Source organism: Lysinibacillus fusiformis, assembly GCF_003049525.1.
In the GTDB taxonomy this organism is placed as follows: Bacteria; Bacillota; Bacilli; order Bacillales_A; family Planococcaceae; genus Lysinibacillus; species Lysinibacillus fusiformis.
In genome coordinates, this window is sequence record NZ_PYWL01000014.1 from 1 (window position 1) to 57,128 (window position 57,128).

Below are 57,128 nucleotides of genomic sequence, written 5' to 3' on the forward strand. Positions count from 1 at the left end.
TGTCTCTCGAAGATGTACCTGTCTCGTTCATATAATTAAGTACATTCATTTTATAGTCAGCTGAATAGTTTGTATAGGACTTTAAGAAAGTCTCTACGCCATTTTTTTGATAACGGCGAACCCATTCACTGACAATCTGAGCTGTCACACCGATATCATTCGCAATTTCGATCAAAGTTTCATTTCCATTTAAATATCGTTGAACTGCTTGAATACGTTGTTCAACACTTACTTTTGTCATAAAAAAACCCCCGTAAAAGTTAGATTAATGTCTAACTTTTACGGGGCAGTTCATTTCAGCAATGGCTTTTCTTTCAGCGATATAGGCGTCATTAATATGACTTTCAAAAATATCGCTTAAATGCTTATGTAACGTAACTTTTAAACGATCTATATGCGAGGTTCTATTAATAATGTCTACTAAATCTTGGCTCAAGCTAATGGCTGCATAAAATTGCTCCACCATTGCAGGAATTAGATCCTTAGCTAACGGTTGTAGTTGCTTAATAATGGCTAAATCCTCAATTGTTAAATTTAAAAGCTGTAATTGCTTTTGAAGGTTTGGATGACTTAAAACATCTAATTGTACATGGCCCTTAAAATTTTCAGGTGTTAATGTAATTGAGTAGCTGGAACTGCTGTTTTTTGAAAACCAACTCATTATTGTTTGCTCCATTCTTAATATCCATAATAATTGTGAGTAAAATGCACTTCTGAATTTGTTAGGTCTGTAAATTTGATAAATAATTGGTATTAAATCTATTTTACTATTATTTGCTGAATATTTGGTTAAAAATTTGGTTATTTCTTTATTTTTTTACTTTATTGGCAGTCCGATTAGTGAGGCGAAGTAAATTTGAATTTAAATTGGGAAACCTGTAAAATACGAACTGTTTAAGGTGAGAAAAATTGAACGTGAAAGATTATAGGAGGAGGTACTATATGGAGAAAAAACGCTTTAAATTCGTTATTCCAGTCATGGTCATTGTTGCAATAGGTTCCGTTTACATGCTACGAAACTACTATGCGGAAGTACCACATATTGAACAGCTATTAATTACAATTTGCGCCGCTCTAGGGTCAGGGGTTTTAGCATACTTTTTATTCCCACAGCAGGGTGACAATAAAATTGACGACCGAGGTCCTTACTAATAGTAATAAATGAAGCTGCTCGTTTGATTGTTAAACGAGCAGCTTTTTGTGGGAATTAAGGCTTAAATAATTTAAACCAGCCTTTATGTTTAAAGATAGTAAGCATAGCGATTACAACAATAATCATAATACCGAGGACAATAAAATAGCTGTATCGTCCATGCAGCTCGGGCATATTATCAAAGTTCATCCCATAAACACCAGCAATAAAGGTTAGTGGAATGAAGATCGTTGAGACGATTGTTAGAGTCATCATTATGCCGTTCATGCGGCTTGAGCTCATAGCCATATAGCTATCTCGCATATCTGCTGTCAGCTCTCGATTTGATTCAACCATTTCTGTCAGTTTAAGAAGATGGTCGTATATATCTCCAAAATAAGCTCTTTCAGATTTGTTTAATGAAAAGCGGTAAGAATTAAGTACTCGATATAAAAGGTCACGCATTGGTAAAATGGCACGCCGCAAATCGAGCAAATCACTACGAAACTCGAAGACAATCTTCATGGCATTTACATTGCTTTGGTATGTAAGCTCGCCTTCAAGTGCATTTAAATGATCTTCAATTTTATAAACAAGTGGAAAATAACTATCAACGATTTTATCAATGGTTTGATACGTTAAGTAGACTGTGCCACGTTCCCAGTTTTTTGGCTGGCTTTCTAACATCTTTTGTACCTTTTCAATTTCGGGAACTGGGTTCTTATGGAATGTCACAATATACTTATTTGAGGCAAAAATATTAACCTCTTCTGCAGCTAAGGTCAGCTCGTTTAATCGATGAATGACGAAAAAATGGAAATCGTCATAAAAATCGAGTTTGGGTCGTTGTAATCGCATTAAGCAATCTTCAATAGCTAGTGGGTGAAAATGAAAAAATGAATCTAGCAAAGATTCTTCCTCTGCAGTAGGGCAATTAAAATCGACCCAGTACCATTCGAATTCTTGTTGATGTATGGATTCCAAAGGGAAATCTTTTAGTAATTGTTGTTTTTTTGTAATGCCAATGGTGCTTATCACAGCTTTCACCTCAAGTTTTTACTACAAAATATATTTAATGTTCTTCTTTAAAGCATACCCATCCACCAAACAAAGTAGTGGCAAAAAATCGAGAAGGTTTTATAAAACCTGCTTCTTGTAATAATGTTAAAATCGCTTTCTCGGGCATAAATGACAGGGCCCGGATGGATTTTTCCATTTCTGCAACATCAGCTACGGAAAGCTTTGTATGTTGGAGCCAATAGGAACGCCATAAATCGAATTGCAGTTCCGTTTCAATAGTACCGGGTTGACCGTATTTCGAAACTAGGACAAACGGTGCGCCAGGTTGTAAATGGTTCCAAATTTCTTTTAAGGTCGATAGCTTATCTTCATAGCTTTGAATAAAATGAAGGACGAGTACACAACTAGCTGCATCAAATTTTATAGCAGGTAGATGGGTATCCAGCAAGGTTCCTTGATAGAATGACAGATCATTCGGTAAAGATTGGAGACGCTCCTTTGCTTTATCAAGCATGGATTCTGACGGATCAATACCTGTAAATGACCAATTTGGTCTTCCATCTGCTAGCTGTAAAATTTCATTGCCACTACCTGCACCAACAACCAATATATCCGCATGCTCATGTAATGTGGAACGATAAAAAGTTTGTATTAAACGAAGCATTGCATCATAGCTTGGTAGAGTACGGCGAATCCCCTTTTCATATTCATTTGCTAATGTGTGGTTGAATTCCATTTCTCATCACGACCTTTCAAAAATTTTTAAAAAAACTCACTTTAAATTGAAACTATTACGGGTATAGTTCCGTAAATAGTAGTACATAAAACAATAGATAACGTATAAAGAAAGGGTTGATATATATGGAGAGTAAATGGTCTAAAGTAATCATACACGCAAGTTCGTTTTTTGCGCCATGGTTAGTTCCCATTATCTTCTTTTTAGTTAGTTCGGATGAGGAAGTGAAGGCAATTTCTATTCAAGCTATTCTTTTCCAACTTGTCATGGCAATTTTACTTGCTGTTTCTGGATTCTTAAGCATTTTCATTATTGGCATTCCATTTTTAATTGTTTTCGGTATTATGCTATTTGTAGTACCAATTATCGGTATCGTCAAAGCATTAACTGATGAGCCTTGGCGTTATCCAATTGTAGGTCGTTGGGTATAATTTTTATAGACGCAAGTATATGCTAGTTGCATATGCTTGCGTTTTTTCTATAGATAAAAAGGGTACATTAGGTGTAGGAAGCAAAAAGATATGCTCGATAACGACTAATTAGTGCTATTTTCTACGCTTGAATATAGTTTTTTAGCCTTTTCATTTTTCTCTAGGCGAAATCATTGCAATTATTTTCAAGCGTTTTGTATAATATACTCAAAGAAAGTCAAAGATAGTCAAAGTCAGTGAAGCAAGCGAGGTGTATTCCTAAAATGCGTAATATATCAGACATCATAGAAGGTTACTTAAAGCAAGTACTTGAATTAGGTGGAGAAGGGCATATTGAAATAAAACGTAGTGAAATTGCAGACAAATTTCAATGTGTACCATCACAAATAAATTATGTCATTAATACAAGATTTACCGCCGAGCGAGGTTACCTTGTGGAGAGCAAGCGAGGTGGTGGTGGATACATTCGAATTTTACGTGTCCGCGCGAATTCACAGATTGATTTAATCGACGATGTTCTCCAGCATATTGAAGGTGGAGCATCGCAAACAATGGCAGAAGATTTAGTATATCGACTTATCGATGAGCAGGTGATTTCAAAGCGAGAAGCGAAATTAATGTTAGCAGCAATTGATCGCTCAACAATCGATTTACATCTCCCTCTAAGAGATATAATTCGTGCAAAAATATTACGGGCGATGCTGACAACTATAAAATATGAGCAACAGAAATAGTGAGGTGATGGAAATGATATGTGAACATTGTAAACAACGTAATGCGACAGTTACTGTAACACAAGTTCAAAATGGGCAAAAGGTGGAGCACCATTATTGTGACGTCTGCGCCTCACAGTTCCATCCATTTCATGCAGAGTTTAAACAAGAGCCAGTTTCCATACAGCAGTTATTATCAAACTGGTTTGGCTCACCTACATGGCAAAAGGTAGGAGAAAAACAACAAACACAGCCACAACAGCAAACATGCCCACAATGTGAATTTACGTATAAGCAATTTTTAAAAGAAGGTAAGTTTGGTTGCCCAAGCTGTTATGACACTTTTAGTGAGCATTTACCTAAGCTCTTTAACCGCATACAGGCGGGCCCCCAACATATTGGGAAAATGCCTGGTGCCCATAGCAATGTGTATGTCATTAAAAAGCAAATAGAGGATATCCGTAAACGTATGAAGTTCGCTGTAGATGAAGAGCAATTCGAAGAGGCAGCAAAGCTTCGAGATGAAGTCAAAGAGCTTGAGAAGCAGCTACAATTTGAAGGTGGTGATGTGTCTTGATGATTGAATCATTTTTAGAGCGTGCGACACCTACTTGGATGGGTATCGAAGACGATTATTCTGATATTGTCATTAGTACACGAATTCGCCTTGCTCGAAATTTAGATGGCTATCGTTTTCCACTATCGTTTTCAGAGAACGAGGCTTTACAGGTGGAACAGGCAGTTACACATGCAGTAAGCGATAGTCCAACCCTTCAAAATGATTATGCATATTTTGCTATCAATGATCTAACACCTTTACAACGTCAAATTCTTGTAGAAAAGCATTTGATTAGTCCGCAGCTTGCCAAAAAAGAGCAGGTGGGCTCCGTGCTTCTGTCACAAGATGAATCCGTGAGTATTATGGTGAATGAAGAGGATCATTTACGCATTCAATGTATGACAGCGAGTTTCCAGCTTCAAAATGCCTATGAACAAGCGAATAGAATTGACCGTATTCTAGAGAAGGTATTACCTTATGCTTTTCGAGATACGTTTGGCTATTTAACAAGCTGTCCTACGAATATTGGTACTGGGCTACGAGCATCTGTGATGATGCATTTACCTGCTCTTACGTTAACGGGACAGATGAATCAAATTATAAATGCGATGACACGCCTAGGTATGACCGTAAGAGGTATATATGGTGAAGGAAGCGAAAATTTAGGTAATGTTTATCAAGTGTCCAACCAAATTACACTTGGAAAGACAGAAGAAGATATTTTAGCAGATATACAAAGTGTTGCTGAAAAAATTATCCAAAAAGAACGGCACGCGAGAGGTAGATTGATGGAAAAGGCCGAGCTGGCTTTAGAAGATCGAGTTTATCGAGCTTTAGGTACCCTTACGTATGCAAGAATTTTAACGAGTGAGGAAGCGGCTACCTGTCTTTCGAATGTTCGTTTAGGAGTCGACCTACAGTTGATTGACGGTATACTCGCAACAACTTTAAATGAGTGTGTCGTCAGTATGCAACCAGGTTTTTTACAGCATTATGCAGGTGAGGCATTACCGCCTGCTGAACGTGATCGTGTACGAGCTGAAATGCTTCGTGAGGCATTATTTCAAACACACACGAATAAGCCTAATAATGGGGAAAAAGGAGAGGATTTATATGATGTTTAATCGTTTTACACAACGCGCGCAAAAAGTATTACAGCTTGCTCAGGAAGAGGCTATTCGTTGGAAGCACGAATCCATTGGTACAGAGCACATTTTATTAGGGCTTATACGTGAAGGCGGCGGTATTGCTGCAAAAGCGTTAGAAGCTATTGATATTAGTCCTCAAATGATTGAAGCTGGTATTGAAGAATTAGTCGGTAAAGGGAAAGAAGATGTTGGTCCAATAGTTCACTATACGCCACGAGCGAAAAAAGTAATTGAACTATCGGTTGACGAATCACGTAAATTAGGTCATTCGTATATCGGTACTGAGCATTTACTATTAGCACTTATACGTGAAGGTGAAGGTGTAGCAGCTCGCGTCTTAAATAATGCAGGTGTAGGCTTAAATAAAGCACGTCAGCAAGTTTTATTATTATTAGGAAATAATGATAACGCGCAGTCTGGTCAACAAGCGGCACAAGCGGCGAATACCCCAACATTAGATAGTTTAGCCCGTGATTTAACGCAAATTGCCCGTGAAGGTACGTTAGATCCTGTTATTGGTCGAAGCAAGGAAATTACACGTGTTATCGAGGTATTATCGCGTCGTACAAAAAATAACCCTGTCCTAATTGGTGAGCCAGGTGTTGGTAAAACAGCAATTGCTGAAGGGTTAGCACAGCAAATTATTAATAATGAAGTACCAGAAATTCTTCGAGACAAACGAGTGATGACGCTTGATATGGGAACTGTCGTTGCTGGTACAAAATATCGTGGTGAATTTGAGGACCGTTTGAAAAAGGTAATGGATGAAATTCGCCAAGCCGGCAATATCATTTTATTTATTGATGAATTGCATACTTTAATCGGTGCAGGTGGTGCAGAAGGTGCGATTGACGCATCAAATATTTTAAAACCGTCCTTAGCCCGTGGTGAGCTTCAATGTATCGGTGCGACAACGCTTGATGAATATCGTAAATATATTGAAAAAGATGCAGCATTAGAGCGTCGTTTCCAACCGATCCAAGTGGATGAACCAACGGTGGAAGAAGCTATTCTCATTATTCAAGGTTTACGTGACCGCTATGAAGCACATCACCGAGTGAAAATTACAGATGAAGCAATTGAAGCAGCGGCAAAAATGGGTGATCGATATATTTCAGATCGCTTCTTACCGGATAAAGCAATCGACCTTATCGATGAAGCGGGTTCAAAGGTTCGCTTACGTTCATTTGCGGTGCCACCAAACTTAAAGGCACTTGAAGATAAGCTTGAAAATGTTCGCTCGGAAAAGAATGCTGCTGTATCAGGTCAAGAGTTTGAAAAGGCTGCAGCACTTAGAGATACTGAGCAAAAGCTTAAAGATGAGATTGAAGCTACACGCAAGAATTGGAAAGAAGAGCAAGGCAAGGCCGAGTCCAAAGTGACTGTAGATGATGTTGCAGCAGTTGTATCGATGTGGACAGGAATTCCTGTAGCTAAAATCGCTTCTGAAGAATCTTCGAAATTATTACAACTTGAAGAAGAGCTACACAAACGCGTTGTAGGGCAAGGCGAAGCGGTAGAAGCTATTTCACGTGCGATCCGTCGTGCAAGAGCGGGCCTTAAAGATCCAAAACGACCAATCGGTTCATTTATTTTCTTAGGTCCTACAGGTGTTGGTAAAACAGAGCTTGCAAGAGCACTTGCTGAAGTGATGTTTGGTGACGAAGATGCTATGATTCGTGTCGATATGTCTGAGTACATGGAGAAACATTCGACTTCTCGTTTAGTAGGTTCGCCTCCAGGCTATGTAGGCTTTGACGATGGTGGTCAATTGACTGAAAAAGTCCGTCGTAAACCATATTCTGTTGTCTTACTAGATGAAATTGAAAAAGCACACCCTGATGTTTTCAATATTCTACTGCAAGTTCTTGAAGATGGACGATTAACGGACTCTAAGGGTCGTGTAGTAGACTTCCGCAATACAGTAGTCATTATGACTTCAAATGTTGGCGCGGATGCACTTAAATATCAAAAAAGTCTTGGTTTTAATGTTGGTGGCGCAGATTCTAAACATAACGATATGAAGAGTACGATGCTTGAAGAATTGAAAAAAGCATTCCGCCCAGAATTCTTAAACCGTATCGATGAAATGATTGTCTTCCATTCATTAGAAAAAGAGCATTTAAAAGAAATCATTGCGATGATGGGGAATGCTCTAACAAAACGTTTGAAAGAACAAGATATTTCACTAGAATTAACCGATGCAGCGCTTGAAAAAATCGCACAGGAGGGCTATGACCCTCAATACGGTGCACGTCCACTACGTCGAGCACTACAAAAACAAGTGGAAGACCGATTATCAGAAGAATTACTAAAAGGTAATGTGGAGAAGGGTAATCATGTTGTCATTGATTATGTAAACGATGAATTTATTGTGAAGAAAAAAGAGGGAGTTTCTATCTCTAAATAATTTCGAACGAAAGACAGTGAGGCATTAAGTGCCAAGCTGTCTTTTTTTTTGTACAATTAATATAAGAACAAATATTCGAGGTGAAAGAAAGTTGGCAAAGAAAAAAACGAAATTTGTATGTTCAGGCTGTGGCTATGAATCAGCAAAATGGATGGGAAGATGTCCAGGGTGTGGGGAATGGAATAAGATGGTGGAGGAAGTAGAAGTGATTGCGAAAGGACCACGTGGGGCTTTCCAGCATTCTGCTACTGTTACTCAAAAGGCAATCCCTATCATTCAGGTGGAGGCTAGTGAAGAGTCCCGTGTAGCGACAGAAATGGGCGAGCTGAACCGTGTATTAGGCGGCGGTATTGTGCCTGGCTCTCTAGTATTAATAGGTGGTGATCCAGGGATTGGGAAATCCACTTTATTACTACAAGTTTCAGCCTTGCTCTCTAATAAAGGTCATCGTGTGCTGTATATTTCTGGTGAGGAATCTATCCGTCAAACGAAGCTACGTGCGGAGCGTTTGGGGGTAATTTCACAAGAGCTGTATATTTATTCTGAAACAAATCTTGAGTTTTTGAATCAAACGATTGAGGAAGTACAGCCGAAATTTGTCATTGTTGATTCCATACAAACCGTCTTTCATCCAGAGGTAACAAGTGCGCCAGGTAGTGTCTCACAGGTCCGTGAGTGTACAGCTGAGCTTATGCGAATTGCTAAGACAAAAGGAATTGCGATCTTCTTAGTTGGGCATGTTACGAAAGAGGGGCAAATAGCAGGGCCTCGTATTTTAGAGCATATGGTGGATACAGTCCTGTATTTTGAAGGGGAAAGGCATCATAATCATCGTATTTTACGAAGTCAAAAGAACCGCTTCGGCTCTACAAATGAAATTGCTATATTCGAAATGCTACAGGGTGGGCTAAAAGAGGTTTTGAACCCATCTGAGCTGTTTTTACAGGAGCGTTCACAAGGAGCTGCGGGCTCCACGATTGTTGCCTCAATGGAGGGAACAAGGCCAATTCTCGTTGAAATTCAGTCGCTCGTAACGCCTACCAGCTTTAATTACCCTAAGCGGATGGCAACAGGGGTTGATCAAAATAGAGTGCAATTACTGATGGCCGTACTTGAAAAGCGTATGGGTCTCATGCTACAAGCGCAGGATGCATATATTAAAGTTGCTGGTGGTGTGAAATTGGACGAACCCGCCATCGATTTAGCTGTTCTGACAAGCATCGTTTCTAGCTTTAAGGATCAGGCTGTGCGAGCAACGGATTGCTTTGTTGGTGAGGTAGGTCTGACAGGAGAGGTGCGCCGAGTATCCCGTATTGAGCAACGTGTCATTGAAGCAGCGAAGCTTGGTTTTAAAAGAGTATTCATTCCTACATCCAATATAGGTGGATGGGATTTTCCACAAGGGATTGAAATTATCGGGGTAGAAACGATAAAGGATGCATTAAATGCCTGCTTTAGAGAGTTATAGGAAAAACCATGCATGTTAGATATTATTCTGACATGCATTTTCCTTCATTTTTGAAGGAAAAAGAGGAAACTCAAGTAAAGGGATAGGCGTCCTAGTTAATGCATGGTGAAGGTGAGATGGAAAATAGAGATTAAATAATGATAATTTGATGGGCTGATGAAGGATTTTCTACAGTAAACTATGTATAATCTTAACTAACAATAGGAGGTGACAGCTTGTGAAAAAATTTGTTCAAATTGCTTTTTTACTGATTGGAGGAGCGTTGGGCCTTGTTTTCTTACCGCCATTATACGAATTGCTTCATTTATCATCTAATCCTTGGCTTGATAATCCTTACGTATCAGTAGCATTAGGAGCGCTTTTACTGTTTACATTGTCATTTGCGTTTTCCGATTATTTTGTGAAGCTCATTAGCTGGATGGAAGAGGTCCTGTTTAAGGTCCCTGTCGGAGATTTATTATTCGGTACGCTTGGCCTAATAATAGGGCTAATTGTAGCGTATTTCTTAGGCTTTGCTATTAATAGTGTGCAGTTCCCCGTTGTTACAGAGGTGCTCCCTATTATCCTGTCATTTGTATTAGGATATTTAGGCTTCCGTCTAGGTTTTAGAAAAAGGGATGAATTAATACAGCTTTTTACTTTACGTAGTAATCATACGAAGAAAAAAGCTGCTGAGGGTGCTGAAATTCCAGAAGTGCGAGGAAGTTACAAATTGTTAGATACAAGTGTCATTATTGATGGTCGTATCGCAGATATTTCTGAAACAGGATTCATCGAAGGGGTTCTAGTGGTGCCTCAGTTTGTCCTTACAGAACTTCAGCATATTGCCGATTCTTCAGATACATTAAAGCGTACAAGAGGTCGTCGAGGTTTAGATATATTAAAAAAGTTACAGGATGAACGTAAGACAAATGTAGAGATTACAGATGAGGATTTTGAGGATGTGCAAGAGGTAGATTTAAAACTTGTACGACTGGCAAAAAAAATGGGTAACGATACTCAGATTGTCACAAATGATTTTAACCTTAATAAAGTCTGTGAGCTACATCATGTGAAAGTATTAAATATAAATGACTTAGCGAATGCCGTAAAACCTGTCGTGATTCCAGGTGAAGATATGCAGGTGGTAGTCATTAAGGATGGGAAAGAGCATAATCAAGGGGTCGCTTATTTAGACGATGGTACGATGATTGTTGTGGAAGGCGGTCGTAGCTATATAGGACAGGCCATAACAGTAACAGTAACGAGTGTATTGCAGACGTCAGCAGGTCGTATGATATTTGCGAAGCCGAAGGACGATTAGGATGTGAAAAAATGCAGTATGAAGTAGTCTTACCTGCCGCAGGAAGCGGTAAACGTATGGGGGCAGGACAAAATAAATTATTTTTAAAACTTTTAAAGAAGCCTATACTGATACACACGTTAGAGGTCTTTCAACAAGATCCCTTTTGCACAGGTATTTGGCTAGCGGTAAAACCGGAGGAGCGTATCTATATTCAAGAATTACTCGATGAATATCGCATTACGAAAGTCAAAGGTTTACCTGATGGTGGGGCTGAACGACAGCATTCTGTACATTCATGTATGAAGGAAATGCAACAGGTAGACATTGTACTTGTTCATGATGCGGCACGGCCTTTTATTACACATGATATTATTGCAAATCTTGTTCAAAGTGCCCACGACTTTGGTGCAGCTATTGCAGGTGTCCGAGCCAAAGATACAATGAAAAAAGTTCGAAATGGTGTCATTGAGGAAACGGTAGATCGGGACAGCCTATGGATGATTCAAACGCCGCAAGCCTTTCGGTTTGATTTAATTGTTGAGGCAGAGGATGTTGCTGAAAAAGTAGGTTTTCTTGGTACCGATGAAGCAATGCTAGTCGAGCGTCTTGGTCACACGGTGCATATTGTAGAAAGCAGCTACGAAAATGTGAAAATGACGACACAAGAGGATTTACTATTCGGAGAAGCTATTTTACGAAAACGCGCATTGCAACTAAACGAATAGTTATTAGTTTAAACATCTCATTAGTGATAGTTGCTAATGAGATTTTATATTGATGTAGCAAGAAATGATGAAGAGGATATGCTTGTTTTTTAGCTGTCGTTCAAATCCCTGTTGTAATAATGGACCGCGACATCAATGCGAATAATGATGTGTTAGCTTGAAAAAACTAGAAGCAATCACACCTAGGTGGTAAGGTGTAATGGATCTAACGGTACAAGAAAATGCTCACTAATTGCTATCAGCTCAATTTCCTAGGAAATATGTTAAAATGTGAGGGTATAGTAGTGAGTAAATAGATAACAGTGAAGGAAGGTGAATGAGACTGCATTATAGGCAATCTAGGAGCAATAAAATCCACATGTATTGCTAACGTAGTCTCTCTATCTTATGTTTCGAATTGGACAAGGTTTTGATGTACATGCATTTGAAGAAGGGCGTCCATTAATTATCGGTGGTATTACTATTCCACATGAAAAAGGATTAGTTGGACATTCAGATGCAGATGTTTTATTACACACAGTGACAGATGCAGCGCTAGGAGCAATTGGAGAAGGAGATATTGGGCGTCATTTTCCAGATACGGATCCAGCTTTTAAGGACGCGGATTCAGCTAAATTATTAGAATACATTTGGAAAATTGTTGAGGATAAAGGATATATTCTAGGCAATGTCGATTGTACAATTATGGCTCAACGACCGAAAATGGCACCATATATTGAGCAAATGCAAAATCGTATTGCAGAATTGTTACATGCTGAGCCGTCACAGGTAAATGTCAAAGCGACTACAACTGAACGTCTAGGTTTTACCGGTCGTGAGGAAGGTATAGCAGCGATGGCAACGATTCTTTTGATGAAGAAATAAATGTGAGTGAACTCCGCTTTTATTTCCAGTTACAGAGTGGTAAAATGAACAAAGTCAATTTTGATCGAAAATTTAGGAGGCTTTTAATATGACGAAAGAAGTTCGCGTTCGTTACGCGCCATCTCCAACAGGTTTTTTACATATCGGTGGGGCGCGTACAGCATTATTCAATTATTTATATGCAAAACATCATAACGGTAAATTCATTGTACGTATTGAAGATACGGATATTGAACGTAATGTAGAGGGTGGAGAAGCATCTCAGCTAGATAACCTAAAATGGTTAGGTATTGAATATGATGAGTCCATTGATATAGGTGGACCTTATGCGCCTTATCGTCAAATGGAGCGTCTTGATATTTATAAAGAGCACGCTGAAAAGCTATTAGAGCAAGGTGCAGCCTATAAATGCTTCTGTTCTTCAGAAAAACTGGAAGCATCTCGTGAGGAACAAAAAGCGAGAGGTGTAGCAGCTCCTACTTATGATGGTACATGCCGTCATCTATCTGCTGAGGAAGTTGCTGCTAAAGAAGCAGCAGGTGAGCCATACACAATTCGTATGCGCGTACCAGAAAATGTAACGTATGATTTTGAAGATTTAGTCCGTGGACAAGTTACATTTGAATCTAAAGACATTGGTGACTGGGTAATTGTAAAAGCAAACGGAATTCCAACGTATAACTATGCTGTAGTTCTAGATGATCACTTCATGGAGATTTCTCATGTTTTCCGTGGTGAAGAGCATTTATCTAATACGCCAAAACAAATGATGATTTTTGATGCATTTGGTTGGGAGTATCCACGCTTCGGTCATATGACATTAATTATTAATGAAAACCGTAAAAAGCTATCAAAACGTGATGAATCCATTATTCAATTTGTCACTCAGTATAAGGATTTAGGGTATCTTCCAGAAGCAATGTTCAACTTCTTTGCTTTACTTGGCTGGTCTCCAGAAGGGGAAGAGGAAATTTTCTCTAAAGAAGAATTTATTAAAATCTTTGATGAAAAGCGTCTTTCTAAATCACCATCTATGTTCGATAAACAAAAGTTGACATGGATGAATAATCAATATATTAAAAAACTATCTTTAGAAGAAGTGGTTGCTTTATCTTTACCACATTTACAAAAAGCTGGACTCTTACCAGAGGAACTTACAGCGGAGCAACATGCATGGGCAACGGATTTAATTGGGCTTTACCATGACCAAATGAGCTTTGGTTCAGAGATTGTTGAATTATCTAGCCTATTCTTTAAAGACCATATTGAATATGATGAAGAAGCTAAAGCTGTTTTAGCAGGAGAACAAGTACCTGAGGTAATGGCTGCATTCAAGACGCAACTTGAAGAATTAGAAGAATTTACGCCAGATGCAGTAAAAGCAGCTATAAAAGCTGTGCAGAAAACAACAGGTCATAAAGGTAAAAATTTATTTATGCCAATCCGTGTTGTCACAACGGGTGAAACACATGGACCTGAGCTCCCAAATGCTATTTGCTTAATTGGTAAAGAGAAAGCAATTGATCGTGTAGAAAAATTTGCGCAATAAATAGAAATTCATTGACAATTGATTCGTTCGTTGTAAAATGTATTTACATTGGTAAAGCGTTGATAAGGAGAAGTAAGTGGCGCATGCTCTAAAGAGAGGACCATCACCGGCTGAAAGTGGTCTGAGTCTAGGCAAAACTGAAATGCACCTTTGAGCATAAAGCTGAACTATAGTAGGCTTTATCGATTCGTTCTCGTTAAAGAACGTCCAGAGTGGGAGGCTTTTTGCCTTCAATCAGAGTGGAACCACGCAAATTCAAGCGTCTCTGTCATTCCTTTTAGGGATGATAGGGGCGTTTTTTATTTTATCTTCATTCATTGATGAAGAGGGAGGCATTTCAAACAAACATGCCACATCATCTTAGGCAGAGAATTCTACAGAAAATTGACTACAGTGACAGCTCTGTGTGAAGGATTTCTAGGAATTTGAGCAAGACCAACATAAAAAGGGGGAGTTTTTGTGTTTAAAAGGATGAAAGAAGATGTGGAAACCATTTTTGAAAATGATCCAGCAGCGCGTAGTGTTTTTGAAGTGATATTAACATATTCCGGTTTGCATGCCACATGGGCACATCGAGTGGCTCATTGGTTCTTTAAGAAACGTTTTTATTTCATGGCTCGTGCCATTTCACAAATAAGCCGCTTTTTTACTGGTATTGAAATTCATCCTGGCGCGAAAATTGGCCGCCGCTTTTTTATCGACCATGGAATGGGTGTTGTCATTGGTGAGACATGTGAAATTGGTGATAACGTTACATTATATCAAGGTGTAACTCTAGGGGGTACAGGGAAAGAAAAGGGGAAACGCCACCCTACATTAGAGGATAATGTCCTTGTAGCAACAGGGGCTAAAGTATTAGGTTCTATTACAGTTGGCGAGAATAGTAAAATTGGTGCGGGGTCAGTTGTTTTAAAAGAGGTGCCGCCAAATGCCACCGTGGTCGGTATACCTGGTAAAATAGTGATTAAGGATGGAGTTCGTCTAGAGAAAAAGCTAGATCATCAAAATATACCTGATCCTGTGGAAGATCGCTGTCAAGCTTTTGAGAAGCAGATCATTGAATTAAAGCAAGAAATTGAACGCTTACAAAAGGAGAGAGAGACACAATGAGTATTCAAATTTTCAACTCATTATCACGACAAAAAGAAACCTTCGTGCCGCTAGAAGAAGGCAAAGTGAAAATGTATGTCTGCGGTCCTACCGTTTATAACTATATCCATATCGGGAATTCACGTCCTGTTATAGTTTATGACACAGTACGTCGCTATTTCCAATATAAAGGCTATGATGTAAAGTTTGTATCCAACTTTACGGATGTAGACGATAAAATTATTAAGGCTGCCAATGAGCTTGGTGAAGAAGTGCATGAGTTAACAGAGCGCTTTATTGCTGCGTACTTTGAAGATGTTACTGCATTAGGATGCAAAAAGGCAGATGTTCATCCACGCGTTACGGAGCATATGACTGATATCATTCAGTTTATCCAAATCTTAATTGAAAAAGGCTATGCTTATGAGTCAGCAGGTGATGTATATTACCGCACGCGCAAGTTTAATGGCTATGGTAAATTATCACATCAATCAGTGGATGATTTAAAAATTGGTGCACGTATTGAAGCTGGCGAGAAAAAAGATGATGCATTGGATTTTGCTTTATGGAAGGCAGCGAAGCCAGGAGAAATTTTCTGGGAAAGTCCTTGGGGCAATGGCCGTCCTGGGTGGCATATTGAATGTTCTGTAATGGCTCGTGAGCATTTAGGAGATACTATTGATATTCACGCTGGTGGACAGGATTTAACTTTCCCACACCACGAAAATGAAATTGCACAATCAGAAGCTCATAATGATAAAACATTTGCACGTTATTGGATGCATAATGGTTATATTAATATTGATAATGAAAAGATGTCTAAATCTCTTGGGAATTTTATTCTGGTGAATGATATTCGTAAACAAATTGATCCACAAGTACTACGGTTCTTTATGTTATCGGTACATTATCGCCATCCCATTAATTTTGCGAAGGATTTAGTAGAGGCAGCTGCAGCTGGCTTAGAGCGCATTCGTACAGCCTACAACAATGTGAAGCATCGCCTTACGACTACGGTAAGCTTAGGCGATCACTCAGATGAGTGGCTTAATAAAATTACTGAACAAAAAGCGCAATTTGAAGAGGCAATGGATGATGATTTTAATACTGCTAACGGAATTTCGGTATTATTTGAGTTAGCTCGTATTGCTAATATTTATTTAAACGAAACGAATACTTGCAAGAAAGTGCTAGAAACTTTTATTGAAACTTTTGAAGTACTAGGTGACGTCTTAGGTATTAAATTTGCAAAAGAAGAGGAATTATTAGACGAAGAAATTGATGCATTACTACAAGAACGTGTAGAGGCACGTAAAAATCGTGATTTTGCTCGTTCTGATGAGATTCGTGACCATTTGCAAGCCCAAGGTATCATTTTAGAAGATACGCGACAAGGAACTAGATGGAAACGAGGGTAATTAAGTTGGATAAACTTCGCAATGAAGATGTTAAGCAATTAAATGCGTTGGCGTTAGCCTATATGGGTGACGCCGTATTGGAGCAAAAGATACGAGAACACTTACTACGTTCAGGTCGAGTTAAACCGAATACACTTCATCGAGAGGCAACACGTTACGTTTCGGCAAAAGCACAATCTATGATTGTTCATCGTATGATGGATGAAAATTATTTAACAGAGGAGGAGTTGGCAGTGTTCCGCCGTGGACGTAATGCCAAGTCCGGCTCTGTACCAAAAAATACAGATGTTCAAACTTATCGAAATAGCTCAGGCTTTGAGGCGGTACTTGGTAGTTTATATTTATTAAATGAACTTGAACGCGTCTATGAAATCATTGCATATGCTATTCAAATCATCGAGGAATCGAAAGGAGTGTAGAATTATAATGACAGAACAAAATGGAGAAATTATTGCAGGTAAAAACCCAGTGTTAGAAGCACTTCGTTCAGGACGCGATATGAATAAAGTATGGATTGCAGAGGGTGTAAAAAAATCGGGTGTCAACGAACTGCTAGATTTAGCTAGAGAACGCGGAGTGATCGTTCAGTTTGTTCCGAAAAAGAAAGTCGATCAATTATCAAGTGCAAATCATCAAGGGATTGTTGCTTCTGTTGCAGCTTATCAGTATGCTGAACTAGAGGATTTATTTGCTGCAGCCGCAAAAAAACAAGAGGATCCTTTTTTCTTAATCTTAGATGAGCTTGAAGATCCACATAATCTAGGTTCTATTATGAGAACAGCTGATGCAATAGGAGCACACGGTATTATTATTCCTAAGCGCCGTTCAGTGAGTTTAACAGCTGTCGTGGCGAAAGCATCAACAGGCGCTATTGAACACGTTCCTGTAGTCCGTGTAAACAATTTAGCTCAAACAGTAGATGAACTAAAAGAACGAGGTGTATGGATTGCTGGTACAGATGCAAAGGGCTCTGTAGACTATCGAAAAATGGATGCAACATTACCATTGGCTATCATTATCGGTAGTGAAGGTAAGGGAATGGGGCGTTTATTAAAAGAGAAATGTGACTTCTTGTATCATTTACCGATGGTGGGACATGTGACATCATTGAACGCCTCAGTAGCTGCAGCGCTATTAATGTACGAAGTGTATCGTAAACGTCAAGAAGCGATTGAGTAACAATGAAAAACATTTTGCTAGTAGATGGCTATAATATGATTGGGTCCTGGAAAGAGCTTCGACCATTGCGGGATACAAATTTTGAGGATGCTCGCAAAAGGTTGATAGAACTTATGGCTGAATATAAAGCAGCTATGGGTTGGCGCGTAATTATTGTTTTTGACGCACATCTAGTTCCAGGCGTAGAGCAATCTTATTTAGAAAGTGATGTTGAAGTCATTTATACTCGGAAAAATGAAACGGCAGATGAACGTATTGAAAAAATGACGCATGAACTTAAGGCTAGAAATGTACAAATACACGTAGCAACTTCCGATATGGCAGAGCAAAGTGTTATTTTTGGTAATGGAGCCTTGAGAAAATCAGCTAGAGAACTAGAAATAGATACAAGCATTATCCAGCATAAAATATCGCACGATGTGAAAAGGAAACAAGAAAGTAGACCACCTTCACGTATAGAATTAAAGCCAGATGTGGCGATAGCATTCGAAAAATGGAGACGTGGATTGAAATGATTGATTGACGCATATTTTCCAATTCCGTTATACTGTTCCTAATTATCTGTTGTGGCTGAGGTGATACCATGTTTAAAAATAGCATTGTACAAGTGACACAAGATTTTGAACGATTCAATGATGAAGAACTTATTGAAATGGTGCATCAAGGTAATACAGATGCGTTGGATTATTTAATTACGAAATACCGTTTGTTAGTTAGAGCGAAGGCAAGATCCTATTTCTTAATTGGTGCTGATAAGGAAGATATCGTGCAAGAGGGCATGATCGGTTTGTATAAAGCGATTCGTGATTTTAAAGGGGATAAGCTTGCTTCTTTCCGAGCTTTTGCTGAGTTATGTATTACAAGGCAAATTATTACTGCTATTAAAACGGCTACTAGGCAAAAGCATATACCTCTTAACTCTTATATTTCTTTGGACAAGCCCATTTTTGATGAAGAATCAGACCGAACGCTCATGGATGTTTTAACAGGCGCTATCATGGATGATCCAGAAGAATTAATAATTCATAGAGAAGAGTTTGGTTATTTAGAAGAGAAAATGAGTGAGATTTTAAGTGAACTAGAGTTACAGGTTTTAGCTCTATATCTAGATGGCCGATCGTATCATGAAATTTCTGCAAAATTAAATCGTCATGTTAAATCGATTGATAATGCTTTGCAGCGAGTGAAGCGTAAATTAGAGCGACATTTAGTCCTTGAGGAAATGTCTTAGAGGGCAGAGGCATTATTGACATTGACAAATATAGGTGTTAGTCTTAAAAAGACAAAGTGCCGAAAAAGGTGAGTATATGGCAAAAAAAGTCGTGCTAAATTGCGAGAAATGTGGATCGAGAAATTACACGTTCCCGGCTAAAGAAGGCTCCACTGTACGCCTCGAATTAAAAAAATTTTGCTCGCATTGCAATGAACATACAGTGCATAAACAAACGCTATAAAATGATATGTAAATAGACAGATTGATTGATTCGGAGGTTAAGCTAGAATGGGCAAGATCAAAGGCTTTTTCAGTGATGTAATGTCAGAAATGCGCAAAACAAGCTGGCCAAAAGGTAAAGAGTTGACTAAATATACAGTCGTTGTTATTTCAACTGTTGTCGTTATGGCTTTATTTTTTGTGTTAGTTGACTTAGGTATTTCATCATTATTCCGCTGGTACTTAGATTTATAATTTAGTAAATAGCATGTTAATACTTATGAAATAGCCCGTCCAATGCAATAACGGGTTTTTTCGTTTGTTTTACCTTCATTCAGCAGACAATTCCATCTTTATGGGCGAGTGATATGGGTGAAGTGAATGGCAGTAAGATAATCTCATTATGATAAGTATGATAGTAGCAATAGATGACTATGCTAGTTTCGATACATATCATCAGGCTTTCTTAATAGGGAAGGGCTATGTCTACATGAGATGTTTGTGAAAAGAGTAAGAAATGCATCTAGCATATCGCGATTCATTTTCACTTTTATTTGTAAGGGAGGGACGGACGAGGAGTCCTAGTAGTTATGGAGAAAAATTGGTATGTTGTTCATACGTATTCAGGGTATGAGAACCGAGTAAAAGCAAACCTAGAGAAACGTGTAGAAACAATGGGAATGCAAGATAAAATCTTCCGAGTGATTGTTCCTGAACACGAGGAAACAGAAATGAAGGATGGGAAAAAGCGTACAATGATGCGTAAAGTTTTCCCAGGTTATGTATTAGTAGAGCTTATTATGACAGATGATTCTTGGTATGTAGTGCGTAATACGCCGGGTGTAACAGGATTTATCGGGTCATCTGGTGGAGGAGCAAAACCAACACCTTTACTACCAGAAGAGGCGGATCGTCTACTACAGCAAATGGGCATGACTGATAAAGTTGTCGAAGTAGATATCTCTATTGGTGAAGCGGTTGAAGTATTAGAAGGGCCATTCGCTCATTTCCAAGGACGTGTTGAAGAAATTGACACAGAAAAAGGAAAAGTGAAAGTGTCTGTTGATATGTTTGGTCGCGAAACAATTATGGAGCTAGACTTCGAACAAATTCAAAAATTATAGTACAATTACTAGAACTGTGACATGCCAATTGGTAGATGTTTCGCAGATTTTGTTAATTACCACTTGCTTAAAAAAATTAAAAGTGGTATCATTTCATAGGTCAGACTGTCATACTTTTGTTTGACGTCTGTAATGATAATTTTAATGTTATCGGCACTTAGCTGACAGACAGATATTGAGTGGGAGGGGCAACCCAATTACCACATCACGGACTTAAGGAGGTGTGTCTCGTGGCTAAAAAAGTTATTAAAGTTGTAAAACTTCAAATCCCTGCTGGTAAAGCTAACCCAGCTCCACCGGTTGGTCCTGCATTAGGTCAAGCGGGTGTGAACATCATGGGATTCTGTAAAGAATTCAACGCGCGTACTGCTGATCAAGCTGGTCTTATTATTCCAGTTGAAATTTCAGTATTCGAGGACCGTTCTTTCACTTTCATTACAAAAACTCCACCTGCAGCGGTTCTACTTAAAGTAGCAGCTGGTATCCAATCTGGATCTGGTGAACCAAATCGTAAAAAAGTGGCAACGGTTAAACGTGATAAAGTTCGCGAAATCGCTGAAACTAAAATGCCAGACCTTAACGCTGCTTCAGTAGAAGCTGCTATGTTAATGGTAGAAGGTACTGCACGAAGCATGGGTATTGTTATCGAAGACTAATCCCAGTTACTTGATGTTTTGTTTTTTGGAAGGTTGCGAAGTTTCTTTGTGAACACGCAACCTTTATTCGTGGGAGGTAAAATCCGCTATAACCACAATCAAGGAGGAAATATATAATGGCTAAAAAAGGTAAAAAACTGCAAGATGCAGCTAAATTAATTGATCGTAACTCACTATACAATGCACAAGAAGCAATCGAACTTGCTCAAAAAACTAGCACAGTAAACTTCGACGCTACTGTAGAAGTTGCTTTTCGCTTAGGTATTGATACACGTAAAAACGACCAACAAATCCGTGGTGCAGTAGTGCTACCAAACGGTACTGGTAAAACTCAACGCGTATTAGTATTCGCAAAAGGTGAAAAACTTAAAGAAGCAGAAGCTGCTGGTGCTGACTATGTAGGTGATGCAGAGTACATCCAAAAAATCCAACAAGGTTGGTTTGATTTCGATGTAATCGTAGCAACTCCTGACATGATGGGTGAAGTTGGTAAACTTGGTCGTGTATTAGGACCTAAAGGCTTAATGCCAAACCCTAAAACTGGTACAGTTACTTTCGATGTAACAAAAGCTATCGAAGAAATCAAAGCTGGTAAAGTAGAATACCGTGCTGATAAAGCTGGTATCATCCACGCTCCTATCGGTAAAGTTTCTTTCTCTGCAGAAAAATTAGTAGAAAACTTCCTAGCTGTATTTGATGTAGTTCAAAAAGCAAAACCTGCTGCAGCTAAAGGTACTTACATGAAATCTGTAAATATTACAACTACAATGGGTCCAGCTGTTAAAATTGACGCTGCTAACGTAGTAGTAAAATAATTTAAATATATATATATTGACAACGGCAGTGGTTATATGATATAATCATTGCTGTTGTGAATTATCCATTTGTACCGTAGACAGTAGGAGTGACTTGTCACTTAATGTTCCTACCGAGGACATCGGAATTCAGATTCTTATTTAAAGATGATGACTTTCAGCCTCTGTGTCTATTTGACGTAGGGGCTTTTCTTTTGTCGGTATAAATGACCCATTCTAATAGGAGGTGTCATCATGAGCAAAGCAATCGAAAACAAACAAGTACAAGTTCAAGAGATTACTGAGAAATTCCAAAGCGCTTCTTCTGTAGTAGTAGTGGATTACCGTGGTCTTAATGTTGCACAAGTAACAGAGCTTCGTAAACAACTTCGTGAAGCTGGCGTTGAGTTCAAAGTATACAAAAACACTTTAACTCGTCGTGCTGCTGAAGCTGCTGGTCTTGCGGGAATCAACGACGTATTAGTTGGTCCTAACGCAATTGCGTTCTCAAATGAAGATGTTGTAGCGCCTGCTAAAATCATCAACGAGTTCGCTAAGAAAAACGAAGCTTTAGAAATTAAAGCTGGTATTATCGAAGGTACAATCTCTTCTGTTGAAGATGTTAAAGCACTTGCAGAACTTCCATCACGCGAAGGTCTACTTTCTATGCTTTTATCTGTACTTCAAGCTCCAGTGCGTAACTTCGCACTTGCAACAAAAGCTGTTGCAGAACAAAAAGAAGAACAAGGCGCGTAATTTAATACGTCCAAAAACTTCCGCGGCCTGACCGCAAAAAAATAAAACATTATCCAATTAGGAGGAAATTATAATGAACAAAGAGCAAATCTTAGAAGCTATCAAAGCTATGACAGTTCTTGAATTAAACGATTTAGTAAAAGCTATCGAAGAAGAATTCGGTGTAACAGCTGCTGCTCCTGTAGCAGTAGTTGCTGGCGGTGCTGCTGCAGCTGAAGAGAAAACAGAATTCGACGTAGTATTAGCATCTGCTGGTGCAGAAAAAATTAAAGTAATCAAAGTGGTTCGCGAAATCACTGGTTTAGGTCTTAAAGAAGCTAAAGAAGTAGTAGATAACGCTCCTAAAGCTCTTAAAGAAGGCGTTTCTAAAGATGAAGCTGAACAAATCAAAACTAAACTTGAAGAAGTTGGCGCATCTGTAGAAGTTAAGTAATCTCGCGTTACTTTTAAACAAAAGGAAAGCTCGTCATATTGGCGAGCTTTTTTCTTCATTCTGAGGAGGCGTGAAAATGTCAGATCACTATTATACAAGTAATCCTCAAACTGAGAGTAAACCTCGTCACTGGACATTCAAATTACTAGGGCATACGTTTTCATTTGAAACGGATGCAGGTGTATTTAGTAAAAGCGAAGTAGATTTTGGATCCCGTGTTTTAATAGACGCTTTTCAAATGCCTAATATTGATGGTGCGATTTTTGATATAGGTTGTGGTTATGGGCCGATAGGATTATCCATAGCCAAAGCAAATCCAGACCGTACCGTCTGTATGATGGATATAAATGAACGTGCAGTTGCGCTTTCGCAAAAAAATGCGCAAGTGAACGGTGTTCAAAATGTGCGAATATTTGTGAGTGACGGCCTATCGATGGTTGATAAAGATATAGAAGCAGCAGCTATCTTAACGAATCCACCAATTCGTGCAGGGAAGGAAACGATTTTCCGCTTTTACGATGGAGCTTATGATAGACTAGTGTCATCTGGAGAGCTTTGGGTAGTGATTCAGAAGAAACAAGGAGCGCCATCGACAGTAAGTTACCTAGAAGGTAAATTTTCCGAAGTCGATGTTGTAGAGAAGAAAAAAGGATACTGGATAGTACGTGCAAAAAAATAAATGAAATATGTATAATTTATTGACTTGACAAATCGGCTATGATAATATGATAAAATGCAAAAATATTATTTTGAGGTCGTATGCCCTTTTTGTATAGAATTGTTTTAATATGGGTATACTTGCCAAGATAAGTTTAGTTAACCGAAAATGAGATCTTTTTGAAGACTCGTTTTCTTTTTGTCTTTCGAAATCATACACTATTTGTATGATTTTGCAAAGACCTAATATCGCTTTATTGAGGGGTGAATGAGTTGACAGGTCAACTAGTTCAGTACGGACAACACCGCCAGCGTAGAAGCTTTGCGCGTATTAAAGAGGTGCTTGAGCTTCCAAATCTGATTGAGATTCAAACGGCGTCTTACGAGTGGTTCCTTGAAGAAGGTTTACGTGAAATGTTCCGTGACATTTCGCCGATCGAGGACTTTACAGGTAATCTTTCATTAGAATTCATCGATTATTCATTAGGTGATCCTAAATATGATGTTGATGAGTGTAAAGAGCGAGATGTTACTTACGCAGCTCCATTACGCGTGAAAGTACGTCTTTACAACAAAGAAACAGACGAAGTGAAAGAACAAGATGTCTTTATGGGTGACTTCCCATTAATGACTGAAACAGGTACGTTCATTATCAATGGTGCTGAACGTGTTATCGTTTCACAATTAGTTCGTTCACCAAGTGTGTATTTCCATGATAAAACGGATAAGAACGGTAAAAAAGGTTTTGGAGCTACAGTGATTCCAAACCGTGGTGCATGGTTAGAGTATGAAACGGATGCAAAAGATGTAGTTTATGTACGTATCGATCGTACTCGTAAGTTACCAGTAACTGTATTACTTCGTGCATTAGGTTTTGGCTCAGACCAAGAAATTATCGATATTATCGGTGATAACGAGTATTTACGTAATACGTTAGAAAAAGATAACTCTGAAAGTACTGAAAAAGCACTTTTAGAAATCTACGAGCGTTTACGTCCAGGTGAGCCACCAACAGTTGAAAGTGCGAAAAGTTTATTATACTCTCGTTTCTTCGACGCAAAACGCTATGATTTAGCGAATGTTGGACGCTACAAAATGAATAAAAAGCTTCATATTAAAAATCGTTTATTCAACCAAACGATTGCTGAAACGCTTGTAGATCCAGAAACAGGCGAAATTTTAGTAGAGAAAGGTACAGTGCTTGATCGCCGTACTTTAGATAAAATCCTACCTTACCTAGAAGATTCTTCGAAAGGTATTGGTTTCCGTACTTTATCACAAGTTGGTGGAGTACTTGAGGATGATGTAACAATCCAATCTATTAAAATTTATGCACCCAAAGATGAAGCACAAAAAGAAATTAATATCATTAGTAATGCCTATATCGATGAAGAAGTGAAGAATATTACACCTGCTGACGTACTGTCTTCAGTAAGCTATTTCTTCAACCTGCTTTATCAAGTAGGAGCAACAGATGATATTGACCATTTAGGTAACCGTCGTCTACGTTCTGTAGGTGAGTTACTGCAAAACCAATTCCGTATCGGTTTGTCTCGTATGGAACGTGTAGTACGTGAGCGTATGTCTATTAACGACACAGCGGCTATCGTACCACAACAATTAATTAATATCCGTCCAGTAATTGCGTCAATTAAAGAGTTCTTCGGAAGCTCTCAATTATCACAATTCATGGACCAAACAAACCCATTAGCAGAATTAACGCATAAGCGTCGATTATCTGCATTAGGGCCTGGTGGTTTAACACGTGAGCGTGCTGGTTTCGAAGTACGTGACGTTCACTACTCTCACTATGGTCGTATGTGTCCAATCGAGACACCAGAGGGTCCAAACATTGGTTTAATCAACTCATTATCTTCTTTCGCTAAAGTAAATAAATTTGGTTTCATCGAAACGCCTTACCGTCGTATTGATCACGAAACAGGTCAAGTAACGGAACAAATTGATTACCTAACAGCTGATGAAGAAGATAACTACTACGTAGCACAAGCAAACTCACTATTAAATCCAGATGGCAGTTTTGCAAAGGACGAAGTAGTAGGTCGTTTCCGTGGTGATAACACAGTATTCAATAAAGCTCAAATGGACTACATGGACGTATCTCCTAAACAAGTAGTTTCTGCAGCGACTGCGTGTATCCCATTCTTAGAAAACGATGACTCTAACCGTGCACTTATGGGTGCAAACATGCAACGTCAAGCAGTTCCACTTCTTAACCCAGAAGCACCATTCGTTGGTACAGGTATGGAACATGTGGATGCACGTGATTCTGGTGCAGCTGTAGTAGCGAAGTATGATGGTATTGTTGAGCACGTTGAGGCTCGCTCTATCCATGTTCGCCGCATTGAAGTTGTAGATGGCAAAGAGGTTAAAGGCGATTTAACAAAATATAAATTACAAAAATTCATTCGTTCAAACCAAGGTACTTCATATAACCAACGTCCACTTGTAAAAGTTGGCGAACGCGTGAAGCCTCGCGATATTTTAGCAGATGGTCCATCAATGGAAAAAGGCGAATTAGCTCTTGGACGTAACGTACTTGTTGCATTCATGACTTGGAACGGCTTTAACTATGAGGATGCTGTTATTATGAGTGAGCGCCTTGTAAAAGATGATGTTTATACATCTGTTCATATTGAAGAATATGAGTCAGAGTCTCGTGATACAAAGCTTGGACCTGAAGAAATCACTCGTGATATTCCAAATGTCGGTGAAGATGCACTTCGTAACCTAGACGAACGTGGTATTATCCGTATCGGTGCGGAAGTACGCGATGGTGATATTCTTGTAGGGAAAGTAACGCCTAAAGGAGTTACAGAATTAACGGCTGAAGAGCGTTTATTACATGCTATTTTCGGTGAAAAGGCTCGTGAGGTTCGTGATACATCATTACGTGTACCACACGGTGCTGGCGGTATCATTCTGGATGTTAAAGTATTTAACCGCGAAGATGGCGATGAATTACCACCAGGTGTTAACCAATTAGTTCGTGCTTATATTGTTCAAAAACGTAAAATTCGCGTTGGGGACAAAATGGCCGGACGTCACGGTAACAAAGGGGTTATCTCTCGTATCTTGCCAGAAGAAGATATGCCATTCATGCCAGATGGCACGCCTGTAGATATCATGTTAAATCCACTTGGTGTACCTTCTCGTATGAATATCGGACAAGTTTTAGAATTACACTTAGGTATGGCTTCTCGCTATCTAGGCGTCCACATGGCAACACCAGTATTTGATGGTGCAAATGAAGAAGACGTTTGGGAAACGATGGAAGAAGCAGGGATGAACCGTGATGGTAAAACAATCCTGTATGATGGCCGTTCTGGTGAACCATTTGATAACCGTGTATCTGTTGGGATCATGTATATGATCAAACTTGCTCACATGGTTGACGATAAACTTCACGCGCGTTCAACAGGTCCTTACTCACTTGTTACGCAGCAACCACTTGGTGGTAAAGCGCAATTTGGTGGACAACGTTTTGGTGAGATGGAAGTATGGGCACTTGAAGCATACGGTGCCGCTTATACCCTTCAAGAAATCTTAACAGTTAAATCCGATGACGTTGTTGGTCGTGTAAAAACATATGAAGCCATCGTTAAGGGTGAAAGTGTACCAGAGCCAGGCGTTCCTGAGTCATTCAAAGTATTGATTAAAGAACTTCAATCTCTTGGTATGGACGTTAAGATGCTAACAGTTAATGATGAAGAAGTAGAGCTTCGTGATTTAGACGAGGAAGAAGATCTTCAACCAGCTGATGCACTTAACATCGCACCACAGCCAGATACTCAAGAAGAGCCAGTAGAGTCTTTTGAATAATGGAAACCAACATTCACAATTGTGAATAAGGTCAAACTTATTTTTCAAATTAGCCGGGCAGGATTTAACGCCCTGCCTGGCTTTTTCTTTTAATAAATCATTCTATTTCTAATCCTTTGTCAAAGAGGAAATTCTTTGCAAACGATTATCGAGCTGCGTAAAGAGTCTTTATAAAGACCTATACTAGAGGGAGGTAGGCTCCTTGATAGACGTTAATGAATTTGAATATATGAAAATTGGTTTAGCATCCCCTGACAAGATTCGCTCTTGGTCATATGGTGAGGTTAAAAAACCTGAAACAATTAACTACCGTACGTTAAAACCAGAAAAAGATGGTTTATTCTGTGAGCGTATTTTTGGGCCAACTAAGGATTGGGAATGTCATTGTGGTAAATATAAACGTGTTCGCTATAAAGGTGTAGTTTGTGACCGCTGTGGTGTTGAAGTAACGCGTGCTAAAGTTCGTCGTGAACGTATGGGTCATATCGAATTAGCTGCACCAGTTTCTCATATCTGGTACTTCAAAGGTATTCCTAGCCGTATGGGTCTAATTTTAGATATGTCACCGCGTGCACTTGAAGAAGTTATTTATTTTGCTTCATACGTTGTGATTGAGGCTGGTGCGACGAATTTAGAAAGCAAACAGTTACTTTCAGAAAAAGAGTACCGTGCATACCGCGAAAAATTCGGAAATACATTCGAAGCTGCAATGGGTGCAGAAGCAATTAAAAAATTATTAGGCAAAATTGACCTAGAGGATGAGACGCATTCTTTAAAAGAAGAGTTAAAATCTGCACAAGGTCAAAGACGTACTCGTGCTATCAAACGTTTAGAGGTTGTTGAATCATTCCGTAACTCAGGTAACTCACCTGAATGGATGATTTTAGATGTACTTCCTGTAATTCCACCTGAGCTTCGTCCAATGGTGCAATTAGATGGTGGACGTTTTGCAACTTCAGATTTAAACGATTTATACCGTCGTGTTATCAACCGTAATAACCGTTTAAAACGTTTATTAGATTTAGGTGCTCCAAGCATCATCGTACAAAACGAAAAACGTATGTTACAAGAAGCTGTTGACGCGTTAATTGATAATGGTCGTCGCGGACGTCCTGTAACAGGTCCTGGTAACCGTCCACTAAAATCACTTTCACATATGTTGAAAGGTAAACAAGGTCGTTTCCGTCAAAATCTACTTGGTAAGCGTGTTGACTATTCTGGTCGTTCCGTTATCGTAGTAGGTCCAAACTTAAAAATGTACCAATGTGGTCTACCTAAAGAAATGGCTATTGAATTATTCAAGCCGTTCGTTATGAAGGAACTAGTAGAACGTGGTCTTGCTCATAACATTAAATCTGCTAAGCGAAAAATCGAACGTTTAAACAACGACGTTTGGGATGTATTAGAAGATGTTATCCGTGAGCATCCAGTATTACTTAACCGTGCACCAACGCTACACCGTCTTGGTATTCAAGCATTTGAACCAACACTAGTAGAAGGTCGTGCTATTCGTCTTCACCCATTAGTATGTACAGCATATAACGCTGACTTCGATGGTGACCAAATGGCGGTTCACGTACCATTGTCTGCTGAAGCTCAAGCTGAGGCTCGTCTTCTAATGCTTGCTGCGCAAAACATCCTGAATCCAAAAGACGGTAAACCAGTAGTAACACCTTCGCAAGATATGGTATTAGGAAACTACTACTTAACGCTTGAACGTGAAAATGCACGTGGAGAAGGTACTATTTTCTACGGTCCAAACGAAGTTTTAATCGCATATGATACAGGTCATGTGCATTTGCATACACGTATTGCTATTAAAGCTAGTTCGTTAAATAACCCAACATTCACAGAGGAACAAAATAATATGTTCCTATTAACGACTGTCGGTAAAGTAATCTTTAACGAAATCTTGCCTGAATCATTCCCTTATATCAATGAGCCGACTGATTTTAACTTAGAGCAAGTGACACCAGAAAAATACTTTGCGAAATTAACAATTGACGAAGACACACTAAAAGAGCTTGAATCAGATAGTGCTTATAATAGCCTTGATGAAAAAGGGAAAATTGACGCACAACGTACAGCTGTATTGCGCAAGCATTTTGAATCTGTACCAGTTGTAAATCCATTCCGTAAAAAGTTCTTAGGAAATATCATTGCTGAAGTATTTAAACGTTTCCACATTACTGAAACATCTAAAATGCTTGACCGCATGAAAAACCTTGGATTCAAGTATTCAACACGTGCTGGTATTACTGTAGGTGTATCTGATATCGTCGTATTACCTGATAAAGGTGAAATTTTAGCAGTAGCTCAAGAAAAAGTAGATAAAGTTCAAGCGCAATTCCGCCGTGGTTTCATCACAGAGGATGAGCGTTATGACCGTGTTATCTCAAGCTGGAGTGCTGCCAAAGATGAAATCCAAGCGAAACTGATGAAGTCTCTTGAGAAAACAAACCCAATCTTCATGATGTCTGACTCAGGTGCCCGTGGTAACGCGTCTAACTTTACACAGTTAGCAGGTATGCGTGGTCTGATGGCCAACCCGGCTGGTCGTATCATCGAACTACCAATTAAATCTTCATTCCGTGAAGGTTTAACAGTATTAGAGTACTTCATCTCAACTCACGGTGCTCGTAAAGGTCTTGCCGATACAGCCCTAAAAACTGCCGATTCTGGTTACTTAACACGTCGTCTTGTTGACGTTGCACAGGATGTAATTGTGCGCGAAGATGACTGTGGTACTGACCGTGGTTTAACAATTGGTGCATTAATGGAAGGCACAGAGCTAATCGAGGCTCTAGATGAGCGTATTGTTGGTCGTCATACGAAGAAAACAATCTTACACCCTGAAACTGGTGAAGTGATTTTAAACAAAGATGGTTTAATCGATCAAGATGTGGCTCGAGCAATTATCGAAGCTGGTATTGAAGAAGTGACTATCCGTTCAGCATTTACATGTAATACAAAACATGGCGTATGTAAAAAATGTTACGGCATGAACTTAGCAACAGGTGAAAAGGTTGAGGTAGGAGAGGCAGTTGGTATTATTGCTGCTCAATCAATCGGTGAACCGGGTACACAGTTAACAATGCGTACATTCCATACAGGTGGGGTTGCCGGGGACGATATTACACAAGGTCTTCCACGTATCCAAGAGATCTTTGAAGCACGTAATCCAAAAGGTCAATCTGTTATTTCAGAGATCGCAGGTACTGTTTCAGATATCACAGAAATCCGTGAGGGCTTAAAAGAAATCACTGTTCAAGGTGACGTAGAAACTCGTAAGTATCAAGCGCCTTATAATGCACGTCTAAAAGTTATCGAAGGTGATAATGTAGAGCGTGGTCAGGTTCTAACAGAGGGTTCTATCGATCCAAAACAATTGTTAAAAGTCAAAGACGTTTCAACTGTTCAAGAATATTTATTAAAAGAAGTTCAAAAAGTATACCGTATGCAAGGGGTAGAAATTGGAGATAAACATATCGAAGTAATGGTTCGCCAAATGCTTCGTAAAGTACGTGTAATTGAAGCTGGAGATACAGATTTATTACCAGGTTCATTACTAGATATCCACCAATTTGCAGAGGCTAACGCAGATGCTGTTATGAATGGCAAAAACCCAGCTACTTGTCGTCCTGTAATCCTAGGTATTACAAAAGCTTCTCTTGAAACAGAATCATTCTTATCTGCAGCATCGTTCCAAGAAACAACACGTGTGTTAACAGATGCAGCAATTAAGGGTAAACGTGACGAGCTTCTTGGATTAAAAGAGAACGTAATTATCGGTAAACTTGTTCCTGCAGGTACTGGTATGCAACGTTACCGTCAAATCCGCATCGAAAAAGATGAGCTTGACACAGAAGTCGTTTCTGCTGAATAAACATTAAAAATAGTGCCGAAGAGATGGAATTACGCCATCTCTTCGGACTTTTTAAAGATATTAGTTGACAGTATAAAATGGTAATGATAATATATTGAAGGTTGATAGTTAACTGTCTATACTTCGGAGGATATGAAAATGTCTTATGATAAAGTAAGGACTAGTCAAACAATCATAGGTACAAAGCAAGCAGTAAAAGCAATGCGAGCCGGTTCAGTGAAAGAACTCCTTGTGGCACTTGACGCAGACAATTGGGTAACCGATTTGGCCATATCTTTCGCGAGAGAAATCGGTATACCAGTTATTCTTGTTGAGTCCAAAAAGGAACTGGGCAAGGCCTGTGGAATCCACGTTGGAGCTGCGGTAGTTGCAATTACTGGAGAGTAGTTTTTGTGTATTAAACACAAAGACTTTGTTTTTACCCAAAAAATGAACCACCTGGATGTGTGGTATTAACAAGGAATAAATGAAGGGAGGAAAAATCGATGCCTACAATTAACCAATTAGTACGTAAGCCTCGTCAATCTAAAAGCACGAAATCAAAATCACCAGCGTTAAACAAAGGATATAACTCATTTAAAAAATCTTTAACTGATGTTAAATCTCCTCAAAAACGTGGTGTTTGTACTCGTGTTGGTACAATGACACCTCGTAAACCAAACTCAGCGTTACGTAAATACGCTCGTGTACGTTTAACTAACCAAATTGAGGTTACAGCTTATATCCCAGGTGAAGGCCACAACTTACAAGAGCACAGTGTTGTTCTTATCCGTGGCGGACGCGTAAAAGACTTAGCGGGTGTTCGTTACCATATCGTACGTGGAGCTCTTGATACAGCTGGTGTAAACGGTCGTTTACAATCACGTTCTAAATACGGAACAAAACGCCCTAAAGAAAAAAAATAATTTAACGTTCAATAACGTTATTTAAAACTGAGCCTTATACTAATTGTCACAAATATCGAATCTTGCTAGCAGATTTGATATTTGATTGACGAATATAAAAAGGCTAACTTATAAAATAATCGATATTTATTCGAAAGGAGGAAAACACATGCCTCGTAAAGGTCCTGTTTCCAAACGTGACGTGTTACCAGATCCAATTTATAGTTCAAAACTAGTAACTCGTTTAATCAATAAAATGATGGTTGATGGTAAAAGAGGTACTTCTCAAAAGATTTTATACGGTGCGTTCGAAATTGTTAAAGAACGTTCTGGTGAAAATCCAATTGAAGTATTCGAAGCTGCTCTAAATAACGTAATGCCAGTTCTTGAAGTACGCGCTCGCCGTGTTGGTGGTTCTAACTACCAAGTACCGGTTGAAGTTCGTCCAGAACGTCGTACAACTTTAGGTCTTCGTTACCTAGTTAACTATGCTCGTCTTCGTGGTGAAAAAACTATGGAAGAGCGTTTAGCTAACGAAATTCTTGATGCTTCTAACAACACTGGTGCATCAGTTAAGAAACGTGAAGATATGCACAAAATGGCAGAAGCGAACAAAGCATTCGCTCACTACCGCTGGTAATATAACCTATGTGTTAACGGATTGGTTAGCACAAGGTCTCTTATACAGTCTTTATCGTCTTTACCCCAATATGGAAGGAGAAATTTCCTATGAAACGCGAATTCTCACTTGAGAATACTCGTAATATTGGGATCATGGCTCACATTGATGCTGGTAAAACAACAACAACTGAGCGTATCCTTTATTACACTGGTAAGATTCACAAAATCGGTGAAACTCATGAAGGCGCTTCTCAAATGGACTGGATGGAGCAAGAGCAAGAACGTGGTATTACAATCACTTCTGCAGCAACAACAGCCCAATGGGCAGGCCATCGTGTAAACATCATCGATACGCCTGGACACGTAGACTTCACTGTAGAAGTAGAACGTTCATTACGCGTACTTGACGGTGCTGTTACAGTACTAGATGCTCAATCTGGTGTTGAGCCTCAAACTGAAACTGTATGGCGTCAAGCTACAACTTATGGTGTTCCACGTATTGTATTCATTAACAAAATGGATAAAACAGGAGCAGACTTCTTATATTCTGTAGGAACTCTACATGATCGTTTACAAGCAAACGCTCACCCTATTCAATTACCAATCGGAGCTGAAGATCAGTTCTCTGCAATCATTGACTTGGTTGAAATGAAAGCTACTTTCTATGGTGACGAAAAAGGTACAGCAGTAACTGAGGGAGAAATTCCTGAAGAATACCGCGCACAAGCTGAAGAATACCGTGAAAAATTAATCGATGCTGTTGCAAGTGTTGATGAAGATATCATGGAAAAATATTTAGAAGGCGAAGAAATTTCTGTTGCGGAACTTAAAGCGGCAATCCGTCGTGCTACAATCGCAGTAGAATTCTACCCAGTAATCTGTGGTACAGCGTTCAAACACAAAGGTGTACGCCCAATGTTAAATGCTGTTATCGATTACTTACCATCTCCAGTAGATGTACCAGCAATCAAAGGTACTTCTGTTGATGGTGACGAAGAGTTAGAACGTAAATCTTCTGATGAAGAGCCATTCTCAGCTCTTGCATTCAAAGTTATGACTGACCCATTCGTAGGTAAATTAACGTTCTTCCGTGTGTACTCTGGAACATTAGATTCAGGTTCATACGTACAAAACTCTTCTAAAGGTAAACGTGAGCGTGTAGGTCGTATCCTACAAATGCACGCTAACTCTCGTGAAGAGATTTCTAAAGTATTCGCTGGGGACATCGCAGCAGCAGTAGGTCTTAAAGATACTACTACTGGTGATACTCTTTGTGACGAGAAAAACCTAGTTATTCTTGAATCAATGGAATTCCCTGAGCCAGTAATTTCTCTTTCTGTAGAACCAAAATCAAAAGCTGACCAAGATAAAATGGGTCAAGCTTTACAAAAACTTCAAGAAGAGGATCCAACTTTCCGTGCTCACACTGACACAGAAACTGGACAAACAATCATCTCAGGTATGGGTGAACTTCACCTTGATATCTTAGTTGACCGTATGCGCCGTGAATTTAAAGTAGAAGCTAACGTAGGTGCTCCAATGGTATCTTACCGTGAAACATTCCGTGGCTCTGCAAAAGTTCAAGGTAAATTCACTCGCCAATCTGGTGGTCGTGGACAATATGGTGACGTAACGATTGAGTTCTCTCCAAATGAAGAAGGTAAAGGCTTTGAATTCGAAAACGCTATCGTTGGTGGTGTAATTCCTCGTGAATACATTCCTGCAGTTGAAGCTGGTCTTCGTGACTCTCTTGACCGCGGTGTAGTAGCTGGTTACCCTCTAATCGATATTAAAGCGAAATTAGTATTCGGTTCTTACCATGACGTTGACTCGAATGAGATGGCGTTCAAAATTGCTGCATCTATGGCTCTTAAAGAAGCATCTAAACAATGTGATGCTGTTATCTTAGAACCAATGATGAAAGTAGAAGTTGTAATTCCAGAAGAATACCTTGGTGATATCATGGGTAACATTACTTCTCGTCGCGGACGCGTTGAGGGTATGGATGCTCGCGGTAACTCACAAGTTGTTCGTGCTATGGTTCCTTTAGCAGAAATGTTTGGTTATGCAACGACTCTTCGTTCTGCAACGCAAGGTCGTGGTGTATTCTCAATGACATTCGATCATTATGAAGAAGTACCAAAATCAATTGCTGCTGAAATCATCAAAAAAAATAAAGGTGAATAATTGAATTTTCATCTTGCATAAAGTATAACTAATTTGTAAGCTATGATTGCAGGATAGGGGATGGGCCCGTTCTCTATCAGCATTCATTCTATAAATTTCAAAAATAAAACATATAATTTTGAGGAGGCAATCTCTAATGGCTAAAGAAAAATTTGACCGTTCTAAAACGCATGCTAACATTGGTACAATCGGACACGTTGACCATGGTAAAACTACTTTAACTGCTGCAATCGCTACAGTTCTTTCTAAAAAAATGGGTGGTACAGCTAAATCATACGCTGACATCGATAACGCTCCTGAAGAAAAAGAGCGTGGTATCACAATCAATACTTCTCACGTAGAATACGAAACAGAAACTCGTCACTATGCACACGTTGACTGCCCAGGACACGCTGACTATGTTAAAAACATGATCACTGGTGCTGCACAAATGGACGGCGGTATCTTAGTAGTATCTGCTGCTGATGGCCCAATGCCACAAACTCGTGAACACATCCTTTTATCTCGTCAAGTAGGTGTTCCATACTTAGTAGTATTCATGAACAAATGTGATATGGTTGATGACGAAGAATTATTAGAATTAGTAGAAATGGAAATCCGTGACCTACTATCTGAATATGACTTCCCAGGTGATGATATTCCTGTAATCAAAGGTTCTGCTCTTAAAGCTCTTGAAGGCGAAGCAGAATGGGAAGAAAAAATCGTTGAATTAATGGACGCTGTAGATTCTTACATCCCAACTCCAGAACGTCAAACTGACAAACCATTCATGATGCCAGTAGAGGACGTATTCTCTATCACTGGTCGTGGTACAGTTGCAACTGGCCGTGTTGAACGTGGTCAAGTTAAAGTTGGTGACGTAATTGAAATCATCGGTATCGCTGAAGAAGCTAAATCTACTACTGTAACAGGTGTAGAAATGTTCCGTAAATTATTAGACTATGCTGAAGCTGGTGACAACATCGGTGCTTTACTTCGTGGTGTTGCTCGTGAAGAAATCCAACGTGGTCAAGTATTAGCTAAACCAGGTTCAATTACTCCACACACTAACTTCAAAGCTGAAGTTTATGTTTTATCAAAAGAAGAGGGTGGCCGTCATACTCCATTCTTCTCTAACTACCGTCCTCAGTTCTACTTCCGTACAACTGACGTAACAGGTATCTGTAACTTACCAGAAGGCGTTGAAATGGTAATGCCTGGTGATAACATCGAAATGACAGTTGAACTTATCGCTCCAATCGCTCTTGAAGAAGGTACTAAATTCTCTATCCGTGAGGGTGGCCGTACTGTAGGCGCTGGCGTAGTTGCTTCTATCCAAAAATAATTTTAGCTTTCGCTAATAGTCAAACCAATCTGTAGGGACGCTTACAGATTGGTTTTTTATGTTAAAATAAAAGTAATTAAGCTTTTAATTAGTGTATGAATACATAACAGCCAGCATGTCATCTAGGTTAAATAATTAAGCAGAAAGGGATTTGAATATGGAGATGAAAATTTTACTGATAGAAGATGATCCGTCGATATTTAGTATGATTGAAGAACGTTTTGCACAATGGTCATTACAAGTTGTTGGACCTAAAAATTTTCAAAAGGTGATGGATGATTTTATAGAAGTGAAGCCACATCTTGTGCTAATTGATATTCAGTTGCCTGCCTATGATGGCTTTCATTGGTGTCGAGAAATTCGTCATCTCTCCAATGTGCCAATCCTTTTTCTATCCTCGCGAGATCATCCAATGGATATGGTGATGGCCATGCAAATGGGAGCAGATGATTTTATACAAAAACCCTTTCATATGGAAGTATTACTCGCTAAAGCACAGGCTATTTTACGAAGAACATATGACTATGTTGAAGCAAAGATGGATGTTACACGCTTTAACGAAGCCGTTATTGATTATGCAAGGAGTGAAATTATGTGTGATGGAGCTATAGCTTCCTTAACAAAAAATGAACTCTTTATATTGCGCATTTTAGTGGAACAGGCTAATCATATCGTCTCAAGAGATGAATTAATGCGAAAACTGTGGGATGATGAACGTTTTGTAAACGATAATACTTTATCGGTGAATGTTAACCGTTTACGTGCAAAGCTAGAGGATATTGGCCTACATGAAGTGATTCTAACCAAAAAAGGACTTGGCTATATAGCAGTAACCCAAGGGACGTGAACTAATTTGTTACTATTATTTATAAAAGAGCGCTTTGCATGGATCGGTTTTTTTGCATTTATAATGGTACTATTAAACGTGCTATTTTCTTTAGATGTTGGTTTAAATAGTGTGTCTATTTGGTATGTAAATGTTAGTTTGCTTGTTAGTTTCGCACTCTTTTTCGTATGGCGCTTTATCGCTGAAGTTGGGAAATTAAATGATTTCCTGGGAAATATGGATAGTCATCTTGATGAAGCCCATAAAAGTAGCTTATCATTATCACCTTTTCAAGAAGTGGGCTTTCGAAAAATGGAGGATGTCTTTCATGAAAAGAATATGGAATTGAATCAGGCCAAAGTGCAGCTCCAAGAGTATTCAGATGAGTTGCTGGCATGGGTTCATGAAGTAAAAGGACCTTTAACAACTATTAATCTAATGTTAGACCATGTGGAGGATTTATCCACACGTCGAAAATTAGAAAATGAATGGTTAAGACTACATCTGTTAGTCGATCAACAGCTGCACCAAACTAGACTTACTTCTATAGAAAAGGACAATTATTTAACTGAAATTGAGTTGAAACCAATTGTTTATAAAGAGATTCGAGCTATGCAAGCCTGGTGTATAGAAAAGGGAATTGGTTTTGAAGTAGATGAACTGACTGAAAAGGTGATGACAGATGGTAAATGGCTAGCATTTATTGTACGTCAAATTCTCTCGAACGCCATAAAATATAGTTCAGCCAATTCAGAGGTAACGATTTTTACTGAACTTGACCCAGCAGGTGCGACTTTATTACATATTAAAGATATGGGTGTTGGTATACCTTCGGAGGATTTACCTAGAATTTTTCAAAAGTCATATACAGGTAACGTAGGGAGAGAATCTACTCAGTCTACTGGTATGGGTCTTTACTTAGCATATAATGTGGCGCAAAAAATAGGTATCCGTATAAATGTTCAATCGAATGTAGGTGAGGGTTCATTATTTACGCTACGGTTCCCATTACAAAATGAATATGTCAAACTAACAGGTAGATGACGAAAATGTCACCTACCTTTTTATATTGTCATGTAAAACGCACGAATGAATAGGTGCAACAGGGTACACTTGGAATATAGAGAGGGGCGTTTATCAGTGACAGTGTTAATTGGTCGTAAAATAAAAAAAGTTTATGGAAAGAAATCAACGGCTCAGGAAGTGTTAAAGGGTATTGATTTGAAAGTAAGTAAAGGTGAATTTGTAGGTATTATGGGACCTTCTGGATCAGGAAAAACAACACTTTTAAATGTCTTATGTTCAATCGACTTTGCAACAGAAGGAGTCATTGAAATAAACGGTCATAATTTAAGGGGAATGAAGGAAAAGGCTTTGGCCAACTTCCGTAGAGAGCAATTAGGTTTCATATTTCAAGATTATAATTTATTAGATACATTAACTGTAAAGGAAAATATTCTTCTCCCCTTAGCAATCAGTAAATTGCCTAGAGCAGTTGCTGAAAGCCGTGTAAAAGAGCTAACATCCTTACTAGGCATAACAGAAATTTTAAATAAATACCCCAATGAAATATCCGGAGGGCAAAAACAGCGTACTTCCGCTGCGCGTGCACTTATTACAAATCCATCATTGGTATTTGCAGATGAGCCTACTGGTGCATTAGATTCCAAATCAGCAACAGCCTTGCTTCAAAATCTACAAAATATTAATGAGACAAAAGAAGCGACAATCATGATGGTTACGCATGATGCAGTAGCTGCAAGTTTCTGTACACGTGTTTTATTTTTAAAGGATGGTCTTATTTATAGTGAGCTTTATAAAGGGGATAAATCAAGACAGGCTTTTTTCCAGGAAATCATGCATACGCAAAGTGTGCTAGGCGGTGATGGTTATGAGTCTTAGTAAGCTAGTGTTAAGAAGCATGAAGAAAAATATGAAGCACTACTATTTATATTTCTTTGCGCTTATTTTTAGCGTTACTTTATATTTTTCCTTTGTAACATTACAAAATAATTCTGCAGTATGGGATGCTGTTCAAATGAGTGGAACGGCGACAGCTGGATTTAAAGCAGCAACTTATATTTTATATTTTATCGTCTTGTTCTTCGTCTTGTACGCCAATCATTTATTTATGAAGCGTCGTAGTAAGGAAATAGGCTTGTACCAATTGATTGGCATGACCAAGGGATTGATTGTACGCCTATTAGCAATCGAAAATATTCTACTATTTGTAGGAGCTGTAATTTTAGGTATGCTGGCCGGTTTCTTTAGTTCACGTGTGTTTGCAATGATTTTATTGCGTGTACTTGAGAAAGAAGCTCTTGTAACCATGACATTTAGTACGCAGGCATTACAGCAATCCATGATTGTATTTACTATACTTTTGTTGATTGTCCTTATACAAATGGCCTGGATGATCCATCGCGTTTCTTTACTATCACTATTTACCGCAGCTAAACAAGCAGATGAACGTGTAAGACGTTTTAGTGCATTACAAATGGCCATAGGCTTTATGGGGCTAGTTTTAATTGTTTATGGCTACTATGCTTCAACAAAGCTGTTTGATATTGAATCAGCCGGTAACCTATTTATTAATATGATTATTATTCTAGCTACTACAATTGGTGGAACATTTCTGGTCTTTCGATTCTCTGTAGCGTTTATTATGAACACAATTCGCTTAAAGAAAAAAGGGCATCTTTCCATTCAGGATGTATTGGCATTAACGCCTATTATGCATCGTATGAAGAGCAATGCTAAGTCATTAACGCTTATAACCGTATTAACAGGTGTATCACTAGGTGTGACGACATTATCCTATATCTCCTACTATTCCTCAGAAGCATCAGCATATAGCCAAGTACCAGGTGATTTTATCTTGCTAGAAGAGCAGGGGATGTCTTTCTTACATGCGTTAGAGGAAAATAACATAGTCTACGATAAGATAGATTATCGTTTGCAGGGAGTAACAGCTTCCGTAGGACAATTAATGTCTAAAAAGCAGCAGGATAATCCTTTATATGATATGGAAGGAACAATTTATACGATTCCACTTTCTGATTACAAGAAGAGTGTTCCTGAAGCCTCGCTATCAGGAAATGAAGTGATTTTAACAAACTATGGCGGGTATATGGCTGAGATGTTCCCATTAGAGAAAGATCGTGATGTAGTAGTTTCTGCAGGGGAGCTTGAAGAAACTTTTCATGTTGTAGATGTACACGATAAAAGTATTATTAGTGGTATTGTTACAGCTGGAGGTGGCGGGCCCATCTTTGTTATAACAGATGACATGTTTAAAAGTCTAACTACGCAATCAGAGCATTACCCTTGGCATCAACAATCATCTATTACTATTAATTCAAAAGAAGACTTAGTAATGGCAGAAAAATTATATGTACAGACAAATGCCGGGGTGATTATAACTAAAGATCATGAAGGTAAAACACAGCAATATACTCAATCTTCATATGAAGAGAAGCGTAAAGATAATATTGAATCATTAGGTCTCACTATTTTTACAACTGCCTTTTTAGGATTAGCCTTCTTAATGACAACTGGTAGCATTCTGTACTTCAAACAAATGTCTGAGGCAGAGGAAGAGCGTGGTTCCTATACAATCCTCAGAAAAATTGGCTTTGCAGAAAAAGATATTATGAGAGGCATATATATGAAACAAGCCTTTAATTTTGGAGTCCCTTTAATAATTGGACTATTGCATAGTTATTTTGCTGTTAAATCAGGATGGTTTTTATTTGGTACAGAGTTAACGGCACCCTTGTGGATTGCAATGTGCTGTTATATAGCGTTGTATACGATTTTTGCCATTCTGTCGGTAGGCTATTATAAAAAAGTCGTTCGAGAATCATTGTAACAATTAAATAAGTAAAACTTAGAAACAGTGTGATGCTAAATAGATCATACTGTTTTTTTTATTGCTTCGAACGATGAAAAACCTTGACTTTCAATTATCAGAATAATAATCTTTAACATGTTAGTAATTTAGTGTATGAAAGTGAGTGTAACAATGAATGCAGTAATAGTGGCGGTAGCCGTTATGTTAATATTAAGCCTACTTCGCATCAATGTCGTTCTTTCTTTAGTGCTAGGAGCGTTTGTAGGCGGTCTTACAAGCGGAATGAGCATTGAGGCAACAGTAGAATCATTTACAGAAGGGTTAGGGGCAGGTGCAACGATAGCATTAAGCTATGGCTTACTTGGCGCCTTTGCCATCGCCATTGCCAAAACAGGGATACCTGAATTGATGATTACAGGGATGCTAAAGATTTTAAATAGTGAAAGCAATCGCAAAGGTTTAGTAAAGGTCTTAATTTTTTTCCTTATTTTCTTGATGTCCATTTTATCTCAAAATGTCATACCTATTCATATCGCCTTTATTCCACTATTGATTCCTCCTGTTTTAAAAATTTTAAATATGCTAGAGGTCGATCGACGTCTAGTGGCAACCTTAATTGCAGTGGGCTTAATCGGTACTTATAGCTTTGTACCAGCTGGCTTTGGAGCGATCTTTCAAGATATCGTTGCTACACAGGTGTCTGAGGCTGGGATGGTAGTATCCTCACGTGATGTTCCTGTGGCAATGGCGATTCCAGTGCTAGGTATGTTGGTTGGATTATTTACAGCCTTTATTGTATATCGTAAGCCAAGGCATTATAAAAATAATGAAATAGAGGCTGATTCTCTTCATGTTAATGTCAGCAAATTTGTGATGTTTTCCACAGCCTTTGCATTAGTCGTATCATTATGTGCTCAAGTGTTAACAGATTCTATGATTGTTGGTTCCTTTGCAGGTATTATGGTTATGTATTTTACAGGGGCGCTGAAATGGAAAGAGGCAGATGACATTCTATCCGAAGGAATGAAGATGATGGCCTTTATAGGATTTGTTATGATTGCCGCAAATGGCTTTGCTGCGGTCATTAATGCTACTGGACATGTGGATAGCTTAATTACAAGCTCTATAACTATTTTAAAAGGAAATAGAAGTTTAGCGGTATTTATTATGTTAGTCATAGGATTAGTTGTGACAATGGGGATTGGTTCTTCCTTTGCAACAGTGCCAATTATCGCGACACTATTTGTTCCTCTTGCACAAGGGTTAGGAATGAGCCCATTAGCGATCCTCTGTTTAATAGGTACAGCAGGAGCTTTAGGCGACGCAGGCTCTCCAGCATCAGATTCTACATTAGGTCCAACAGCAGGATTAAATGTAGATGGACAACATCATCATATTTGGGACACCTGTGTTCCTACTTTTATATTCATTAACATTCCACTAATTCTATTTGGTTGGATTGCATGTGTGTTCTTTCTATAGAAGTAAGAAGGGGTACTAAAGGGGTACTACTATTTAAAAAGACTTCATAAGTTATTTGAAATGTTCGACATTGTTGCTTGATAACCTTAGGTGTTGCAATATGTAGTGAAATTTTATATACTAATAAACGGCTTAACAAAGCGAAGTAATAGTAGTACTAAGAATATCTGCAACATTTAAAAGAATTTAGCGAAAAGACTTGCTTATTCTTTTTTTATTGTATATAATGTTGAATGTTGGTCTTTGACTGCGATGAAGCGAGAGGTTGCCGACACACCCGGCCGCTTTGCCATGGCGGTGTGTGGGAAAATTTTCGTGGAGAATGTCTAGAAAATAGGCGAGAAGGAGGGAAAATAATGGCAAAACAAAAGATTCGTATTCGTTTAAAAGCGTATGATCACCGTATTTTAGATCAATCTGCTGAGAAAATTGTGGAAACTGCAAAACGTTCAGGTGCAAGTGTATCAGGTCCGATTCCACTTCCAACTGAGAAGTCTGTGTACACAATTCTTCGTGCTGTTCACAAGTACAAAGATTCTCGTGAACAATTCGAAATGCGTACGCATAAACGTCTGATCGATATCGTTAACCCAACACCACAAACTGTTGATGCGTTAATGAAACTTGATTTACCATCTGGCGTTGATATCGAAATAAAACTTTAATGGTAAAAACAATATAACTTTTTAAAACTTACAGGAGGTGTGACAAATGGCTAAAGGAATCTTAGGTAGAAAAATTGGTATGACACAAGTTTTCGCTGAAAACGGCGATTTAATCCCGGTAACAGTTATCGAAGCTACTCCAAACGTAGTACTTCAAAAGAAAACTGTTGAAACAGACGGCTACGAAGCAATTCAAGTTGGTTTCGAAGATAAGCGCGTTAAGCTTTCTAACAAACCACAACAAGGTCACGTAGCAAAAGCGAACACTGCTCCTAAGCGCTTCATTCGTGAATTCCGCAACGTGAACGTGGAAGAGTACGAAGTTGGTCAAGAAGTCAAAGTAGAAATTTTCGCAGAAGGCGATGTAATCGATGTAACAGGTGTTACTAAGGGTAAAGGTTTCCAAGGTGTAATTAAACGCCACGGACAATCTCGTGGTCCTATGGCCCACGGTTCTCGTTACCACCGTCGTCCTGGTTCAATGGGTCCAGTTGCTCCGAACCGCGTATTTAAACAAAAGAAATTACCTGGTCAAATGGGTGGCAATGTAGTTACAATCCAAAACTTAGAAGTCGTGAAAGTTGATACAGATCGTAACTTACTACTTGTTAAAGGTAATGTTCCTGGTTCTAAAAAAGCTCTAGTTACAGTAAAAACTGCAATTAAAGCTAAGTAATCACTTAAGGAAAGGAGGAAACAGGAATGACAAAAGTATCTGTACTTAGTCAAACAGGTGCTTCAGTTGGTGAAATCGAATTAAACGATGCGATCTTCGGAATCGAGCCAAATGAAGCAGTATTATTCGACGCAGTAGTAGCTCAACGCGCTTCTCTACGTCAAGGTAATCACAAGGTTAAAAACCGTTCTGAAGTTGCTGGTGGTGGTCGTAAGCCATGGCGTCAAAAAGGAACTGGTCGTGCTCGACAAGGTTCTATCCGTTCTCCACAATGGCGCGGCGGTGGTATCGTATTCGGTCCTACTCCACGTAGCTATTCTTATAAATTACCTAAAAAAGTTCGTCGCTTAGCTCTTAAATCTGCTTTATCAGCTAAAGTAGTAGAACAAAACTTCTTAGTTCTTGATGCTCTAACTCTAGCAGCACCAAAAACAAAAGAATTCACAAAAATCCTTAAAGATCTTTCTTTAGAGAAAAAATCTTTATTCGTAACTGCTGACCTAGATGAAAACGTAGCATTATCTGCTCGTAACATCCCTGGTGTAACAGTTTTAACTGCAAATGGAATCAACGTTCTTGATCTTTTAGGTCACGAAAAAGTTGTATTCACTAAATCTGCAGTAGAAAAAGTTGAGGAGGTGCTTGGATAATGGAAGCACGTGATATTTTAAAACGTCCGGTCATTACTGAGCGTTCTTCAGAACTTATGGCAGAGAAAAAGTATACTTTCGAAGTAGACACTCGCGCTAATAAAACTCAAGTAAAAGACGCTGTAGAAGAAATCTTTGGTGTAAATGTTGAGAAAGTAAACGTTCTTAACTACAAAGGTAAATTCAAACGCGTTGGCCGTTACGGTGGTTACACTAACAAACGTCGTAAAGCGATTGTTAAATTAACTGCTGATAGCAAAGAAATCGAATTATTCGAAATGTAATCCCTAGTGGATTTATGATTTGAACACTCAAGAAGGAGGGAAAACACAATGGCGATTAAAAAGTATAAACCTACCTCTAATGGTCGTCGTAACATGACGTCATTAGACTTTGCGGAAATTACAACTAACAAGCCTGAGAAATCATTGCTTGAACCAACTAAACGCAAAGCTGGTCGTAACAACCAAGGTAAAATCACTGTTCGTCATCATGGTGGTGGTCATAAGAAGCAATACCGTGTTATCGATTTCAAACGTGTTAAAGATAGCATTCCGGCAAAAGTTGCTACTATTGAATATGATCCAAACCGTTCTGCGAATATCGCATTAATCAATTACGCTGATGGAGCAAAAGCTTATATCTTAGCACCTAAAGGTCTAGAGGTTGGTCAAACAATCGTTTCTGGTCCGGATGCTGATATTAAAGTAGGTAACGCTTTACCATTAGCAAACATTCCAATGGGTACTACAATCCATAACATCGAGTTAAAACCTGGTAAAGGTGGACAATTAGTACGTTCTGCTGGTACTTCTGCTCAAGTACTTGGTCGTGAAGGAAAGTACGTAATCGTTCGTCTTCAATCTGGTGAAGTACGTTTAGTGTTAGCTACTTGCCGCGCTACAATCGGTCAAGTTGGTAATGAACAACACGAACTTGTACACATCGGTAAAGCAGGTCGTAGCCGTTGGTTAGGCAAACGCCCAGAAGTTCGTGGTTCTGTAATGAACCCTAACGATCACCCACACGGTGGTGGTGAAGGACGTTCTCCAATCGGACGTAAATCACCAATGACTCCTTGGGGTAAACCAGCACTTGGTTACAAAACTCGCAAGAAGAAAAACAAATCGGATAAATTTATCATCCGTGGTCGTAAAAAATAAAGTGGTTAAACTACGGTTCTATGTGAGAGCCGTGGTGGAATCACAGAGGGAGGTTCCTACATGGGTCGCAGCTTGAAAAAAGGACCTTTTGTCGATGACCACTTAATAAAAAAAGTGGAAGTACAAGAGGCTTCTGAGAAAAAACAAGTTATCAAAACTTGGTCACGCCGTTCTACAATCTTTCCGAACTTTATCGGTTTAACGATTGCTGTATATGATGGACGTAAACATGTTCCTGTATACGTAACAGAAGATATGGTAGGCCATAAACTTGGTGAGTTCGCACCGACACGTACTTACAAAGGTCACGGTGCAGACGACAAGAAAACAAGACGCTAATTTTGAGAGGAGGTAAATCCTAATGACACAAGCTAAAGCTATCGCTCGTACAGTACGCATTGCTCCTCGCAAAGTACGTCTAGTTGTAGACTTAATCCGAGGCAAGCAAGTTGGTGAGGCAGTTGCAATTTTACGTCATACTCCAAAAGCGGCGTCTCCAGTCGTTGAGAAAGTATTAAAATCTGCAGTTGCTAATGCTGAGCACAACTACGATCTTGACATCAACTCTTTAGTAGTTTCTGAAGTGTTCGTTGATGAAGGTCCAACTTTAAAACGTTTCCGTCCACGTGCGCAAGGACGTGCAAGCGCAATTAACAAACGCACAAGCCACATCACTCTAGTGGTATCTGAGAAGAAGGAGGGTTAATCCGTGGGTCAAAAAGTACATCCAATAGGACTACGCGTTGGTATTATTCGTGACTGGGAGTCAAAATGGTACGCTGAAAAAGACTATGCAACTCTACTTCACGAAGACATCAAAGTGCGTAAATATATTGAAACGGCTCTTAAAGACGCTTCTGTTTCTAAAGTGGAAATCGAACGTGCTGCAAACCGTGTAAACATTACAATTCACACTGCGAAACCAGGTATGGTAATCGGTAAAGGTGGTACTGAAGTTGAAAATCTTCGTAAATACCTTAGCGAGTTAACTGGTAAACGTGTACACATCAACATCATTGAAATTAAACGTGCAGATCTTGACGCTCGTCTAGTAGCTGAAAACATCGCTCGTCAATTAGAAAACCGTGTATCATTCCGTCGTGCGCAAAAGCAAGCGATCCAACGCACAATCCGTGCTGGTGCAAAAGGAATTAAAACACAAGTATCTGGTCGTTTAGGTGGCGCTGATATCGCGCGTGCTGAACACTATAGTGAAGGAACTGTTCCACTTCATACTCTACGTGCTGACATTGATTATGCACACGCAGAAGCTGACACTACTTACGGTAAATTAGGCGTTAAAGTATGGATCTACCGTGGTGAAGTTCTTCCTACGAAGAAATCTGTGGAAGGAGGCAAATAATATGTTATTGCCTAAACGCGTAAAATACCGTCGTGAACACCGCGGAAACATGCGTGGCGAAGCGAAAGGCGGCAAGGAAGTATCTTTCGGCGAATGGGGCTTACAAGCTCAAACAGCTAGCTGGATTACTAACCGTCAAATCGAATCTGCACGTATCGCGATGACTCGTTACATGAAACGTGGCGGTAAAGTTTGGATTAAAATCTTCCCACATAAACCTTACACTAAAAAACCTCTAGAAGTCCGCATGGGTTCTGGTAAAGGTTCTCCTGAAGGTTGGGTAGCAGTAGTAAAACCAGGAAAAATTATGTTCGAAATTGCTGGTGTATCTGAAGAGATCGCACGCGAAGCACTTCGTTTAGCATCACATAAGCTTCCTGTTAAATGTAAGATCGTAAAACGTCAAGAAACTGGTGGTGAATCTAATGAAAGCTAATGAAATCCGTGACCTTGCCACTTCTGAAATTGAATTAAAAGTGAAATCACTGAAAGAAGAGCTTTTCAACCTTCGCTTCCAATTGGCGACTGGTCAATTAGAAAACACAGCTCGTATTCGTGAAGTGCGTAAAGCAATCGCGCGTATGAAAACTGTTATTCGTGAAAGAGAAATCAGTGCAAATAACTGATAAAGGAGGTTTTCAAGTATGACTGAGCGTAACCAACGCAAAGTTTACACGGGCCGCGTTGTTTCAGATAAAATGGACAAAACTGTTACTGTTTTAGTTGAAACTCACAAAAAGCACAAGCTTTACGGTAAACGTGTAAAATACTCTAAAAAGTTTAAAGCTCATGATGAGCAAAACCAAGCGAAAATCGGTGATATCGTACGTATCATGGAGACTCGCCCGCTATCAGCTACTAAACGTTTCCGTCTAGTTGAAGTTGTAGAAAAAGCGGTTATTATTTAATAACTATTTCGGAACAACCATTTCCGAAGGGAGGTAACCTAAGTGATCCAACAAGAAAGTCGTATGAAAGTTGCTGACAACTCAGGTGCACGTGAAGTTCTTACAATTAAAGTGCTTGGTGGCTCTGGCCGTAAAACTGCTAACATCGGTGATATCGTTGTTTGTACAGTTAAGAAAGCAACACCAGGTGGCGTTGTCAAGAAGGGTGACGTTGTTAAAGCTGTTATCGTTCGTACTAAATCAGGCGTTCGTCGTAAAGACGGTACGTACATCAAATTTGATGAAAATGCTTGTGTAATTATTCGTGATGATAAATCACCACGCGGAACTCGTATTTTCGGACCTGTTGCACGTGAATTACGTGACAGCAACTTCATGAAAATCGTTTCTCTAGCTCCAGAAGTTCTTTAATTTCATGATAGTGCCAATCAAGGAGGTGCGACAGCATGCATGTAAAAAAAGGTGACAAGGTTAAGGTTATCACTGGTAAGGACAAAGGCAAAGAAGGAGTAATCCTAGCTGCTTTCCCTAAACAAGATCGCGTTCTTGTTGAAGGTGTTAATATCGTGAAAAAACACGTTAAACCTAACCAATTGAATCCACAAGGTGGGATTGTAAGCCAAGAGGCTGCAATTCACGTTTCGAACGTAATGCTAATCGATCCTAAATCTGGCGAGCCGACTCGTGTAGGTTATAAAATCGAAAACGGTAAAAAAGTTCGTGTTGCAAAAAAATCAGGTGCAGTAATCGACTAATTAGTAAATAAAAGAAGGGAGGTACACACATGAGCCGCCTAAAAGAAAAGTATTTAAATGAAGTTTCTCCTGCTCTTATGAGCAAATTTGGATATAAATCAGTTATGCAATTGCCGAAAGTTGACAAAATCGTTATCAACATGGGTGTTGGTGATGCTGTTCAAAACTCTAAAGCATTAGATGCAGCTGTAGAAGAATTAACAATTATCACTGGTCAAAAACCAGTAGTAACTAAAGCGAAAAAATCGATCGCTGGTTTCCGTTTACGTGAAGGTATGCCTATCGGTGCTAAAGTTACATTACGCGGTGAGCGTATGTATGAATTCTTGGACAAATTAATCTCAATTTCACTTCCTCGTGTACGTGACTTCCGTGGTGTTTCTAAAAAAGCATTCGATGGTCGCGGTAACTACACTCTAGGTGTTAAAGAGCAATTAATTTTCCCAGAAATCGATTACGATAAAGTTTCAAAAGTACGCGGTATGGACATCGTGATCGTAACGACAGCGAACTCTGACGAAGAAGCTCGCGAGTTATTGACACAATTCGGTATGCCGTTCCAAAAGTAATCAAACAAGGAGGGCGAAAACGTGGCTAAAAAATCTATGATCGTTAAACAACAACGTAAGCAAAAGTTTAAAGTGCAAGAATATACACGTTGTGAACGCTGTGGCCGTCCACACTCTGTATATCGCAAATTCAAACTTTGCCGTATTTGTTTCCGAGAACTTGCATATAAGGGACAAATTCCTGGCGTGAAAAAAGCCAGCTGGTAATCCCCTAATTTGGGAAGGAGGTAAATGTAATGACAATGACTGATCCGATTGCAGATATGCTTACTCGCATTCGTAATGCGAACATGGTTCGTCACGAGAAGTTAGAAGTACCAGCTTCCAACGTGAAAAAAGAAATCGCTGAAATTTTAAAGCGTGAAGGTTTCGTACGTGACGTAGAATACGTGGAAGACAACAAGCAAGGTATTATCCGTATCTTCTTAAAATATGGTAAAGATAACGAGCGTGTTATCACTGGCTTAAAACGTATTTCTAAACCTGGTCTACGCGTATACGCAAAAACAAATGAAGTTCCTAAAGTACTGAACGGTCTTGGTATCGCTTTAGTGTCAACTTCACAAGGTTTATTAACAGATAAAGAAGCTCGCGCTAAACAAGTTGGCGGCGAAGTTCTAGCATACGTTTGGTAATTAGCAATAAATGAATGGAGGTGCAACTAAATGTCTCGTGTAGGTAAAAAAATTATCGAGGTACCAGCTAACGTAACTGTTACTGTTGCAGCTGACAACACTGTTACTGTTAAAGGTCCTAAAGGCGAACTTGTTCGTTCTTTCCACCAAGATATGAAAATTGAGCAAGAAGGTAACGTAATCTCAGTATCACGTCCTTCTGAATCAAAAGAACACCGCACAAACCACGGTACTACTCGTGCGCTTCTAGCGAACATGGTTACTGGAGTTTCTGCAGGTTTCGAAAAAGCTTTAGAACTTATCGGTGTTGGTTACCGTGCGCAATTACAAGGCAAAAAACTTGTACTTAACGTAGGTTACTCTCACCCAGTAGAGTTCACACCTGAAGATGGTCTTGAAATTGAAGTTCCTTCTAACACTAAAATCATCATTAAAGGTATTAGCAAAGAGCGCGTTGGTGCTCTAGCATCTAACATCCGTGACGTTCGTCCACCAGAGCCATATAAAGGTAAAGGTATCCGTTACGAAGGCGAATACGTTCGTCGTAAAGAAGGTAAAACAGGTAAATAATGCTGCTTAAGCATTAGAAAGGAGTGACCCTTGTGATTACGAAACAGGATAAAAATCAAGTTCGTAAAAAACGTCATGCGCGAGTACGTTCTAAAATTTCGGGTACTGCTGAGCGTCCACGCTTAAACGTATTCCGTTCTAACAAGAACATCTACGCTCAACTTATCGATGACGTAGCAGGCGTAACAATTGTTAGCGCATCTTCTCAAGAAAAAGGTTTTGAAGGTGCTGGTAGCAATGTTGAAACTGCATCAAAAATCGGTGAAACAATCGCGAAACGCGCTGCGGAAAAAAATATTACTGCTGTAGTTTTTGACCGTGGTGGTTACTTATATCATGGACGCGTGAAAGCTTTAGCTGAAGCTGCACGTGAGAATGGTTTAGAATTTTAATAAGAAGGAGGGACACATTTCATGAGTCGAATTGACGCAAACAAACTTGGAGAACTTGAAGAACGCGTAGTTACTATTAACCGTGTTGCTAAAGTTGTTAAAGGTGGACGTCGCTTCCGCTTCACAGCACTTGTTGTTGTTGGCGATAGAAACGGTCATGTAGGTTTCGGTACTGGTAAAGCTCAAGAGGTTCCAGATGCTATCCGTAAAGCTGTTGAAGATGCGAAGAAAAACTTAGTAGAAGTGCCACGTGTTGGTGGAACAACTCCACACCTAGTGCTTGGTCGCTTCGGTGCAGGAGAAATCCTAATTAAACCTGCTGCTCCTGGTACAGGGGTTATCGCTGGTGGTCCAGTACGTGCAGTACTAGAACTTGCTGGTATTACTGATATTCTTTCAAAATCTCTTGGATCTAACACACCAATCAACATGGTGCGTGCAACTGTTCAAGGTTTAACTGAATTAAAACGCGTAGAGGACGTAGCAAAATTACGTGGTAAATCAGTGGAAGAAATATTAGGATAAGGGGGGAAAGATAATATGGCTAACAAATTAGAAATCACCCTTACTAAATCTGTGATTGGTACTAAACCTGCTCAACGCAAAACTGTTGAAGCTCTAGGTTTACGTAAATTACACCAAACTGTAGAGAAAGCTGATAACGCAGCTACTCGCGGTATGCTTGATAAAGTAGCTCACTTAGTTACTGTAAAAGAAATTTAATTTCTAATTAATGAACAAGGAGGTGCCACCCACTATGAAACTGCATGAGTTAAAACCAGCAGAAGGTTCTCGTAAGCAACGCAACCGCGTTGGTCGTGGTATCGGTTCTGGTAACGGTAAAACAGCAGGTAAAGGTCATAAAGGTCAAAACGCTCGTTCTGGTGGCGGTGTACGCCCAGGCTTTGAAGGCGGTCAAAACCCATTATTCCGTCGTTTACCAAAACGTGGCTTTACGAACATTAACCGTAAAGAATACGCGATCGTTAACCTTGATGCTTTAAACCGTTTCGAAGACGGTGCAGAGGTAACAACTGCATTATTACTTGAAACTGGTCTTGTGAGTAATGAAAAAGCTGGAATTAAAGTTCTTGGCAACGGAACTCTTAACAAAAAGCTTACTGTAAAAGCTCATAAATTCTCAGCTTCAGCTAAAGAAGCAATCGAGAATGCCGGCGGAACTACTGAGGTGATTTAATGTTTCAGACAATCTCTAACTTTATGCGTGTTCGAGATATAAGAAATAAAATCATTTTCACACTTTTAATGTTAATCGTTTTCCGTATTGGAACATTCATTCCAGTGCCTAACGTTGACGCAAATGTATTAAAGGCAACTGATGAGTTTAACCTCGTTGGTTTCCTGAATACTTTTGGCGGTGGTGCTTTAAAGAACTTCTCTATCTTCGCGATGGGAATTATGCCTTACATCACAGCCTCAATTATTGTTCAGTTATTGCAAATGGACGTAGTACCGAAGTTTGCTGAATGGGCAAAGCAAGGTGAAGTCGGAAGACGTAAACTTGCACAATTCACTCGCTACTTTACTATTATTCTTGCTTTCATCCAATCATTCGCAATGTCATTCGGTTTTAATAGAATGTATGGCGGATCATTGATTAAAGAAGAAGGGATTCTAACATATGTTACAATCGCCATTGTATTGACAGCGGGGACAGCTTTCCTTGTATGGCTTGCAGAGCAAATTACTGCACATGGTGTTGGTAATGGTATATCTGTTGTAATCTTCGCAGGTATCGTCGCAGCATTGCCTACAGGAATGAACCAAATCTTTGCACAGCAAATCGAGGGTGCTGGTGATAAATTATTTATCAATATTGTAGTCCTTGCATTGCTTGTATTGGTTTTACTCGCAGTTGTTGTTGGAGTTATATACGTGCAACAAGCACTTCGTAAAATTCCAATTCAATATGCAAAACGAGTTACTGGACGTAATCAACAAACTGGTGGTCAACAAACACATTTACCTTTAAAAGTAAATGCTGCAGGGGTTATTCCGGTAATCTTTTCAGTAGCGTTTATTGTTACACCACGTACGTTAGCTACGTTCTTTGGTCAAAATGACGTAACAACTTTCATTGAAAACACGTTTGATTATACGAAACCTGTTGGAATGATTATTTACGTTGCATTGATCGTCGCGTTCACATATTTCTATGCATTCGTACAAGTGAATCCTGAAAATGTGGCAGACAACTTGAAAAAACAAGGTGCTTATATTCCGGGTATTCGTCCTGGTGAAAACACTCAAGCGTATTTAACAAGCGTGTTATATCGTCTAACATTTGTTGGTGCGATATTCTTAACTGTTATTGCTGTAATGCCGATTTTATTCATTAACTTTATGAATTTACCTGCCTCAGTGCAAATCGGTGGTACTAGTATTATTATCGTAGTCGGTGTAGCGCTGGAAACGATGAAACAGCTAGAATCTCAACTTGTTAAACGTCACTACAAAGGCTTTATGAAATAATGTTGGTTTTTAGGGAACGTTCCATCGTTTCCTTAAATCAGCAAACCTTTGGTGGGAGGAATATTTCCTAATGAATATCGTTTTAATGGGTCTGCCAGGTGCTGGTAAAGGTACTCAGGCAGATAAAATTGTTGAGAAGTACGCGATTCCTCATATTTCTACAGGCGATATGTTCCGTGCTGCTATTAAAGAAGGTACAGAACTTGGCTTACAAGCTAAGTCGTTTATGGATCAAGGTGCTCTAGTACCGGATGAAGTAACGATTGGTATTGTTCGTGAGCGACTTGCTAAACCTGATTGTGAAAAGGGCTTCCTATTAGATGGTTTCCCACGTACTGTTCCTCAAGCTGAAGCTTTAGATAGCATTCTTGCTGATCTTGGTAAGGCAATAGAACATACTTTAAACATTCAAGTTGAAAAGGATGAGTTAATTGCTCGTCTTTCAGGTCGACGCATTTGTAAAACTTGTGGCGCATCCTATCATTTAGTTTTCAATCCTCCAGCTGAGGAAGGAAAATGTGATAAAGATGGTGGCGAGCTTTACACACGTGCCGATGATAATCCTGAAACGGTTGCGAACCGTCTGGAAGTTAATATGAAACAAGCACAACCTTTACTTGATTTCTATCAATTAAAAGGTGTGTTAACTAATATAGATGGACAGCAAGATATAAACAAAGTGTTTGCTGATCTTGATGCTCTTTTACAGGGCAGCCGCAGCTGATACCCGGCTCCGGGCGCAGAATACTGCTTCCGCGGGAGGCATGCGGGAGCAACAACGAAACATAATTTTTTTGAGAGTTGCAAAAGCATATTGTGCCCGGTATATATTTCTTCTAAAAAGTGCAACATATCTTTTGGAGGAGTATAATGGGTTTCGTGGAAGCATCTGTGTAACGGGTATGAATATCTCATCAAAGACATTCCGGTATTCGTGTAAACATGGGAGTTACAGTGCCCTTATAGGTTCTGGATATTCCGTGGATTGTGTGAAGCGAAACCAGACGAGCGTCTTTCAAACATCTCTCATACAATCCAAACATATGTTGAAACGAGGTTGCTTCTATAGTTGCAGCAGATATCCGTTTGATGTAACGATGAGAACTTTAATTTGCATATAGAGAGGAGACAGAGTAGATGGCGAAAGATGATGTAATTGAAGTCGAAGGGACAGTTGTTGAGACTTTGCCAAACGCGATGTTTAAGGTAGAATTAGAAAATGGACATGTGATTCTAGCACACGTATCTGGTAAGATTCGTATGCACTTTATCCGTATTCTACCTGGAGATAAGGTTACTATCGAGTTATCTCCTTATGATTTAACTCGCGGTCGTATCACATACCGTTTTAAATAATCTTTTGCGCTCCGGACTACTAAGGAGGTTAGGTTAGATGAAAGTGAGACCATCTGTGAAACCGATCTGCGAAAAATGTAAAGTAATTCGCCGACGCGGTAAAGTAATGGTAATCTGTGAAAATCCTAAACATAAACAAAAACAAGGTTAATTCTAAAGGAGGTGCACAACGTACATGGCACGTATTGCTGGTGTTGATATTCCTCGCGACAAACGCGTGGTAATTTCATTAACGTACATTTTCGGTATTGGTAAAACTACAGCTCAGAAAGTACTAGCTGACGCAGGTATTTCAGAAGATACACGCGTACGCGACTTAACTGAAGATGAGTTAAACAAAATCCGTGAACAATTAGATTCTTACAAACTTGAAGGTGACTTACGTCGCGAAACTTCATTAAATATTAAACGTCTGATGGAAATCGGTTCATTCCGTGGTATCCGTCACCGTCGTGGCTTACCTGTTCGTGGCCAAAATACGAAGAACAATGCGCGTACGCGTAAAGGTCCTCGTAAAACTGTAGCGAACAAGAAAAAATAATTGGTAAAGGAGGTTCCTTCTTAACATGGCTCGTAAACAACAAACTCGTAAACGTCGTGTGAAAAAGAATATCGAATCTGGTATCGCACACATTCGTTCTACATTTAACAATACAATCGTAACGATTACAGATATGCAAGGTAACGCTGTATCTTGGTCAAGTGCTGGTGCTCTTGGTTTCCGTGGTTCACGTAAATCTACACCATTCGCTGCTCAAATGGCTGCAGAAACTGCTGCTAAAACATCCCTTGAACATGGTCTGAAAACGTTGGAAGTAACTGTTAAAGGTCCTGGTGCTGGTCGTGAAGCTGCAATCCGTGCACTTCAAGCTGCTGGTTTAGAAGTAACTGCTATTAAAGACGTTACTCCAGTTCCTCATAATGGTTGCCGTCCGCCAAAACGTCGTCGCGTGTAATGGGTGCGTCTCATATTGTATGAGAACATCATTTTTTGTACAGACTGTCTTGTGCAGATAATAAACGATACGTCATTGACGATCGAATCTATGATGGAAAGAACCTATACATTCGATGTTTTGAAGGAGGGTAAATAAAATGATCGAAATTGAAAAACCAAAGATTGAAACGGTGGAGATCAGCGAAGATTCCAAGTATGGAAAGTTTGTTGTAGAACCGCTTGAACGCGGATATGGAAACACTTTGGGTAATTCTTTACGTCGTATCCTTCTGTCTTCATTACCAGGAGCTGCTGTCACGTCCATTCAAATTGATGGCGTTCTTCACGAATTCTCAACTGTAGAAGGCGTAGTAGAAGATGTAGCTTCAATCATTTTGAACGTGAAAAAACTAGCTCTTAAAATCTACTCTGACGAAGAAAAAGTTATTGAGATTGATGTAAAAGGCGATGGTACAGTTACGGCTGCTGACATTACACATGACAGTGATGTAGAAATTTTAAACCCTGATCTATATATTGCAACAATCGCTAAAAACGGTCATTTACGTATGCGTATGTACGCACAACGCGGCCGTGGTTACACTCCTGCTGATCAAAACAAACGTGAGGATCTTCCTATCGGCGTGATCCCGATCGACTCTATTTACACTCCAGTATCACGCGTCAATTTCCAAGTGGAAAATACTCGTGTAGGTCAGTCTTCTGACTACGATAAACTTTCTCTTGATGTGTGGACAGATGGCAGCATCGGTCCGAAAGAGGCGATTTCGCTCGGAGCAAAAATTTTAACCGAGCATCTTAACATCTTCGTTGGCATGACAGATGAGGCACAAACTGCTGAAATCATGGTTGAAAAAGAAGAAGATCAAAAAGAAAAAGTTTTAGAGATGACTATCGAAGAACTTGACCTTTCTGTTCGTTCTTATAACTGCTTAAAACGCGCTGGTATTAACACAGTACTAGAACTTGCGAATAAGTCAGAAGATGACATGATGAAAGTTCGTAACCTTGGACGTAAGTCACTAGAAGAAGTAAAAGCGAAGTTAGAAGAGCTTGGTTTAGGATTACGCAAAGAAGACTAAGCGATTTAAACAAAACTAACAAGGTCAGATTTTTTTCTATAAAGGAGGGAAACATCCATGGGTTACAGAAAACTTGGTCGTACAAGTTCTCAACGTAAAGCGATGTTACGTGACTTAGCTACTGATTTAATCATCAACGAGCGTATCGAAACTACTGAGGCTCGCGCTAAAGAAGTACGTAAAGCTGTTGAAAAAATGATTACTTTAGGTAAGCGCGGAGATTTACATGCACGCCGTCAAGCTGCTGCATTCATCCGTCGTGAACTAGTAACAACGACTGATGCAGAAGGTAACGAATCAACATCATTTGCACTTCAAAAGTTATTTGATGATGTTGCACCACGTTATGCGGAGCGTCAAGGTGGTTACACTCGTATTCTTAAAGTAGGTCCTCGTCGTGGTGACGGTGCAC

General features: G+C 39.3%; 70 protein-coding genes, 1 pseudogene and 2 other annotated features (1 of these 73 running past the window's edge). Of the genes and pseudogenes, 67 read left to right on the forward strand and 4 right to left on the reverse strand.

The window, feature by feature from the left end; translation table 11 throughout:
• Together C9J29_RS20500 and C9J29_RS20505 are read right to left on the reverse strand one after the other, a co-directional pair.
• A partial coding sequence (locus C9J29_RS20500; protein ID WP_153062681.1) for a helix-turn-helix domain-containing protein occupies positions 1–241 on the reverse strand: 241 nt, incomplete at its 3' end.
• A 24-nt stretch (positions 242–265) separates the two neighbouring features.
• Entirely contained in the window at positions 266–661 is a 396-nt protein-coding gene (locus tag C9J29_RS20505) for a protoglobin family protein (protein ID WP_043990744.1), read from the reverse strand.
• A 281-nt stretch (positions 662–942) separates the two neighbouring features.
• On the opposite strand from C9J29_RS20505, the gene C9J29_RS20510 reads away from it, so the two are divergent.
• Complete coding sequence (locus tag C9J29_RS20510) at positions 943–1,152, forward strand: hypothetical protein (RefSeq protein ID WP_008180623.1); 210 nt, start codon at positions 943–945, stop codon at positions 1,150–1,152.
• 55 nt (positions 1,153–1,207) lie between these two features.
• On the opposite strand, the gene corA is transcribed toward C9J29_RS20510, so the two are convergent.
• On the reverse strand, positions 1,208–2,170 hold the full coding sequence (gene corA, locus C9J29_RS20515; RefSeq protein ID WP_025116470.1) for a magnesium/cobalt transporter CorA: 963 nt from the start codon (positions 2,168–2,170) through the stop codon (positions 1,208–1,210).
• A gap of 34 nt (positions 2,171–2,204) precedes the next feature.
• Complete coding sequence (locus C9J29_RS20520; RefSeq protein WP_107922710.1) at positions 2,205–2,888, reverse strand: class I SAM-dependent methyltransferase; 684 nt, start codon at positions 2,886–2,888, stop codon at positions 2,205–2,207.
• 125 nt (positions 2,889–3,013) lie between these two features.
• On the opposite strand from C9J29_RS20520, the gene C9J29_RS20525 reads away from it, so the two are divergent.
• The 66 genes and pseudogenes from C9J29_RS20525 to rplQ all read left to right on the forward strand — a co-directional run.
• A complete protein-coding gene (locus C9J29_RS20525; RefSeq protein WP_008180618.1) occupies positions 3,014–3,319 on the forward strand; it encodes a DUF4870 domain-containing protein in 306 nt (101 codons plus the stop codon).
• Between the two features lie 263 nt (positions 3,320–3,582).
• Positions 3,583–4,053 (forward strand): CtsR family transcriptional regulator, encoded by a 471-nt coding sequence (locus tag C9J29_RS20530; protein WP_025116468.1) that lies wholly within the window; start codon positions 3,583–3,585, stop codon positions 4,051–4,053.
• A 13-nt stretch (positions 4,054–4,066) separates the two neighbouring features.
• Positions 4,067–4,609, forward strand: coding sequence for a UvrB/UvrC motif-containing protein (locus C9J29_RS20535; protein ID WP_025116467.1), 543 nt, complete (start codon positions 4,067–4,069; stop codon positions 4,607–4,609).
• Positions 4,606–5,715 (forward strand): protein-arginine kinase McsB, encoded by a 1,110-nt coding sequence (locus C9J29_RS20540; RefSeq protein WP_025116466.1) that lies wholly within the window; start codon positions 4,606–4,608, stop codon positions 5,713–5,715. The genes C9J29_RS20535 and C9J29_RS20540 overlap by 4 nt, the downstream gene beginning before the upstream one ends.
• The gene (locus C9J29_RS20545; RefSeq protein WP_008180611.1) at positions 5,705–8,149 is read left to right on the forward strand and encodes an ATP-dependent Clp protease ATP-binding subunit; all 2,445 of its coding nucleotides are present in this window, start codon (positions 5,705–5,707) and stop codon (positions 8,147–8,149) included. Before C9J29_RS20540 ends, C9J29_RS20545 begins: the two co-directional genes overlap by 11 nt.
• Positions 8,150–8,240: 91 nt before the next feature.
• Entirely contained in the window at positions 8,241–9,617 is a 1,377-nt protein-coding gene (gene radA, locus C9J29_RS20550; protein ID WP_008180607.1) for a DNA repair protein RadA, read from the forward strand.
• Positions 9,618–9,834: 217 nt separating this feature from the next.
• Positions 9,835–10,920: a PIN/TRAM domain-containing protein gene (locus C9J29_RS20555; RefSeq protein ID WP_008180605.1), complete on the forward strand. Its 1,086-nt coding sequence runs from the start codon at positions 9,835–9,837 to the stop codon at positions 10,918–10,920.
• Positions 10,921–10,931: 11 nt separating this feature from the next.
• Complete coding sequence (ispD, locus tag C9J29_RS20560) at positions 10,932–11,627, forward strand: 2-C-methyl-D-erythritol 4-phosphate cytidylyltransferase (RefSeq protein ID WP_008180603.1); 696 nt, start codon at positions 10,932–10,934, stop codon at positions 11,625–11,627.
• 387 nt (positions 11,628–12,014) lie between these two features.
• On the forward strand, positions 12,015–12,491 hold the full coding sequence (ispF, locus tag C9J29_RS20565) for a 2-C-methyl-D-erythritol 2,4-cyclodiphosphate synthase (RefSeq protein WP_008180601.1): 477 nt from the start codon (positions 12,015–12,017) through the stop codon (positions 12,489–12,491).
• Between the two features lie 88 nt (positions 12,492–12,579).
• Positions 12,580–14,040, forward strand: coding sequence for a glutamate--tRNA ligase (gene gltX, locus C9J29_RS20570; protein WP_089986401.1), 1,461 nt, complete (start codon positions 12,580–12,582; stop codon positions 14,038–14,040).
• A gap of 50 nt (positions 14,041–14,090) precedes the next feature.
• Positions 14,091–14,310: a binding site (T-box leader), on the forward strand.
• A 189-nt stretch (positions 14,311–14,499) separates the two neighbouring features.
• A complete protein-coding gene (gene epsC, locus C9J29_RS20575; RefSeq protein ID WP_036121638.1) occupies positions 14,500–15,150 on the forward strand; it encodes a serine O-acetyltransferase EpsC in 651 nt (216 codons plus the stop codon).
• On the forward strand, positions 15,147–16,547 hold the full coding sequence (gene cysS / locus C9J29_RS20580) for a cysteine--tRNA ligase (protein ID WP_008181852.1): 1,401 nt from the start codon (positions 15,147–15,149) through the stop codon (positions 16,545–16,547). The genes epsC and cysS overlap by 4 nt, the downstream gene beginning before the upstream one ends.
• Before the next feature lie 5 nt (positions 16,548–16,552).
• Positions 16,553–16,966 (forward strand): Mini-ribonuclease 3, encoded by a 414-nt coding sequence (locus C9J29_RS20585; protein ID WP_012296087.1) that lies wholly within the window; start codon positions 16,553–16,555, stop codon positions 16,964–16,966.
• 7 nt (positions 16,967–16,973) lie between these two features.
• Positions 16,974–17,726: a 23S rRNA (guanosine(2251)-2'-O)-methyltransferase RlmB gene (gene rlmB / locus C9J29_RS20590; RefSeq protein WP_008181856.1), complete on the forward strand. Its 753-nt coding sequence runs from the start codon at positions 16,974–16,976 to the stop codon at positions 17,724–17,726.
• A 2-nt stretch (positions 17,727–17,728) separates the two neighbouring features.
• Complete coding sequence (locus C9J29_RS20595) at positions 17,729–18,241, forward strand: NYN domain-containing protein (RefSeq protein WP_008181857.1); 513 nt, start codon at positions 17,729–17,731, stop codon at positions 18,239–18,241.
• Positions 18,242–18,309: 68 nt separating this feature from the next.
• Positions 18,310–18,957 (forward strand): RNA polymerase sporulation sigma factor SigH, encoded by a 648-nt coding sequence (sigH, locus tag C9J29_RS20600; protein ID WP_025116456.1) that lies wholly within the window; start codon positions 18,310–18,312, stop codon positions 18,955–18,957.
• 76 nt (positions 18,958–19,033) lie between these two features.
• On the forward strand, positions 19,034–19,180 hold the full coding sequence (rpmG, locus tag C9J29_RS20605) for a 50S ribosomal protein L33 (protein WP_075807303.1): 147 nt from the start codon (positions 19,034–19,036) through the stop codon (positions 19,178–19,180).
• A 47-nt stretch (positions 19,181–19,227) separates the two neighbouring features.
• The gene (gene secE, locus C9J29_RS20610) at positions 19,228–19,413 is read left to right on the forward strand and encodes a preprotein translocase subunit SecE (RefSeq protein WP_089986398.1); all 186 of its coding nucleotides are present in this window, start codon (positions 19,228–19,230) and stop codon (positions 19,411–19,413) included.
• Between the two features lie 335 nt (positions 19,414–19,748).
• A complete protein-coding gene (gene nusG / locus C9J29_RS20615) occupies positions 19,749–20,282 on the forward strand; it encodes a transcription termination/antitermination protein NusG (protein ID WP_036121629.1) in 534 nt (177 codons plus the stop codon).
• A 230-nt stretch (positions 20,283–20,512) separates the two neighbouring features.
• Complete coding sequence (rplK, locus tag C9J29_RS20620) at positions 20,513–20,938, forward strand: 50S ribosomal protein L11 (RefSeq protein WP_004233593.1); 426 nt, start codon at positions 20,513–20,515, stop codon at positions 20,936–20,938.
• A gap of 116 nt (positions 20,939–21,054) precedes the next feature.
• Complete coding sequence (gene rplA / locus C9J29_RS20625; protein WP_089986396.1) at positions 21,055–21,753, forward strand: 50S ribosomal protein L1; 699 nt, start codon at positions 21,055–21,057, stop codon at positions 21,751–21,753.
• 56 nt (positions 21,754–21,809) lie between these two features.
• Positions 21,810–21,955 (forward strand) — a sequence feature (ribosomal protein L10 leader region).
• Between the two features lie 32 nt (positions 21,956–21,987).
• On the forward strand, positions 21,988–22,488 hold the full coding sequence (rplJ, locus tag C9J29_RS20630) for a 50S ribosomal protein L10 (protein WP_036121626.1): 501 nt from the start codon (positions 21,988–21,990) through the stop codon (positions 22,486–22,488).
• A 73-nt stretch (positions 22,489–22,561) separates the two neighbouring features.
• Entirely contained in the window at positions 22,562–22,921 is a 360-nt protein-coding gene (gene rplL, locus C9J29_RS20635; protein WP_008181586.1) for a 50S ribosomal protein L7/L12, read from the forward strand.
• Positions 22,922–22,997: 76 nt separating this feature from the next.
• The gene (locus C9J29_RS20640; protein WP_025116452.1) at positions 22,998–23,600 is read left to right on the forward strand and encodes a class I SAM-dependent methyltransferase; all 603 of its coding nucleotides are present in this window, start codon (positions 22,998–23,000) and stop codon (positions 23,598–23,600) included.
• 242 nt (positions 23,601–23,842) lie between these two features.
• A complete protein-coding gene (rpoB, locus tag C9J29_RS20645) occupies positions 23,843–27,418 on the forward strand; it encodes a DNA-directed RNA polymerase subunit beta (RefSeq protein ID WP_008181590.1) in 3,576 nt (1,191 codons plus the stop codon).
• A gap of 202 nt (positions 27,419–27,620) precedes the next feature.
• A complete protein-coding gene (gene rpoC / locus C9J29_RS20650) occupies positions 27,621–31,304 on the forward strand; it encodes a DNA-directed RNA polymerase subunit beta' (RefSeq protein ID WP_008181592.1) in 3,684 nt (1,227 codons plus the stop codon).
• A 138-nt stretch (positions 31,305–31,442) separates the two neighbouring features.
• Entirely contained in the window at positions 31,443–31,691 is a 249-nt protein-coding gene (locus C9J29_RS20655; protein ID WP_025116449.1) for a ribosomal L7Ae/L30e/S12e/Gadd45 family protein, read from the forward strand.
• Positions 31,692–31,789: 98 nt separating this feature from the next.
• Positions 31,790–32,209 (forward strand): 30S ribosomal protein S12, encoded by a 420-nt coding sequence (rpsL, locus tag C9J29_RS20660; protein ID WP_008181595.1) that lies wholly within the window; start codon positions 31,790–31,792, stop codon positions 32,207–32,209.
• A 148-nt stretch (positions 32,210–32,357) separates the two neighbouring features.
• The gene (gene rpsG, locus C9J29_RS20665) at positions 32,358–32,828 is read left to right on the forward strand and encodes a 30S ribosomal protein S7 (protein WP_025116448.1); all 471 of its coding nucleotides are present in this window, start codon (positions 32,358–32,360) and stop codon (positions 32,826–32,828) included.
• An 89-nt stretch (positions 32,829–32,917) separates the two neighbouring features.
• Positions 32,918–34,996, forward strand: coding sequence for an elongation factor G (fusA, locus tag C9J29_RS20670; RefSeq protein ID WP_025116447.1), 2,079 nt, complete (start codon positions 32,918–32,920; stop codon positions 34,994–34,996).
• Between the two features lie 136 nt (positions 34,997–35,132).
• The gene (tuf, locus tag C9J29_RS20675) at positions 35,133–36,320 is read left to right on the forward strand and encodes an elongation factor Tu (RefSeq protein WP_008181778.1); all 1,188 of its coding nucleotides are present in this window, start codon (positions 35,133–35,135) and stop codon (positions 36,318–36,320) included.
• A 157-nt stretch (positions 36,321–36,477) separates the two neighbouring features.
• Positions 36,478–37,167: a response regulator transcription factor gene (locus C9J29_RS20680; RefSeq protein WP_008181776.1), complete on the forward strand. Its 690-nt coding sequence runs from the start codon at positions 36,478–36,480 to the stop codon at positions 37,165–37,167.
• A 6-nt stretch (positions 37,168–37,173) separates the two neighbouring features.
• The gene (locus tag C9J29_RS20685; RefSeq protein WP_096365627.1) at positions 37,174–38,190 is read left to right on the forward strand and encodes a sensor histidine kinase; all 1,017 of its coding nucleotides are present in this window, start codon (positions 37,174–37,176) and stop codon (positions 38,188–38,190) included.
• Positions 38,191–38,286: 96 nt separating this feature from the next.
• On the forward strand, positions 38,287–39,048 hold the full coding sequence (locus C9J29_RS20690) for an ABC transporter ATP-binding protein (RefSeq protein ID WP_107922711.1): 762 nt from the start codon (positions 38,287–38,289) through the stop codon (positions 39,046–39,048).
• Entirely contained in the window at positions 39,038–41,017 is a 1,980-nt protein-coding gene (locus C9J29_RS20695; protein WP_043990828.1) for an FtsX-like permease family protein, read from the forward strand. The genes C9J29_RS20690 and C9J29_RS20695 overlap by 11 nt, the downstream gene beginning before the upstream one ends.
• A 153-nt stretch (positions 41,018–41,170) precedes the next feature.
• A complete protein-coding gene (locus C9J29_RS20700) occupies positions 41,171–42,481 on the forward strand; it encodes a Na+/H+ antiporter family protein (RefSeq protein WP_036147910.1) in 1,311 nt (436 codons plus the stop codon).
• A gap of 356 nt (positions 42,482–42,837) precedes the next feature.
• Entirely contained in the window at positions 42,838–43,146 is a 309-nt protein-coding gene (gene rpsJ, locus C9J29_RS20705) for a 30S ribosomal protein S10 (RefSeq protein ID WP_004233624.1), read from the forward strand.
• 46 nt (positions 43,147–43,192) lie between these two features.
• A complete protein-coding gene (rplC, locus tag C9J29_RS20710; RefSeq protein ID WP_025116441.1) occupies positions 43,193–43,822 on the forward strand; it encodes a 50S ribosomal protein L3 in 630 nt (209 codons plus the stop codon).
• 26 nt (positions 43,823–43,848) lie between these two features.
• A complete protein-coding gene (gene rplD, locus C9J29_RS20715) occupies positions 43,849–44,472 on the forward strand; it encodes a 50S ribosomal protein L4 (protein ID WP_012296062.1) in 624 nt (207 codons plus the stop codon).
• Positions 44,472–44,756 carry a 50S ribosomal protein L23 gene (gene rplW, locus C9J29_RS20720; RefSeq protein ID WP_008181914.1) on the forward strand — a complete coding sequence of 95 codons (285 nt, stop codon included), beginning with the start codon at positions 44,472–44,474 and terminating at the stop codon, positions 44,754–44,756. The genes rplD and rplW overlap by 1 nt, the downstream gene beginning before the upstream one ends.
• Positions 44,757–44,804: 48 nt before the next feature.
• Positions 44,805–45,635 carry a 50S ribosomal protein L2 gene (gene rplB, locus C9J29_RS20725; protein ID WP_008181913.1) on the forward strand — a complete coding sequence of 277 codons (831 nt, stop codon included), beginning with the start codon at positions 44,805–44,807 and terminating at the stop codon, positions 45,633–45,635.
• Between the two features lie 60 nt (positions 45,636–45,695).
• Positions 45,696–45,974 (forward strand): 30S ribosomal protein S19, encoded by a 279-nt coding sequence (rpsS, locus tag C9J29_RS20730; protein ID WP_089986390.1) that lies wholly within the window; start codon positions 45,696–45,698, stop codon positions 45,972–45,974.
• A 22-nt stretch (positions 45,975–45,996) separates the two neighbouring features.
• Positions 45,997–46,341, forward strand: a complete 345-nt coding sequence (gene rplV, locus C9J29_RS20735; protein WP_004233639.1) for a 50S ribosomal protein L22 — start codon at positions 45,997–45,999, stop codon at positions 46,339–46,341.
• A 3-nt stretch (positions 46,342–46,344) separates the two neighbouring features.
• A complete protein-coding gene (gene rpsC / locus C9J29_RS20740) occupies positions 46,345–46,998 on the forward strand; it encodes a 30S ribosomal protein S3 (RefSeq protein ID WP_025116438.1) in 654 nt (217 codons plus the stop codon).
• Position 46,999: 1 nt separating this feature from the next.
• Positions 47,000–47,434 carry a 50S ribosomal protein L16 gene (gene rplP, locus C9J29_RS20745; RefSeq protein WP_025116437.1) on the forward strand — a complete coding sequence of 145 codons (435 nt, stop codon included), beginning with the start codon at positions 47,000–47,002 and terminating at the stop codon, positions 47,432–47,434.
• Complete coding sequence (gene rpmC, locus C9J29_RS20750; RefSeq protein ID WP_004233646.1) at positions 47,424–47,624, forward strand: 50S ribosomal protein L29; 201 nt, start codon at positions 47,424–47,426, stop codon at positions 47,622–47,624. Before rplP ends, rpmC begins: the two co-directional genes overlap by 11 nt.
• An 18-nt stretch (positions 47,625–47,642) precedes the next feature.
• Positions 47,643–47,906, forward strand: a complete 264-nt coding sequence (gene rpsQ / locus C9J29_RS20755; protein ID WP_008181723.1) for a 30S ribosomal protein S17 — start codon at positions 47,643–47,645, stop codon at positions 47,904–47,906.
• Between the two features lie 42 nt (positions 47,907–47,948).
• A complete protein-coding gene (rplN, locus tag C9J29_RS20760) occupies positions 47,949–48,317 on the forward strand; it encodes a 50S ribosomal protein L14 (protein WP_004233650.1) in 369 nt (122 codons plus the stop codon).
• Between the two features lie 35 nt (positions 48,318–48,352).
• Positions 48,353–48,661 (forward strand): 50S ribosomal protein L24, encoded by a 309-nt coding sequence (rplX, locus tag C9J29_RS20765; RefSeq protein WP_004233652.1) that lies wholly within the window; start codon positions 48,353–48,355, stop codon positions 48,659–48,661.
• Positions 48,662–48,690: 29 nt separating this feature from the next.
• Positions 48,691–49,230, forward strand: a complete 540-nt coding sequence (gene rplE, locus C9J29_RS20770; RefSeq protein ID WP_008181719.1) for a 50S ribosomal protein L5 — start codon at positions 48,691–48,693, stop codon at positions 49,228–49,230.
• 21 nt (positions 49,231–49,251) lie between these two features.
• A complete protein-coding gene (locus tag C9J29_RS20775) occupies positions 49,252–49,437 on the forward strand; it encodes a type Z 30S ribosomal protein S14 (protein WP_004233656.1) in 186 nt (61 codons plus the stop codon).
• A 29-nt stretch (positions 49,438–49,466) separates the two neighbouring features.
• Positions 49,467–49,865 carry a 30S ribosomal protein S8 gene (gene rpsH, locus C9J29_RS20780; RefSeq protein WP_008181717.1) on the forward strand — a complete coding sequence of 133 codons (399 nt, stop codon included), beginning with the start codon at positions 49,467–49,469 and terminating at the stop codon, positions 49,863–49,865.
• A 30-nt stretch (positions 49,866–49,895) separates the two neighbouring features.
• Positions 49,896–50,435, forward strand: a complete 540-nt coding sequence (gene rplF, locus C9J29_RS20785) for a 50S ribosomal protein L6 (protein WP_008181715.1) — start codon at positions 49,896–49,898, stop codon at positions 50,433–50,435.
• A 32-nt stretch (positions 50,436–50,467) separates the two neighbouring features.
• The gene (gene rplR / locus C9J29_RS20790; RefSeq protein WP_008181713.1) at positions 50,468–50,827 is read left to right on the forward strand and encodes a 50S ribosomal protein L18; all 360 of its coding nucleotides are present in this window, start codon (positions 50,468–50,470) and stop codon (positions 50,825–50,827) included.
• 21 nt (positions 50,828–50,848) lie between these two features.
• Entirely contained in the window at positions 50,849–51,352 is a 504-nt protein-coding gene (gene rpsE, locus C9J29_RS20795; RefSeq protein WP_008181711.1) for a 30S ribosomal protein S5, read from the forward strand.
• 15 nt (positions 51,353–51,367) lie between these two features.
• Positions 51,368–51,550, forward strand: coding sequence for a 50S ribosomal protein L30 (gene rpmD, locus C9J29_RS20800; protein WP_004233668.1), 183 nt, complete (start codon positions 51,368–51,370; stop codon positions 51,548–51,550).
• Positions 51,551–51,584: 34 nt separating this feature from the next.
• Complete coding sequence (gene rplO, locus C9J29_RS20805) at positions 51,585–52,025, forward strand: 50S ribosomal protein L15 (protein ID WP_008181708.1); 441 nt, start codon at positions 51,585–51,587, stop codon at positions 52,023–52,025.
• The gene (secY, locus tag C9J29_RS20810; protein WP_008181706.1) at positions 52,025–53,320 is read left to right on the forward strand and encodes a preprotein translocase subunit SecY; all 1,296 of its coding nucleotides are present in this window, start codon (positions 52,025–52,027) and stop codon (positions 53,318–53,320) included. Before rplO ends, secY begins: the two co-directional genes overlap by 1 nt.
• A gap of 70 nt (positions 53,321–53,390) precedes the next feature.
• Positions 53,391–54,044, forward strand: coding sequence for an adenylate kinase (locus C9J29_RS20815; RefSeq protein ID WP_008181705.1), 654 nt, complete (start codon positions 53,391–53,393; stop codon positions 54,042–54,044).
• 249 nt (positions 54,045–54,293) lie between these two features.
• A pseudogene (locus C9J29_RS20820) lies at positions 54,294–54,371 on the forward strand (type I methionyl aminopeptidase); the annotation flags it as partial.
• Positions 54,372–54,457: 86 nt separating this feature from the next.
• Positions 54,458–54,676: a translation initiation factor IF-1 gene (gene infA / locus C9J29_RS20825; RefSeq protein WP_004233690.1), complete on the forward strand. Its 219-nt coding sequence runs from the start codon at positions 54,458–54,460 to the stop codon at positions 54,674–54,676.
• 37 nt (positions 54,677–54,713) lie between these two features.
• Positions 54,714–54,827 carry a 50S ribosomal protein L36 gene (gene rpmJ, locus C9J29_RS20830; RefSeq protein ID WP_000868344.1) on the forward strand — a complete coding sequence of 38 codons (114 nt, stop codon included), beginning with the start codon at positions 54,714–54,716 and terminating at the stop codon, positions 54,825–54,827.
• Between the two features lie 24 nt (positions 54,828–54,851).
• The gene (rpsM, locus tag C9J29_RS20835; RefSeq protein ID WP_004233729.1) at positions 54,852–55,217 is read left to right on the forward strand and encodes a 30S ribosomal protein S13; all 366 of its coding nucleotides are present in this window, start codon (positions 54,852–54,854) and stop codon (positions 55,215–55,217) included.
• Between the two features lie 25 nt (positions 55,218–55,242).
• Complete coding sequence (rpsK, locus tag C9J29_RS20840) at positions 55,243–55,632, forward strand: 30S ribosomal protein S11 (RefSeq protein WP_004233731.1); 390 nt, start codon at positions 55,243–55,245, stop codon at positions 55,630–55,632.
• A 139-nt stretch (positions 55,633–55,771) separates the two neighbouring features.
• Positions 55,772–56,716 (forward strand): DNA-directed RNA polymerase subunit alpha, encoded by a 945-nt coding sequence (locus C9J29_RS20845; RefSeq protein WP_004233733.1) that lies wholly within the window; start codon positions 55,772–55,774, stop codon positions 56,714–56,716.
• A gap of 57 nt (positions 56,717–56,773) precedes the next feature.
• A protein-coding gene (gene rplQ, locus C9J29_RS20850; protein WP_008181938.1) for a 50S ribosomal protein L17 crosses the window boundary here: on the forward strand, positions 56,774–57,128 show its 5' portion. Its footprint extends 26 nt past the window's final position; 355 of the gene's 381 nt are visible here — the first part of the coding sequence; the start codon lies at positions 56,774–56,776; the stop codon falls past the right edge of the window.

Bases quoted from the DNA above. Each gene is read 5' to 3' on its own strand.
- C9J29_RS20505 (WP_043990744.1), bottom strand. From the start codon at position 661: ATGAGTTGGTTTTCAAAAAACAGCAGTTCCAGCTACTCAATTACATTA.
- C9J29_RS20510 (WP_008180623.1), top strand. From the start codon at position 943: ATGGAGAAAAAACGCTTTAAATTCGTTATTCCAGTCATGGTCATTGTT.
- C9J29_RS20520 (WP_107922710.1), bottom strand. From the start codon at position 2,888: ATGGAATTCAACCACACATTAGCAAATGAATATGAAAAGGGGATTCGC.
- C9J29_RS20525 (WP_008180618.1), top strand. From the start codon at position 3,014: ATGGAGAGTAAATGGTCTAAAGTAATCATACACGCAAGTTCGTTTTTT.
- C9J29_RS20530 (WP_025116468.1), top strand. From the start codon at position 3,583: ATGCGTAATATATCAGACATCATAGAAGGTTACTTAAAGCAAGTACTT.
- C9J29_RS20535 (WP_025116467.1), top strand. From the start codon at position 4,067: ATGATATGTGAACATTGTAAACAACGTAATGCGACAGTTACTGTAACA.
- C9J29_RS20545 (WP_008180611.1), top strand. From the start codon at position 5,705: ATGATGTTTAATCGTTTTACACAACGCGCGCAAAAAGTATTACAGCTT.
- ispD (WP_008180603.1), top strand. From the start codon at position 10,932: ATGCAGTATGAAGTAGTCTTACCTGCCGCAGGAAGCGGTAAACGTATG.
- ispF (WP_008180601.1), top strand. From the start codon at position 12,015: ATGTTTCGAATTGGACAAGGTTTTGATGTACATGCATTTGAAGAAGGG.
- gltX (WP_089986401.1), top strand. From the start codon at position 12,580: ATGACGAAAGAAGTTCGCGTTCGTTACGCGCCATCTCCAACAGGTTTT.
- cysS (WP_008181852.1), top strand. From the start codon at position 15,147: ATGAGTATTCAAATTTTCAACTCATTATCACGACAAAAAGAAACCTTC.
- rlmB (WP_008181856.1), top strand. From the start codon at position 16,974: ATGACAGAACAAAATGGAGAAATTATTGCAGGTAAAAACCCAGTGTTA.
- C9J29_RS20595 (WP_008181857.1), top strand. From the start codon at position 17,729: ATGAAAAACATTTTGCTAGTAGATGGCTATAATATGATTGGGTCCTGG.
- sigH (WP_025116456.1), top strand. From the start codon at position 18,310: ATGTTTAAAAATAGCATTGTACAAGTGACACAAGATTTTGAACGATTC.
- rpmG (WP_075807303.1), top strand. From the start codon at position 19,034: ATGGCAAAAAAAGTCGTGCTAAATTGCGAGAAATGTGGATCGAGAAAT.
- secE (WP_089986398.1), top strand. From the start codon at position 19,228: ATGGGCAAGATCAAAGGCTTTTTCAGTGATGTAATGTCAGAAATGCGC.
- nusG (WP_036121629.1), top strand. From the start codon at position 19,749: ATGGAGAAAAATTGGTATGTTGTTCATACGTATTCAGGGTATGAGAAC.
- rplA (WP_089986396.1), top strand. From the start codon at position 21,055: ATGGCTAAAAAAGGTAAAAAACTGCAAGATGCAGCTAAATTAATTGAT.
- rplJ (WP_036121626.1), top strand. From the start codon at position 21,988: ATGAGCAAAGCAATCGAAAACAAACAAGTACAAGTTCAAGAGATTACT.
- rplL (WP_008181586.1), top strand. From the start codon at position 22,562: ATGAACAAAGAGCAAATCTTAGAAGCTATCAAAGCTATGACAGTTCTT.
- C9J29_RS20640 (WP_025116452.1), top strand. From the start codon at position 22,998: ATGTCAGATCACTATTATACAAGTAATCCTCAAACTGAGAGTAAACCT.
- C9J29_RS20655 (WP_025116449.1), top strand. From the start codon at position 31,443: ATGTCTTATGATAAAGTAAGGACTAGTCAAACAATCATAGGTACAAAG.
- rpsL (WP_008181595.1), top strand. From the start codon at position 31,790: ATGCCTACAATTAACCAATTAGTACGTAAGCCTCGTCAATCTAAAAGC.
- rpsG (WP_025116448.1), top strand. From the start codon at position 32,358: ATGCCTCGTAAAGGTCCTGTTTCCAAACGTGACGTGTTACCAGATCCA.
- fusA (WP_025116447.1), top strand. From the start codon at position 32,918: ATGAAACGCGAATTCTCACTTGAGAATACTCGTAATATTGGGATCATG.
- tuf (WP_008181778.1), top strand. From the start codon at position 35,133: ATGGCTAAAGAAAAATTTGACCGTTCTAAAACGCATGCTAACATTGGT.
- C9J29_RS20680 (WP_008181776.1), top strand. From the start codon at position 36,478: ATGGAGATGAAAATTTTACTGATAGAAGATGATCCGTCGATATTTAGT.
- C9J29_RS20695 (WP_043990828.1), top strand. From the start codon at position 39,038: ATGAGTCTTAGTAAGCTAGTGTTAAGAAGCATGAAGAAAAATATGAAG.
- C9J29_RS20700 (WP_036147910.1), top strand. From the start codon at position 41,171: ATGAATGCAGTAATAGTGGCGGTAGCCGTTATGTTAATATTAAGCCTA.
- rpsJ (WP_004233624.1), top strand. From the start codon at position 42,838: ATGGCAAAACAAAAGATTCGTATTCGTTTAAAAGCGTATGATCACCGT.
- rplC (WP_025116441.1), top strand. From the start codon at position 43,193: ATGGCTAAAGGAATCTTAGGTAGAAAAATTGGTATGACACAAGTTTTC.
- rplD (WP_012296062.1), top strand. From the start codon at position 43,849: ATGACAAAAGTATCTGTACTTAGTCAAACAGGTGCTTCAGTTGGTGAA.
- rplW (WP_008181914.1), top strand. From the start codon at position 44,472: ATGGAAGCACGTGATATTTTAAAACGTCCGGTCATTACTGAGCGTTCT.
- rplB (WP_008181913.1), top strand. From the start codon at position 44,805: ATGGCGATTAAAAAGTATAAACCTACCTCTAATGGTCGTCGTAACATG.
- rpsS (WP_089986390.1), top strand. From the start codon at position 45,696: ATGGGTCGCAGCTTGAAAAAAGGACCTTTTGTCGATGACCACTTAATA.
- rplV (WP_004233639.1), top strand. From the start codon at position 45,997: ATGACACAAGCTAAAGCTATCGCTCGTACAGTACGCATTGCTCCTCGC.
- rplP (WP_025116437.1), top strand. From the start codon at position 47,000: ATGTTATTGCCTAAACGCGTAAAATACCGTCGTGAACACCGCGGAAAC.
- rpmC (WP_004233646.1), top strand. From the start codon at position 47,424: ATGAAAGCTAATGAAATCCGTGACCTTGCCACTTCTGAAATTGAATTA.
- rpsQ (WP_008181723.1), top strand. From the start codon at position 47,643: ATGACTGAGCGTAACCAACGCAAAGTTTACACGGGCCGCGTTGTTTCA.
- rplX (WP_004233652.1), top strand. From the start codon at position 48,353: ATGCATGTAAAAAAAGGTGACAAGGTTAAGGTTATCACTGGTAAGGAC.
- rplE (WP_008181719.1), top strand. From the start codon at position 48,691: ATGAGCCGCCTAAAAGAAAAGTATTTAAATGAAGTTTCTCCTGCTCTT.
- rpsH (WP_008181717.1), top strand. From the start codon at position 49,467: ATGACAATGACTGATCCGATTGCAGATATGCTTACTCGCATTCGTAAT.
- rplF (WP_008181715.1), top strand. From the start codon at position 49,896: ATGTCTCGTGTAGGTAAAAAAATTATCGAGGTACCAGCTAACGTAACT.
- rpsE (WP_008181711.1), top strand. From the start codon at position 50,849: ATGAGTCGAATTGACGCAAACAAACTTGGAGAACTTGAAGAACGCGTA.
- rpmD (WP_004233668.1), top strand. From the start codon at position 51,368: ATGGCTAACAAATTAGAAATCACCCTTACTAAATCTGTGATTGGTACT.
- rplO (WP_008181708.1), top strand. From the start codon at position 51,585: ATGAAACTGCATGAGTTAAAACCAGCAGAAGGTTCTCGTAAGCAACGC.
- secY (WP_008181706.1), top strand. From the start codon at position 52,025: ATGTTTCAGACAATCTCTAACTTTATGCGTGTTCGAGATATAAGAAAT.
- C9J29_RS20815 (WP_008181705.1), top strand. From the start codon at position 53,391: ATGAATATCGTTTTAATGGGTCTGCCAGGTGCTGGTAAAGGTACTCAG.
- infA (WP_004233690.1), top strand. From the start codon at position 54,458: ATGGCGAAAGATGATGTAATTGAAGTCGAAGGGACAGTTGTTGAGACT.
- rpmJ (WP_000868344.1), top strand. From the start codon at position 54,714: ATGAAAGTGAGACCATCTGTGAAACCGATCTGCGAAAAATGTAAAGTA.
- rpsM (WP_004233729.1), top strand. From the start codon at position 54,852: ATGGCACGTATTGCTGGTGTTGATATTCCTCGCGACAAACGCGTGGTA.
- rpsK (WP_004233731.1), top strand. From the start codon at position 55,243: ATGGCTCGTAAACAACAAACTCGTAAACGTCGTGTGAAAAAGAATATC.
- C9J29_RS20845 (WP_004233733.1), top strand. From the start codon at position 55,772: ATGATCGAAATTGAAAAACCAAAGATTGAAACGGTGGAGATCAGCGAA.